Source organism: Candidatus Clostridium stratigraminis (assembly GCF_045310675.1).
Taxonomy (GTDB): Bacteria; Bacillota; Clostridia; order Clostridiales; family Clostridiaceae; genus Clostridium_AT; species Clostridium_AT stratigraminis.
Genome location: NZ_JBJHZZ010000002.1, coordinates 346,029 through 403,699, shown reverse-complemented (window position 1 = coordinate 403,699; position 57,671 = coordinate 346,029). Strand labels below are relative to the sequence as shown.

Genomic DNA, 57,671 nt, shown 5'->3' with positions numbered 1-57,671 from the left:
ATCTGGGTTTTAATAACTATTATGCTAGGTCTCTCATGATCTTCCTTTGCCAGCTTAATAGCATTATTAATAGAAGTTATATCATTTCCATCTTCTACAACAAGAACTTGCCAGCCATAAGCCTTATATCTTGCTTCAACACTTTCTCTGAAAGCAATATCCGTATTTCCTTCTATAGAAATTTTATTTGAATCATATAACACTATAAGTTTATCTAAAGCTAATGTTCCTGCTAATGATGCAGCTTCAGATGTAATACCTTCCATCATATCTCCATCACCAGAAAGTACATATGTATAATGATCAACTATCTTAAAGTTTGGTCTATTAAACTTTTCAGCCAAATGACTTTCAGCTATTGCCATACCTACGCCAGTTGCTAAACCTTGTCCTAAAGGGCCTGTTGTGGTTTCTACACCATTAGTATGACCATATTCAGGATGACCAGGAGTCTTACTTCCAAGTTGTCTAAAGTTCATTAAATCATCTATTGTTAGTCCATAACCAAATAAATGCAGAAGGGAATATAATAGCATTGAGCCGTGACCTGCAGATAAAATAAATCTATCTCTATCTAACCATTTACTATTTTTAGGATTATGCTTCATTTGTTTTGCCCAAAGTGTATATGCCATAGGTGCTGCTCCAAGAGGAAGTCCAGGATGACCGGAATTTGCCTTCTGAACACCTTCTGCGGACAATATCCTAATGGAATTGACTGTTAAGTTATCAATATTGCTCATATAATACTACTCCTTTAATATATTTTATTTACTGATTTATCCTTAAATAACTTCATTGTATATTATAACTCACGATTTTAAAATAATCCAATGCAATTTAAAAAAATAGAAGATGTAAAATGCATCTTCTTATTTTTTTACACCTTTTATAACTAAGGCAAATGAATCTTCGTTGTACATTTCTTCATTAAAGTTACCAAAAATTTCGATGCTTTTAAATCCAGCATCTTCAAACATAGACTTTAGTTCTTCCATTTTAAGAGCAATTAAATCTACAGAGTTTTCATATTTGTCTTCATTGTCTACTTTAGAAACTATAAGTTCAGTATTAAATTCTACTTTACCTTCACTTTCTAAATAATTATATTTTCTAATAAACTTAACACCCTTTTCAGCTCTGTCAATTGTAGGAAGTGACTTTATATTATTTTTAATAACTCTGTCAAAATTAATAATTTGTATTACTAATGAACCATCATCAATAAGCATGTCATATATATCTTTAATTAATTGATGAATTTTTTCTTTATTTTTTAAATGTACAATTGAATTCCCAATACAAAAAACAAAGTCATATTTTTTTCCATAAAATATATCCTTAGATTTTATCATATCGCCAACAACAAAATCTGCAAACAAGCCGCCTTTATCTTTTGCCTTAGATATCATTTCCTCTCCTAAATCAATGCCATCAACCCTGTGACCTTTTTGTGCTAAGGCAATTGAATAATTTCCGGTTCCACAAGCTAAATCTAAAATCTTACTATTACCTTTTAAATTTTTGCAAAGATATTTTAAAGTTGTATCATCACGCGGAAATACTATATCATATACTTTGCATAATTCTCTATAAAACTTCATAAATGCTTGGTCTGGACTTTATTAAAGCCCAAAACCTCTCCTTCCCATTTTAAAATTCAGGTTTGCTTCTATAAATTATATCCACCTATACTAATTTTATTAATACCTGAAGTAAATCTTTTTTATTTTTATTATAAATTTCTAAATTTTAAATTCTTCAACGTCTTCTGCTAATCTTTCAGCTGTAAAACTAATAGCTTCAGCTGAATTTAAAAGCTGTTTAACATTTTTTAGCTGTTGCTCACTAATCGAAGAAATTGATTTAGCTGAAGTATTTACTTGATCATTAATAGCTGTTACAGATTGAACATCATAAAATATTCTTTCTTTTTCTAGAACAGAATTTTTAATAGAAGTACAAACATTTTCTATTTGAGGCAAGGTATTATTAACTTCTTTCATAATAACGTTAAATGAAGCTACTGTCTCATCAATAATTGTTAATTGCTTATCCATTTTTTCAGAGATAAAGTCTGAGCTTCCAGAAACATCTTCTACATTTCTTGAAACTTCATTTACAATATCATTTATATCTTTCGAAGCTTCCAAAACCTGCTCTGCAAGCTTTTTTATTTCTTCAGCAACTACAGTAAAACCCCTTCCTGCCTCACCAGCCCTAGCTGCTTCTATTCCGGCATTTAGTGCAAGAAGGTTTGTCTGTTTTGCTACATTGTTAATAACATCAGTGATATTAACTATTTTAATAACATCAAGACTTAATGTGTTTATTTCTTTATTAGTCTCTATAAATGAGTTTCTCACGTCTTCTATTGAATGAACTAATACCTTTATTTTTTCTGATCCTACATCAGCATTTTCTTTTATTCTTTCACTGCTTGAAGTAGCATTTTCTACTTTATTGCTAACATTATCTAAAGTAGCTCCAAACACCTCAAGTTTATGAAATATGTCAGTAATATGTATATTTTGTTCTGATACAGAATTAAAAACATCTTCTACAGAATTAGATGCATCTTTTGTGGATGTAGAAGCAACCTCTCCAAATGCCATAAGTTGAGAGGAAATTTTATTTAATTCTGTAACAACCTGCTTAATACCACTAATGGTATTCTTCAATATCTTAATTGAATTGTTCAAAGCACTGCCAAGCTTTGCTACTTCATCCCTGCCTTTACTATCAAAGTTAATAGTAAAATCTCCATTTGAAAATTTATCAAGCTTTTTTACAATTTTTGAAATAGGCTTAGTAATTGAACCAGATATTATTAGTCCTAATAATATTGCTAATATTAAAACTAAAATTGAAATTAGTAATGACTGAAGAAAGGTATTTTGAATAACCTTGTTCATGCTTTGAAGTGATATACCAATATTAATAGTACCGACTAATTTATCTCCTTCATAAAATGGAGTTGCAATATTATAAACTTGTTCGCCAGAAGGGCTTTTAAATATAAAACCTGTAGTTTCGCCGTTTTTTGTCACACCGTTAATAGAATTCTTATCTGTAGTTGATATACTATTATTTTCAGTAGCTGAACTTACTGTATCAGTTTTAGTATCCTTCGTATCGCTTTTTTCATCACTTGCAAGCATTTGCATATTGGTATCAACAAGAGAGATATAGGAGATACTTCCGTCACTTTCTTTCTTTACTTCACTAAACAAGTTATGAATATCATCTAAATTATCTATTTTATATCTTGTAATTTCTCTGTTGATTGTGGAAATAAGAGTGTTACCATCATTTTTCATCTGACTAATAGCAGCCTTTTGGACATCATAATAAGACACGCCCATAAATGTTAAAGTACATATAGAAGTTAATATAATAAAAGTAACTAGAAGCTTTTGTTTTAAAGATTTAAACATAAGAATCCTCCATGTTTCAAATTATGCATATATTTTACATTTATATTATATTATTTTTCTACATAAAAAGCTATAATAGTTATAAATTAATAAAATTCAATTAGCAGTGCTTTGAGGAAGCTGAAATACGTGCTATGATAAAGTTATAGTATTGATATGTGCATTAAAAATTGAAATATTGGAGGTGGGGAAAAATGAAAGGTCAAAAAATATATATAATAACAGCAAGTATGCTAATTCCATTTTTCTTAATAAGCTGTAATCATAGTTCAAATCAAACTGCAGCAACCTTAAATCCGTATTCAGCTAATAAATCTGAAAATATTAATAGATCTATTGATAATTCTAAAATAATTGATAATACAAAAAAAGAATTATCTGAAGCTTCTTCTGATAGCCCAAGTACTACTTCTGCAAACACTTCAGACGTAAAACCTAATTCTGCTTCTGCAAAGCCAGCTTTAGAAAAACCTGCTGCTGAAAATTCTGCTTCTATACCAAAGGAAAATTCGTCTGCACCTAATAAAATAGCAGATGTAAAAGGTATAAGTTCAAAGAAAATAGAATGGTCCTGGGCTTATTCCCCTAAAAATAGTGCTGCTTTATTAACTAAGTATCATGGCTATGCTTTTGGTGACACCACTCAAAAAAATATCTATCTTACCTTCGATGAGGGCTATGAATATGGCTACACTGCAAATATACTAGATACCTTAAAAGCTAATAATGTACGAGCTACCTTTTTTGTAACTTCATCATATGTTACAGGATCTCTTAATGGTATTAAAGACTCGGATTTAATTAGCAGGATGAGCAAGGAAGGACATATTATCGGCAATCATTCTGTACATCACAAATCTATGCCTAGTTTTACAGATGAACATGCTTTTGATGCTGAATTAACTGGTGTTGAAAAGGCAGTAGCTAAAATTCCTGGTGCAACGGTATCTAAATTTTTTAGACCTCCTATGGGAGATTTTAGTGAACTGTCCTTGTATTATACTCAAAAGTTAGGCTATAAAACTATATTTTTTTCACTAGCCTATAAAGATTATGATGTAAATAATCAACCTGACAAAGTGACAGCAAAACACTTTCTATTAACCTCTACAAAACCAGGTATGATTTGCTTACTGCATGCAGAATCTAAAACTAATGCTGAAATATTAGATAGTCTCATAAAGGGATGGAAAAATGAAGGTTATACCTTTAAGACTTTAAATGAATTACCTTAATATAAAAAAACAGCTGCAATAAATAAAACCTGTTAATAAAAGTCAATACTTTTAAACAGGTTTTTTTATTATTTTTTTATATTTTATGATATAGCAAATATGTTATATGAGCTGATCACTGTGAGTGAGGTAACTAATCTCATTTTACATATTTTATAGATTTTCGCTATATTTCAATTTCATTAAAGTAATTTCAGCATTATTTATACTTAAATCTCCACTTTATATTATAAGCTAATTTCTTATTAAAATATATTAGGATCTTTAACATTAGGTCCTTCATCTGGTTTTTTAAGTGGATTAAAGGCTGGACCCTCTATATTTTCCCCGTCATAATTAAATCTAGAACCATGGCAAGGGCAATCCCAGGTTTTTTCAGCTTCATTCCAAACTAATTCACAGCCTAGATGTGTACAAGTAATGTCCACCATATGCAGCTTTTCATTTTCATCTCGAAAAGCACCTATTCTTTCACCATTAATACTTACCACCTTAGCTTCACCCTTTTTTACTTCAACGTCTTTTGGAACAGCAGCAAGTTTCCCTCCTATAAGCTTTTCAGCAACATCAAGGTTTTCTTTAACAAGTTTTGCCCCTGAAGCTATAATATCAAATCTTGATGGATCATATACTGATGACCATGGACTATTACCTTTTACTATTAAATCAGTCAATATGGAAGCTGCAGCTGTACCATTAGTCATGCCCCACTTACCAAAACCAGTAGCTACATATATATTATTAGCTTTAGAGGTTAAGTTTCCAACATAGGGTACACCATCTACTGTCATACAGTCTTGAGTTGACCATCTATATAAAATACTGTCTACCTTAAAGTTATCTTTTGCAAAGGTAGCTAATGTTTCATAATGTCTATTAGTGCTTTTCTCACTTCCTGTTTTATGATGTTCACCGCCAACAAGCACTATTTCTCCATCTTCATAATTTTGCGAACGTAGTGATCTACCTGGATCCTCAGCAGTTATAAACATACCCTCTGTAAATTTTTCCTTAAGTCTAACAGCTACCACATAGGATTTTTCAGTATACATTCTTGCAAAATACATGCCTAAGCCATCATAAAAAGGAAAATGTGAAGCTATTATTATTTTTGATGCCTTTACTTTTTTACCATTATTAGTTTTTAGTGTGCAAATATCCCCCTCTTCAATATCTACTATCTTAGTATGTTCAAAAATGTGGCTCTCATTACCAGGGATTTCATCCGCTAGAACCTCTAAATACTTTAAAGGGTGAAACCTAGCTTGATTATCAAATTTTATTGCCGCCTTTACGTCAAAGGGTAAAGGTACCTTATTTAAATATGATGCTGTTATACCTAATTTAGAGGCTGCACTTGCTTCTTTTTCAATTTTATTAATATACTCCTCTGATTGAGTATATACAAAAGCAGGACTCCAACAAAAATCGCAATCAATATTCTTTTCTTTAACTAAATTTGCTATAAAATGAATAGCTTTCTCATTTGCTTCTGCATACTGCCTTGCCTTTTCTTCTCCAAACTTTGTTATTAAATTGTTATAAATTAAATTGTGCTGTGATGTAATTTTAGCAGTAGTATGGCCAGTGGTACCATGCATAATTTTATTAGCCTCTAAGATTGCTACTTTAAGCCCTTTAGCTTTTAGTAAGAATGCTGAAGTAATACCTACTATACCACCTCCAACTATTGCCACATCCACATTTATATCCTCTTTTAAAGCTGGATAGTCTTTTTTTTGGGTGGATTCAAGCCAATAAGGTTCATGAACACATGAAAAAACATCTAAATTCTTATTTAAATTCTCCATAAGTATCCTCCTTGGATTTTTAATATCATATCAAAAAAAATAATCATTACACTTTAGGTTCTTCTACTTATAGAAAAATATGTATAATTAGCTTAGTAATCTCTAAAAATTTAAAGAAGTTTAGAATTAAGTTATTTTGTACAGTGAAAAATTATATTTAGATCTACTTAGATCTCATAAATTTGATTCTAATAATTAATAAGCTTATAATAGGTAAGGTGATAAATATGCAACGGAATTACAAAGAGGTGTTTTAATTATATGGAGCAAGGTAATAAAAATAATACCTATAATACTATATTTCATTTCCACAGCTTCAAACTTAAACTTATGCTTGAAGGAATATTAGTTGGTGTTCTTTCTGGATTATTAATTGTATTTTATAGAGTAACCTTAGAAAAGGCTGAAGAATTAAGAATAGAGCTTTCTACTTTGCAGCTTAAAAATCATTGGCTGATTCCTATTTGGTTTTTATTTCTAATAATTGGAGCTTACGTAGTTGGAAAACTAATAACTAATGAGCCCATGATTAGTGGAAGTGGAATTCCACAAGTTGAAGCCGTACTTTTAAAAAAACTAAAGATGAATTGGCTTCCTGTAATTATAAAAAAATTTATTGGCGGTGTCATATCAATTGGAGCCGGCCTATCCTTAGGAAGAGAAGGCCCCTCAATTCAGCTTGGAGCTGCTGTTGGGCAAGGCTTCAGCAGAGTTTTTAAAAGAATAAAGCTTGAAGAAAAATATCTTATTACAAGCGGTGCAAGTGCTGGACTAGCAGCTGCCTTTAATGCGCCTTTAGCAGGTGTAATGTTTTCTTTAGAAGAAGTACATAAAAACTTTTCACCATTAGTACTTTTATCAGCAATGTCTGCCTCCTTAAGTGCAGATTTTGTTTCTAAATACTTTTTTGGTTTAAAACCTGTTTTTAACTTTCAGCATATTTCACCACTTCCCTTATATAGCTACGGATACATTATTATTCTTGGAGTTATAGTCGGTATATTAGGAGTAATTTATAACAGCACATTATTAAAAGCTCAAAATTTATATGATAAAACAGCCTTTCTTACTGTTAAATTTAGACCTATGCTTCCATTTTTATTTGCTGGAATTTTAGGCTTAATACTCCCAGAAGTACTTGGTGGAGGACATCAAATTATAGATTCACTAATAAACGGAAGTTTTACAATAAAAATGTTATTTATAATTTTATTTGCTAAATTTGCTTTTTCAATGATTAGTTATGGCTCAGGAGCTCCTGGAGGTATATTTTTCCCGCTCTTAGTTTTAGGAGCACTAACTGGTGCAATTTATGGAAATATATTAGTTCATTTTTTTAACTTCAATCCTAATTATATAAATAATTTTATAATACTTGCTATGGCAGGGTACTTTACTGCAATTGTAAGAGCTCCAATTACAGGAAGTATACTTATAACTGAAATGACAGGTTCCTTCTCACATTTGCTATCCTTAACTGTAATTTCTTTAGTGGCATACGCTATTGCTGGAATGTTAAATTCAGAACCTATATATGAATCTTTACTCGACAGACTTTTAAAGAACAATGGAAAATATGAATTTGTGGGAGACAGTAAAAATAAAATTATATTAGAAGTGCCTATCATTTTAGATTCAGAGATGGATAATAAAATGATTAAGGATCTAAAAATTCCTCCTGAATGTCTTCTTGTAGGGGTTAAAAGAGGAGAAAAAGAAATTATACCAAAGGGAAAAACAGTTCTTTATTCTGGTGATTATTTGCTTGTTCTAGTAAATGAAAATAAAGCTGCAGCAACTCATGATTTACTCTTAAAAATGAGCAGCAGCCCAAAAATATTATAATAAAATGGGGGCTGTCGCAAAATAATCATCGCTAAATTTTGCGAAACCCCCATTTTAAATTTTATGATAGCAGCATTCTATCGCTAATAAAATTCTTCCCTTGTGCCTTATCAAAATTTTCAATTAAATTATCTACAGTTAACTTCTCCTTTTCCTTGCCGCATAAATCTAGAATAATATCTCCCCTGTGCATCATAATTATTCTATTTCCAATTTTAACAGCATTGTTTAGGTTATGTGTAACCATTAGTGTTGTAATATTATTTTCTTTTACCATTTTTTCTGTTAAATCTAATATGATTTCTGTTGCTTTCGGGTCTAGGGCTGCAGTGTGTTCATCTAACAATAAAAGCTCTGGCTTATGCATTACTGCTATTAGAAGGCAAAGTGCCTGCCTTTGACCTCCAGATAATAAGCCTACCTTTGTATTTAATTTATCTTCTAGTCCTAAATTTAATTGAGCTAGCTTTTCTTTATACATATTTATATTCTTTTTAGATATACAGAAGGAAAGGTCAAATGCTTTACCCTTATTAAATGCTAAAGATAGATTCTCAATTATACTTAAATTTAAAGCTATTCCCTTTGAGGTATCCTGAAACACCCTTCCTATATATTTTGACCTTCTATACTCAGGAAGCTTTTCAATATTTTTATCATTAATAGCAATATAGCCGCTATCCTCTTTTAGTGTTCCTGCTATAATATTAAGCAAAGTTGATTTTCCTGCCCCATTGCTTCCTATTAATGTAATAAAGTCCCCTTTATTAACCTTTAAACTAAGCCCTTGAAATACTTTGTTTTCATTTGTTGTGTTTTCATTAAATATTTTGTAAAGATTCTCTATTTTCAGCAACCTTAGCACCTCCAAGCACTGATTTCTTTTTAAAACCAAAACTAAAATTATTTAGTGAAAGTGCTGCAACTACTATAACTGCAGTCATGAGTTTTAAATCAGTAGGAGCTAAGCCTAGCTTTAATGCAAATGCTATAGCTGCCTTATACAAAATGGAGCCAAATATAGCCATTGTAGATGCCTTTATAAAGCTGGCTTTTTTAAGTATTGATTCGCCCATTATTACAGCAGCCAGGCCCATAACCACAGTGCCTGTACCCATATTAATATCAGAAAAGCCTTGATATTGAGCCATCATGGCTCCGGACAGTGAAACAAATCCATTAGATATAACAAGTCCAAGTATTTTTAGATTATCTTTATTAAGGCCAAGAAGAGTAACCATTTGCTCATTATCCCCTGTAGCTATGAGCGCATAGCCTATTTTAGTTTTTAAAAATAAATCAAAAATTATTTTTAAAAAAATTGAAATTGCTATTATTATTACTATTGGTGCTAATTGACCTGAAAAAATTGTATTTTTTTCAAATAAGGGCACATTGGATTTAGACATAATTCTCAAATTTATAGAGTAAAGCCCTATCATTACTAGAATTCCAGATAAAAGATTACTAATTTTAAATTTTACATGTAAAAGTCCTGTAATTGCTCCACCAGCTCCACCAGAAATAAAAGCTAATACGCAGCTTAAAAAAGGATTTAAATTTTTCATTAGGCAAAGTGCAGCAACAGCAGCCCCTAAAGGAAAGGTACCGTCTACTGAAAGATCCGGAAAATCCAATATCCTATAAGTAATATAAACACCTAAGGCAACAATGGAAAAAATAAACCCTTGTTCTAGCACGCTGATAAAAATGTCCATTCTATTTAACTCCCCCTGTAATTTTTTCCGCTTTACTGTTTATATCCTCAGGAATTGTAATATTTAGTTTCTTGGCAGCGTCAGTATTTATTACAGTCTGCATTTCAGAGGAGGTTACTATTGGTAGATCCTTAGGGGATTTCCCATTTATTATATCTACAGCCAATAAGCCAGTTTGAAACCCAAGTTTATTATAGTCTATACCTGTTGTAGCAAGTGCTCCATTGGTTACATGACCCTTTTCCGCACCAATAATTGGTATTTTCTTACTGTAGCATTGATTAGTTATTAGTGGCAAGGAAGAAGCTACCATGTTATCAGTTGGTATATATAAAACATCTATATTCATTAGAATTGAACTTAAAGCTTGAGGTATTTCATTAACATTAGTAACCCCTGCAGTGACCACTTGGAGATCAAAATTAGGTGCAGCCTTTTTTAAACCTTCTAATTGAACCTCTGAATTGCTTTCACTTGTATTATAGATTACCCCCACCCTTTTGCTTTTTGGGATAAGCTTCTTAAGAAGCTCTAGTTGTTTTTCAATAGGAACATTATCTGAGGTGCCAGTTACATTTGTGTCAGATTTTTCTAGGCTTTTTGCAAGACCAGCTTTTACAGGATCAGTTACAGCTGTTATAACAATAGGAATATCCTTAGTTGCATTAAAGGCCGCCTGAGCAGAAGGAGTTGCAATAGCTAAGATTAAATTCTCTTTATTTGAAACAAAATTCTGAGCTATTGTCTGAGTTGTAGCCATATCACCTTGAGCATTTTCATAGTCTACCTTTAAGTTTTTACCTTCTTCATAACCTTTAGATTTAAGTGCCTCAAGGAAGCCTTTTCTGGCTGAATCCAGTGCTGGATGCTCAGCTATTTGGGTGATCCCAATTTTTATCACCTTTGTATTAGAATTGCTTGAAGCTGCTTGTGAACTAGAGCAAGCTCCTAGAAATGATGCTGTTAACAGTACCATTAACAGCGCTTGAATTTTTTTACCTACCATACTACCATCCTCCAAAAATTAAAAAATAATATATTTTATTTTCCAATAGTTTTAGTGAAATAATAAAAGCTCCCCATAAGGAGAGCTTGCATCACAAAAAAGCCATTAGAAAAATAAATTTCTTAAGCAAAATATCTCCTACAAAAACTACTATTCTACAATTTTACATTTCCTGTCTAAAGCTTAATCTTCCAAACTACTTACTGAAAAATCAGTAACCTACAAAATATATGTTAGTATTTTACCATAGCACATAAGTAAATTCAATATAAATTTACATTAATTTTGAAATCTTTTATAAATCTGGTATGGAGCGATGTGCAAGACCTATTGCTAAATCGTTTAAATGAAGCTCCCCAATACTCATAAAAATAGCTACGCTTAAATGTTCTCCACTCCTGGCAATACCTATTTTCCCGCCAACATTTAGGCCATTTGCTTTTAGTGATACTTGCATTATAGCTTCTCTAGCAGCACCTACAATAGCCCCGTCGTGTACGTGACAGTCTTTAATAATTCCACTTCTCTTAGCAGCTACTAAAGCTCTTTCCATTATCTTAGGAATAGAATTAATCAAATTACCACCAACATCAACTGCAACTGTCAAAATACCCTTTTCTTTAAATTTACTTTCTAATACTTTTTCCTCTTCTCTTGAAGATATGGCCATTTCAATTGAAGCCTTTGCAACAACTATACTATCAATAACCATAAAAAACCTCCTTTTTTTACTCTATTGTACATAACAATTATCAATTGTTATGACTCTTAATTCATTTACTTTTCCCAAAACTCATCCAATACTCTAGTTATTGAACTTAATTCTTTACTAACTTTTATAGGTCTCCATTCAGTAGGAAAGAGCCTTCTATATACATTATTAGAAAACCTTTCATCAATTAATAGTACAACTCCTCTATCATTCTCGGTTCTTATTACCCTTCCAACAGCCTGCAATACCTTATTCATTCCCGGATAAACATAGGCATATTCGAAACCTAACCCTTTAATTTCATTAAAATAGTCTTTAATAATATTTCTCTCAAGACATATTTGGGGCAGCCCTACTCCAACAATTACAGCTCCAGATAACTTATCTCCAGTTAGATCTATTCCTTCTCCAAACATACCGCCCATAACTGCAAAGGCAGCCATTGTGCTATTATTGTTTTCAGAAAAACTATCTAAAAATGTTTCTTTTTCTTCTTCTGTCATTCCTGGATTTTGAATAATTATTTCAATCTCTTCATTAATAGACTTAAATCTATTATATACTTCATTCATATATTGATAAGAAGGAAAGAAAATTAAATAATTGCCCTGTTTGCCACTAATTACACTGTTAATCGCTTCACTAATTTTGTTGTAGGTAAATTCTCTGTCCTTATATTTTGTAGAGGTCCTACTATCAAGCATAAGGCATAAATTTTCTTTAGGGAATGGAGATGTAAGTCTTATTCGATAACTTTTTTCATCCCCGCCAAGTACAGACATAAAATAATCCATTGGACTTAAGGTTGCAGAAAATAAAATCGCCGCCTTACCCTTCTTCATACACTCCTTCAATAAATAAGATGGATCCAAGCAGAACATCTTAATAATAACATCATTATTCTTTTTTTCAACATAAGTTATAAATCTTTCATCATAATATTCTGCTGCTCTTAAAAAAGCATAAAACTTAAAATATAAATCTAGTATATCATCATTACCATGAAAATTCTTATGTTCTAATATGTATTTCTCAGCAGCCCCTAAAAATTCTGTAAGTATTCCATATAGCTCTTTTGGTGCTTCTTTTTGAGTAAAATACGCATTTTCTTCTTCACACTTTTTCCTATATTCTATAAATATAGAGTTTATTTTATTTAAGCCTTTACTTAAGCTTGGCGATACTGTTTTCAATTTCTTTTTTAAATCCAATATTGATTTTTTTGATAGCTCACTAGAAAACATCTCACGTGCCCTGTCAACTAAGTTATGGGCTTCATCTATTAAAAAGACATAATCCCCGCCTTTATCTAAAAAAAATCTTTTTAAATTTGCACTAGGATCAAAAACATAGTTATAATCGCAAATTATACAATCAGAGAAGTTAGATAAATCTAAAGAAAATTCGAAGGGACATATTCTATGTTTTCTTGAATATTCTTCAATTACTTCTCTTGTAAAAAAATCTTCTGAGAAGATATCCTCAAGTGCTGTTTTAACCCTATCATAATGTCCTTTAGCATATTCACAGGTTTCTGAATTGCATTCAGCCTTTTCTTTAAAGCATATTTTTTCTTTTGCAGTCAAAGTTAGGGACTTTATTCTAAGCCCATTTTCTGAAAGGCTTCTTAATGCTTTTTCAGCTATGGTCCTTGTAATAGTTTTTGCTGTTAAATAAAATATTTTAGTTATATGCCCTTCTTCTAAAGCTTTTAGACTGGGGAATATAGTAGCCATGGTTTTACCTATCCCAGTTGGAGCCTGGGCAAACAGTTTATTACCTTCCTTTACTGTTTTATAAACAGCTACCGCAAATTCTCTTTGTCCTTTTCTATAAAAAGGGAAAGGAAAATCAAGTTTTTTTATTGCCTCATTACGTCTAATATTCCAATTGCTTAAAAGTTTGGCCCAATAAAAATATTGTTCCACCAGTTCACTGAAAAAAACTTGTAAATCTGTTATATTGAAATTCCTTAAGAATTTTTTAGTGTTTTTCTCCTCTAAATTATAATAAGTAAGTTGAATATTAATATTTTGAATTGAATTTTGCATGGAATAGATATATCCATAGCACTTAGCTTGCGCCCAATGCAGAACATTATGTTCTTCTTCTATTAGCTTTAAATCTTGTGTAGTGGTTTTAATTTCATCTATTATTACTTCCTTATCATTAACATAAAGTCCATCAATTCTTCCACCAACTTCTAATAAAATATCCTCACTTTCCACAACAAAACTTAAGGGAACTTCTTTTGTAAAGCCTTCCCCATAGGATTTTTGAATAAGCTGATGAGCCTTAATTGCATCTAAATTTCTTGAACTTCCTGTAAAGCCTGATACTATATCCCCATTCATTAGAACGAATTCTACCAGGTCCCTTACTGAAACCTTAATTTTCTGTTTTTCTTCCATAGCAGGGAGTATACTCCTTCTTAAGCTTATTTATATTCAAAATAAGCAATTAAAATTAGCATTATCTTATCTAATATGCTATCATTATTTTTTGATTTGGTCACTAATTATTTAAATTTTATATCGTTAACCTTGACGTTAAGGTTATATTGATATAAAATAATTACTTGGAGGTAATGAGCATGGATGAAAAGTTTTATCACATTGAAGATGTAGCAAAAATAACTGGATTTACAAAAAGAACACTTAGATATTATGAGGATATTGGACTTATTAAACCTTCAAGAACAGAATCATCTTATAGATTATATTCAGAAGAAGATATAAAAAATATTACAAGAATTAAAGCATTAAAATCAATTCTTGGATTTTCACTTCTTGAAATAAAAGAAACCTTTAATCTTGAATTAGATTTAAAGAAAATACTATGTAAAGATATAAAAGATGATGCTTTAATAAAAAATTCAATTGAACTTATAAAACATCAAATAGAACTAATTGAAGAAAAAGAACAATCCTTAAAAAAAGTAAAAGAAACTTATAAAGAAATTTTGACAAAAGTTGAAATGCTAGGAGGAAAAGATGAAAAAAGATAATTATAAATGGATAGCCTTATCCTGCACCACAGTAGGTGCACTATTTTCAGTTTTAAGCGGAAGTACACTGATGATTGCACTTCCAGTTATAATGAAAGATTTAAATGCAAGTATGAATATTGTTACCTGGACAATAATGGGTTATATGCTTGTAATGACTATACTTGTACCTGCTATAGGCAGAATGGCTGATATGTTTGGAAGGAAAAAGCTTTATGTTACTGGTTTTGCTATCTTTACATTATCTTCATTTCTCTGTTCACTATCACAAACAGGACTACAGCTATTATTGTTTAGGCTAGTGCAAGCTGTAGGCGGCTCCTTAATGGTTGCTAACAGCACTGCTATAGTAACTGATGCCTTTCCTAAAAGAGAACTAGGTAAGGCTCTTGGAATTAACAGCATGATAATCAGTATTGCTTCAATTGCTGGTCCTATATTAGGCGGATTTTTAATAAATGTAGGCTGGAGATATATATTTTATATAAACATTCCAATTGGTATTGTAGGAACACTCTGGGCTTTCATTCAGTTAAAAGAAACAAAATTAATATCCGAAAAACAAAAATTTGATATTAAAGGTACTCTTGCCTTTTCAACAGGTATGCTTTCTCTATTAATTGCTTTATCCATGGGAGGATTTATCGGCTGGTTTAATATTTACGTTATTGCCTTATTTATTATTTCAGTAATATTCATTTCTTTATTTGTTAAAATTGAAAATAGTACTGAGCAGCCAATGCTGGATTTAAGACTTTTAAAGACAAGAGTCCTAGCCTTTGCTTATGGAAGCACCTTTTTAAATGGAGTTGCAAGAGGAGCTGTAACCTTTTTACTAATCTTCTTTTTCCAAGGTATTAAAGGAATAGATCCTATTGTTGCAGGAATGCTTCTAGCCCCAATGGCTGTTTCTATGATGGTAGTTTCACCAATAAGCGGGTATCTTTCAGATAAATATGGTTCAAGACATTTAAGTTCCATAGGTTTATTTATATCTGCTATAGGACTTGCCGGTATGATGCTTATTACTTCTAAAACATCAACCACTGAGCTTATGATATGGATGCTAATAATGGGAATTGGTTCAGGTATGTTCTTTTCTCCAAATACCAGTGCTATTATGAGTATGGTCCCTGCAGATAAAAGAGGTATTGCTGCCGGCATAAGAACAATGATGAACAATGCAGGTACTGTTTTAAGTATAGCTTTGTCAATGGCTATAATATCTTCAAGTATATCTCCTGATGCCATGCAGGCTCTGTTTATCGGAACACAAGTAGGTTCACAAGGTATAGCTATTAATCAGTTTATTTCAGGACTAAGGATGGCTTTTACTATATCCTTTGTATTCAGTATAATAGCTGCATTTATTTCTTACTTAAGAGGACCTCATGTAAATTGGGAGGAATCAGAAGAAGTTCAGGAAGAATTAGCTTAATGATTCTAAGTTGACCTTTGTCAATATATTTACTATAATATTATTATAAGTTTATATGTATTTCGGTTGGGCAAATATAGTTTGCTTTCAAGAGAATTTAGTTTCTGGGGTGGGAAGCTCTTAATTGAGTTTCCCGCTTTTTTTGTACTCTTTTTTTAAAAGTTTATATCTAAAATTAGAAATTGGAGGTAATATTTTATGACTACTGCATTAATAATTATACTAGTTTTAACCTTTATCTTACCTATAACATTTAAGACTATAGAATATAATATTGAATTTTTTCTTTTTATAATGGGTATAGCAGCAGCAACGAGCTCAGGAATAATTTCCAGGCAGCTAATATTACACATACTTGAAAATAATTTTCTTTATGCCATTACAGCTGCAGTTCTAGTAATAGGTTTCTTATTTAAAGCCTTAGCTTACAAATTAGATAATATGATCAATGAAGTAATAAGACGTATTCCATTAAGATTATTTGTATTTTTATTAGTTTTTATATTAGGTTTGTTATCTAGTTTTATAACAGCTATGATTGCAGCACTTATCCTAGTAGAAATTATTATACTACTTCCCATTGATAGAAAAAGTAAAGTTAATTTAAATATAATTGCCTGCTTTTCCATTGGACTAGGAGCTGCACTGACACCTATTGGAGAACCTGTTGCCACTATAGTTATCTCTAAATTAAATGCAGACTTTTTTTATTTATTTAAAGAATTGAGTTTATATGTAATTATAGGTATTCTATTATTGAGTATTTTTGCCGCTTTTTCTATAAAAGATGAAAATTTTTCTCAAGCTGAAATCAAAAAAATAACCAAAGATACAAACTTAGACATAATTTTCAGAGCTATAAAAATATTTATTTTTGTTATAGCCCTTGAACTTTTAGGCTCAGGATTTAAACCAATAATAGATACTTATGTAATTGGTTTAGATAGTAAAATTTTATATTGGGGAAATACAATTTCTGCAATACTAGATAATGCCACACTTGCTTCTGCAGAAATTAGTCCACAAATGAATGTAGAACAAATCAAAGCTATTATGCTAGGTCTTCTTTTAAGCGGTGGTATGCTTATACCTGGAAATATACCTAATATAATATCTGCTGGAAAACTAAAGATAAAAAGCAGTGATTGGATTAAGCTTGGTGTTCCATTAGGCCTATTTATGCTTAGCGGATTTTATGTGGTATTATTTATTATTTAATACAGTAAAAAGTAAAGATACTGAACATTAGGTGAGATGCTAATGTACTGAGGGAATTTAGGAGTTCCCTCAGTAATCACTGCTTTCCACCTTAATCAGTATCAATAAACATGGAGGTTATTTTATTTCAGCTTAATTCATATCATTAGGATCTTTATAAATTGAATGGATTATCCCTCCACCTAAGCAAGCTTCTCCATCATAAAATACAACTGCCTGCCCTGGAGTTACAGCCCTTTGCGGCTTATCAAATACTACAGTACATTTATTATTACCCTTCATAATTACTGTTACCCCTTGATCTGGCTGTCTGTATCTAAACTTTGCTGTGCATTTAAAAGTTCCAGTTGGTGATGTGTCACTAACCCAGCTTAAATCATCTGCTTCTAAACCATAAGAATATATTGCAGGATGGTCATCTCCTTGAACTACGTATAAAATATTCTTCTTCAAGTCCTTCTCTGCTACAAACCAAGGTTCGCCATTTCCTTCACCTGTTCCGCCAATACCTAGGCCTTTTCTCTGACCTAAGGTATAGTACATAAGACCATCATGCTTTCCAATTACTTTGCCATCAAAGGTCATTATATCTCCAGACTTAGATGGAAGGTAATTAGCTAAGAATTTATGAAAATTTCTCTCTCCGATAAAGCAAATTCCTGTACTGTCCTTTTTTGCTGCTGTTTTAAGACCATATTTTAGTGCTATTTCTCTAACTTCAGGCTTTGTTAAGTGTCCTATAGGAAACATTGCCTTTGATAGCTGATGCTGCTTTAGCATACATAGAAAATAAGTCTGATCTTTATTTCCATCTGCTGCCCTAAGCATCTTATATTCTCCATTATCATAACCTATTTGTGCATAATGACCAGTTGCTAAATAGTCTGCACCTATTTTCATAGCATAATCTAAAAATGCCTTAAATTTTATTTCCTTGTTGCACATAACATCTGGATTTGGAGTTCTACCTTTTTTGTACTCCTCTAAAAAATAGGTAAATACCCTATCCCAATATTCCTTTACAAAGTTCACTGTATAATATGGGATGCCTATTTCATCACAAACCCTTCTTACATCATCATAGTCCTCTGTCGCTGTGCATGCTCCATTTTCATCTTTTTCATCCCAGTTCTTCATGAATATGCCTATAACATTATAGCCCTGTTCCTTTAATAAAAGTGCTGCAACAGAGGAATCCACTCCTCCTGACATACCAACAACAACTGTTGTATCCTTTGGTTCTTTTTTCATTTATCTTAACAACCTTCCTTAACCGTTATTCTTTGACATGTAAACAGTCTTATCTGTACATGCCTTCATTGCATCAATTACTGTTCCTCTAAAATTATTTTTTTCCAAAGAGTACACCGCTTCAATTGTTGTTCCCCCAGGTGAACATACATTATCTTTTAGTGCTCCAGGATGCATGCCAGATTCTAATACCATCTTAGCAGCTCCAAGTACAGCCTGTGCCGCAAATTTATATGCCTTTTCTCTTGGAATTCCATCTCTAACAGCACCATCAGCTAAGGCTTCTATGAACATATAAACATAGGCTGGAGAAGAGCCGCTAACTGCCGGAATATAATCCATCAGTCTTTCTTCAATAAGTTCTGCCTTACCAAATGAGTTATAAACTTCTATAACCTCATTAAGTTCTTCTTTACTAACCTTATTATTTGGGCAAAGTGCACTCATACCCTCCCCTACCATTGCTGGAGTATTAGGCATTGTCCTTACTACCTTTACTTCATTGCCAAAAGCCTTTTCCATAAAAGCAATTGAGATTCCTGCTGCAATAGTAACTATCACAGCATCTTTTTTTACCACATTCTTTATTTCTCCAATAACAGAAGGATAGATATGGGGTTTTACAGCTAATATTAATATATCTGAAAACGCTGCTACTTCCTTATTGTCATGTGTAGTTAATATTCCGAATTTTTCTTTAGTGATATTTAAATTTTTATCCCCACTGTTGCTTCCTATAATATCTTCTTTTGGGACTATATTTGATTTTACTATACCGCCAATCATAGCTTGAGCCATATTTCCACAGCCTATAAATCCAATTCTTTTATTCATAATTTATTTTTCCTTTCCTAAGTTATATTCACAATAAGGAGCCAGAACACATTCTTCACAGTTGGGCTTTCTTGCATGGCATACCTTTCGGCCATGCCAAATTATATAATGATGTGCATCACTCCACATTTTTTTAGGTATATTTTTCATAAGTCCTTTTTCAACTTCTTCCGGGGTTTTTCCTTTTGCAAGACCTAATCTATTTGAAACTCTAAACACGTGAGTATCCACAGCAATTGCAGGGACTCCATAGGCATTTGATAGTACAACATTTGCAGTTTTTCTACCTACACCAGGAAGCTCAATTAGTTCCTCCATAGTCCTTGGAACCTGTCCCTGATATTTTAACAAAATTTCTTGGGTCGTTCCGAGAATATTTTTAGCCTTATTTTTATAAAAGCCGCAGCTTTTAACTTTTTCACAAAGTTCTTCTAAGCCTAAGGTAATCATTTTTTCAGGAGTGCTGTACTCTTTAAAAAGCTCACTGGTTACTATATTTACTCTATCATCAGTGCATTGTGCACTTAAGATAGTTGCTACTAATAATTCATAAGGAGAATTAAAATTTAATGCACATTTTACCTCTGGGTAATTCTCCTTCAATAACCTTAGTATATTAGTTATTCTTTCCTTTTTATTCATTTTTCTCACCTTGCTTTATATTTTAGAATAACAACAAGAAAAAACTTTTGTCGAATTAATTATATCAAATAAAGGTCTAAATTTATAGAGTTAAATATTTACCCCTAGCACAGTATATCTTAATTCATATTTTATCCAAGAATTAATTTCATATAAAATAGGGTGTTAATAAAAACTAATCCCTTATAAACAAATGTTTATAAGGGATTTTAAACTTTTTAAATTATTTTATATTTAATTTAACTCTTAATTTTTCCAGCATATCTGTTGTCATAGAAGCTAAGTCGTATTTAGCATTGAAGCCCCATTCAGCCTTTGCAGCACTGCTATCAATTGAATTTGGCCAAGAGTCTGCAATTGCCTGTCTTACTGGGTCAACTTCATAACTCATTTCAAAGCTAGGAATATGTTTCTTTATTTCAGCTGCTATTTGTGATGGTTCAAAGCTCATGGCAGATATATTAAATGCATTTCTGTGAACTAACTTTGAAGGATCAGCTTCTAGTAAAGTTACTATTGCATTTAAGGCATCTGGCATATACATCATATCCATGTAAGTTCCTTCGCCTATAAAGGAAGTATACTTACCGCTCTTTAATGCCTCATAATATATATCTACAGCGTAATCAGTAGTTCCTCCGCCGCATGGAGTTACATAGGAAATTAGTCCTGGGAATCTTACTCCTCTTGTATCAACACCAAATCTTTTGAAGTAGTAATCACAAAGAAGTTCTCCTGAAACCTTAGTTACCCCGTACATAGTTTGTGGTCTTTGTATTGTATCCTGTGGTGTATTCTCCTTTGGAGTTGATGGTCCAAAAGCACCAATTGAACTTGGAGTAAAGAACTTTGTATTTAGTTCTCTAGCTACTTCTAACGCATTAAATAATCCACCCATATTAATTTCCCAAGCAAGCACTGGCTTTGCTTCAGCAACTGCTGATAAAAGTGCTGCAAGATGAACTATAGTATCTACGTTATGCTTTTTTGCAACTTCAGCCATCTTCTTAGGATCTAAAACATCTAATATTTCAAAAGGACCGGATTCAACTGCTTCGTTTCCTTCTATTCTTCTAATATCACTTGCTATAACATTATCTGCTCCGTACACGTTTCTCATATGCATTGTAAGTTCTGAGCCTATTTGTCCTAATGCACCTGTTACAAGTATTTTTTTCATAATGACCCTCCCTATTCCTCGATGTGTTCTATATAATTCCTAGTCTCTTTCCAACTCTTTCATATGCAGCTAATGCTTCATCAAGCATTTCCTTTGTATGAGCTGCTGTAGGCATATTTCTTACTCTTGCAGTTCCAAGTGGAACAGTTGGGAAAACTATTGATTTTGCATAAACCCCTTCTTTAAAGAGCTCTCTGCTGAATTCTTGAGCTTTATCGGCTTCCCCTATAATACATGGAGTTATTGGAGTCTCACTATGTCCTATATTAAAGCCTAATTCCTTTAAGCCCTTCTTTAAATAGTTTCCATTTTCCCATACCTTTTTAACTAAATCATCATTTTCAGTTAATATATTTATGGCTTCAAGGATTGCAGCTGCTGAGCCAGGAGTCATTGAAGTTGAGAACAAGAAAGGTCTAGCTCTAACCTTTAACCAGTCAATTAAATCCTTTGATCCGGCTACATATCCACCAACTACTCCAAAAGCCTTTGATAACGTTCCAATTTGAAAATCTATTTTACCTACCAAATCATGATGTGTAGCAGACCCGCTTCCATGCCAGCCTAAAACTCCTGAAGCATGTGCATCATCAACATAAGTAATTAAATCAAACTCTTCAGCTATTTCAACTATTTCTGGAAGAGGAGCTATATCTCCATCCATTGAAAATACACCATCTGTTATAACCATTATCTTTTCGTATAATCCAGATTCTTTAGCTTCTTTTGCCCTATTTCTTAAATCCACCATATCAGCATGTTCAAATCTTATAATTTTAGCACCTGATAATCTGCAGCCATCTATAATTGAAGCATGATTAAGAGAGTCAGATAAAATTGCATCTTTCTTAGACATTACTGCTGAAATAGCACCCATATTACAATTAAAACCTGATTGGAAAACTATAACTGCTTCTGTATGCTTAAATTTTGCAAGCTTTTCTTCTAGTTCATCATGTATATCTAAGGTACCATTAATTGTTCTAACAGCACCTGCTCCAACTCCATATTTCTCAGTAGCTTTAATGGAAGCATCTATCATTCTCTTGTTTCCAGCTAAGCCTAGATAGTTATTTGAAGATAGATTAACTAGCCTTTTTCCTCTAATCTCAATAACTGGTCCATTTCCACCTACTACTGTGTCTATTACATTGTACAAACCCTTACTTCTTAGATCCTCTAAATTTTCTGTTAAATACTTTTGTAATGCTTTACTTCCCATGGTTTAACTCCTCCTTACTATTTTTAACCTCAAAGTATAGTAATTTTTTAACCAACAACTATAGTATATAAAAATGAAACAAATTTTGCAACTGGTAATTTTAATGATGGATTAGTGTCATTTGACATACACTATGTAATATTCTTTTTAATTCAAAACAATCCTTCATTATACATAATATTTTAAATAAACTTTTAAAAAAAATACAGCATACAAGCTGTATTTTTTATTTATATACTCCTCTATAGCTTTCTGGTATAAGGGTAGAAATTCCCTGCATTAAGGTAGTTAAAGCCCTTTTTTCATATGAGGCTTTGTCTTCTCCCTCTTCCTTTTCCTCAATTGTCATTTGCTCACCTATTGTTACACCTATTTTTGCATGATGAAAACTTTCAGCCGCCATATCACCACTATCATTAATAGGTAAAAATTTTTCTGTCCCATAAATTCCTATAGGGATTATAGGGACCTTTGTAACTCTTGCAATAAGCAAAAGCCCCTTCTTTGCTTCTATCATACTTCCGCTTCTGCTTCTTGTTCCCTCTGGGAAAAGAAGTATGCTGCCGCCCTTTTTTACTATATTAATAATCTTTGTAAGACCATCCTTGTCTGCACTATTTGGTTTAAGTACAGTGGTTTTAACAAGCCTTACTCCAATATTTGTTGTTGAATTTTGGGTAAGCTTAATTCCAGCAACATAAGTAACATCCTGATCTTTTAAAACCTTATCTAAAATAAGAGCATCAGAATTACTTAAATGATTGCTAATGAATATTACCGGTTTTTTAATATTATTTAAATTTTCAATTCCTTTTGTTTCTATAGTCGTATATCTTTTTATAATAATATTTACTATTGTTTTAGATACAACGTTTACTAAGCCTTCAGGTAAATAATCTAACAGCTTTGTAATCTTTGGAGATATCAAAGCACCTCTCCACCTTTCATAAATGAATCTATATATATTATAAGTGGAAAGCCTTTAAAAGTCTATGGTAATAATCTAGAACATAAGGGGAGTTTATAGACTTTTCTTCAATATATATGTCTTTTTTTAAGTTAAATAAGTTAATTAAGGCGTTTCTTTGAAGTATATTTTTACCCCTCCAACCACAAGAGGTTACAGCATACTTCTCCTTAAAACTTTTATTATCTATATTAATAAGCTCATTTATGCTTACATTTTTCATATGTTCATAAGGTATTAAAGCTTCAATTTTTGACTTATCAATTCTATTATTAAAGGGACATGCATTTTGACAGCTGTCGCAGCCAAAGATTCTTCCCTCAAGTTTATTAAAGTAGCTGTCATCAATATCTTTCTTTTGTGTAATATAGGATAGACAAGTATTAGGTATGCTTTTAACTTTATTTATTGATTTTGTAGGACAAGCATTTAAGCATAAAGTACAAGCTTCACATTTTTGCTCCTTGGGTTTATCTGGATTAAGCTTTATATCTGTGATTATTTCTCCCAAAAAAACAAAGGATCCATATTTTTCAGTAATAAGCATATTATTTTTTCCAATAAAACCAATGCCACTTAAATAAGCAATATATCTTTCTGGAAGTGGATTGCTGTCTACAAAGTAAACTGCATTTCCACCTATGGATTCAATAAACTTACATATTTCGCTTAGGTATTTTGATATTACTAAATGATAATCCTTACCCCAAGTGTATTTTGAAAAATAAATAGCATCTTCCTGCACATTATCATCAAATATATAAGGAAAGGCAACTGAGATAATAGTTTTCCCATTTTTTAACTGTAGCTTTGGATTAATTCTTTTCTCAATATCCTTTTCTTCGAATTCATTTTCTATATTTTTTATCTTTCTATTTTCTAAAAAAGGCTTTAATTCATTAAAAGTTCTGCATTCACAAAACCCAACCGTATCAATTCCTAATTTATAACAAAAATTAATTATTCTCTCTTTATAATCCATAAATTTCACCTAATAATAAATTTGCTAAATAACCATTTCATTGTATATCTTCTGCTTTTTTCCCAGATAATCTTTAATCTCTATAATGGAGTTTGGTTTTACTAATTTTAATCTAGCTGGTACTCCAACTGCAGTAGCATTAGCTGGCACATCTTTAAGAACTACAGCACCGGCCCCTATTTTAGCATTATTACCAACATAAACAGGCCCTAGTATCTTAGCTCCAGCTCCAATAATTACATTATTCCCGACTGTAGGGTGTCTTTTCCCACTTTCTTTACCTGTACCTCCAAGGGTAACCCCGTGATATAAGGTTACATTATCTCCAATTTCTGAGGTTTCTCCGATAACAACTCCCATTCCATGATCAATAAAGAGTCCTTTACCTATTTTAGCACCTGGATGAATTTCTATTCCTGTAACGAACCTGCTAAACTGAGATATAAATCGTGCAATAAAATATCTTCTTTTATAATATAACTTATGTGCTATTCTATGAAAAATCATAGCCTGCATACTAGGATATAGTAAAAGTACTTCAAGCTTGCTCTTAGCAGCCGGATCATTTTTCATAATGTTATCTATATCATATCTTAAATTTTTAAACATATAAATACCCCCTTTCACCTAATTTCACTGAAAAACTATATTTTATGAAGTTTATTTTTGCTTTAGCAAAAATAAACTTCATATATATTGTTAATCATAAAGTCCCATTGATATATACTTCTCTCCACCGTCTGGAGCAACGGTTACTATTTTCTTTCCTTTTCCTAGCTCTTTTGCCATCTTAATTGCAACTGCAACATTTGCTCCTGAAGAAATTCCTATTAATATTCCTTCCTCTCTTGCTACAAGCCTTGCTGCTTCAAAAGCTTCTTCTTCTGTTACTGTTAATACTTTATCTACAACATCAATATTATAAATGTCTGGTATAAATCCAGCTCCTATACCTTGAATCTTGTGTGAACCTGGCTGTCCTCCTGATAAAACTGGTGACTTTTCAGGCTCAACAGCTAATACCTTAACTTCTGGCTTTAATTCCTTAAGTCTCTTGCCGACTCCTGATATAGTTCCACCAGTTCCTACTCCTGCTATAAACATATTCAAGTCATTTACATCCTTAAGAATTTCTTCAGCTGTAGTAGCATAATGTTTATTAGGATTTGCTACATTTGTAAATTGTTGTGGTATAAAGTAGCCCTTTTGTCCTTCAGCTATTTCCACAGCTTTAGCAATTGCACCCTTCATGCCTTTTGCTCCCTCAGTAAGTACAAGTTCTGCTCCATAAGCCCTTATTAAACTTCTTCTTTCAACACTCATAGTTTCTGGCATAACTATTATTACTCTGTAGCCTTTTAATTTGCCTATCATGGCTAAAGCTATGCCAGTATTGCCGCTTGTAGGTTCAACAATAGTATCTCCCTTATTTATAAGCCCTAGCTCCTCTGCTTTCTCAATCATTCCTAATGCTGCTCTATCCTTTACACTTCCAGCCGGATTTTGTTTTTCTAATTTCAAGTATATTTCAGCCATATCTTCCTTTGCTATGTTGTTTAATTTTAGTAATGGAGTATTTCCTACCATTTCTAATGCATTGTTAAATATCATTTTAATTCCTCCTTTTAGTTGGAACACTGAGCAATTAAGCTCTCTCGTTCCACTCGATAATTGCTCGTAAATGTCCATTTAGGACATTTACCTCCTTATAGTCGGAAGCACTGAGTAATTAAGATTACTCGTTAAAGCCCATTTAGGGCTTTAACCTCCTTTTAAATTTACATTGTAAAATAATTTAAGTAAAAATATATTTGTAATATTATATAATGTGCACTTTTATATAAAATAACAAATAAAAAAACTCCGCCTCTTATAATTATAAGAGACGAAGTATATACTCCGCGGTTCCACTCTAATTGGATAAAATCCCACCTTAAATCAAGCACTATCATGCTCTATCACTATAACGGGTGAATCCGATGACTTCTACTTTATAAATACAATATATTTATTGTTCGATTCATAACTCCGAAGGGCACTTCACTTAAATATATTCATAAAAGTCCTCTCAGCTTTGGACCTTCTCTCTGTATGTTCCATTTAGGTTACTTTCCTTCTTCACTGTATTTCCGACTATTTTACTATGATATCTATACATTTATTATATACTTTTATGAATAATTGTCAACCCTTTAATATATTAAAGTCAATTTTTTTTATGTATGCTGAATTATAAAACTTAAATCCACCCTTTTATACCTTAAGTGTAAATTGAAGTTTTGCAAATTTTAAATTTTAGATGAAGATATTCCTAATGAAAATATAAATCTACTTTTTTAACTGCAGAATCTATGATTTCCTATAATTTTAATTAAAGGTCTTGACCATATCCAAGCACTAGTAGCTGTTGATGGGTTAAAATAATAAATTGCACCTCCTGAAGGGTCCCATCCATTAAGGGCGTCCCTGGCTGCATTTATTGATGAAGTTTCTAATCTTGCTTCTATTTGACCATCCACAGTAGCAGTAAATGCACCTGGTTGATATATAACGCCAGCTATGGTGCTTGGAAATCTTGAATCTCTTGTTCTATTCATTATAACAGCTCCAACAGCTACCTGTCCTTCATAGGGCTCTCCTCTGGCTTCACCATTTATAAGCCTAGCAAGCAGCATTAAATCATTATTATTGGTATTATCGCTATTACTGTTTGAAGTATTTGTACCAGTACTATACTGTCCTGCATTTATTCCTAAAGCATTTAAGGTATTGTTTCCAGCTATTCCATCTACATTTAGTCCATTTACAGACTGAAAGCTTCTTACAGCTAAATAAGTACCATAGCCATATATTCCATCTAAGCTTCCATTGTAATATCCCCAAGCCTTTAATCTTCTTTGAATTTCAACAACTATATTTCCCCTTGAACCCCACTTATAACTAACTGCTCCAACCGGATTCTTTAATGGGTAAAAATAATTAGAAGAAATAAAGTATGTACACATGATTACAACTAAGTATAAGGCTATTTTTTTAAAACTAAAAACTCTCTTAATCAAAAAAATACCTCCTCATAAAAATATTTCAATAATAAAATCCTTGCTAATAAAATTCACATTTATATAATGTACATTAATTCTAAAATAATACATTTAGCCCCAAAAGAAAAAGAATAGAAGTGATATTATAATCAGTTCTATTCTTCAAACTATTTTTCTTGTAATTTGGTATATTAATTTAAATTAAGTAATCATAAGTAAATTAGTACAATTATAATTTATTTAGCCTAATAATTTTTTAATTATAGGTTCAAAAGTTAATATTGCTGTTAATATAATTAAAATAATAATAGTTGTCCAGCCAATTATATTCTTAATTGGTCCGTTTACATGTTCACCCATTATCTCCTTATTATTAACCATTAACATCATGCATAGAAGAACAACAGGTAATAAAATTCCATTTATTACTTGAGTCCAAAAGGTAATTGTTATAAGAGGAGCTCCAGGAATTAATATAATCCCAACGCCAATTATCATAATGCTAGTAAATAATATATAAAATTGCGGTGCTTCATCAAGCCTCTTATCTATTCCTGCCTCAAAACCAAAAGCCTCACATATATAAAAGGCAGTAGCAAGTGGAAGTATTGTAGCTGAAAAAATTGAAGCTACTAATAGTCCAAAAGCAAATATTTCAGATGCAAATGGTCCTGCTAAAGGCTTTAAAGCAACTGCAGCATCCTTTGCTTCATTTATAGGTATTCCCTTTACATGTAGCGTTGCGGCACATGCTACAATTATAAAGAATGCAACAACTACAGTAATAACACAGCCTATAATAACATCCCATAACTCATACTTATATTGTTCTATTTTTATTCCTTTTTCAATAACAGAAGACTGCATGTAAAACTGCATCCAAGGAGCAATAGTTGTACCTACTATTCCTATAACTGTACTAATATAATTCTCATCAGTTTGTATCTTTGGTCTTATCATAGCATTTCCAATAGCATGCCAATCAGGATTTGCCATTAGTGCTGAAACTATATAAGAAAGTAAAAATACACTAAATATGAGAAATATTTTTTCGGAAGATTTATAGGTACCTTTTACTACCATAAACCATACTAATATAGCACCTAATGGAACAGAAATATACTTTGATACTCCAAACACAGACATACTGCCAGCAACACCAGCAAATTCAGTAGCTGTATTTCCAATATCTGCAACTATTAATCCTAAAAATATAAAAAAGGTAATTAATACACCAAAGTTTTCTCTTATTAAATCCGCTAAACCTTTTTTTGTTACAATACCCATTCTGGCATTCATTTCCTGTACCACAACCAGTACTATGAAGGCTGGAACTAAAGTCCACAGCATATTATATCCATATTGTGCTCCTGCTAATGAATATGCTGTTATTCCACCAGCATCATTATCTACACTTCCAGTAATAATTCCAGGACCTAATATAGCTAAGAACATTAGTAAGGAAGCTACCCAATTTTTCTTCTTTGTATTCATCTAGTTTAACCTCCTTAGCTAACTCTTCTTTTGTTTTTAAGCAATTCATAGATAATATCGCTAATAATAACATTTCCTGCTAAATCCATATTTTCATCAACAACTGGTATTGCTACTAAGTTATATTTTGAAATATTTTTAATTAAATCATCAATGTCATCATCGTCATGCATAAATATATAATCTTCATTCATTATGCTTTCTAAACTAGCACTTGGCTCAGAAACTATTAAATCTCTTAAAGAAATAGTACCTATAAGATTATTTTTATCGTTTACTACATAAATATAAAACATTTGGTCTTCTTCTGGTTTTATTCTTCTTAAATCATTAATTGCATTTTCTACTGTATATTTATTATTAAAAGAAATAAAGTCCGTACTCATTAAGCTTCCAACTACATCATTTTCATATTCCATAAGCTCCCTAACTTCATCGGATGCTTCCTTTTCCATGTTACTTAAAAGTTCTTCAGCCTTATGCTCGCTTAAACCATCTAGTATGTCTGCTACCTCATCTGCAGGCATTTCTTCTAATATATCAGCTGCCTTATCTGGTGAAAGATTATTAAGCACATTAAGCTGAGCTTTTTCTTCCATTTCTTCTAAAACATCTGCAGCCTTTGCATTGTCAAAGCTAGAGAAAATTGCCATACCTGTATTTGAATCAAAGTCTTCAATAATATCTGCTAAATCAGAAGGGTGAAGAATTGATAATTTATTATAGCTTTTAGATAATTGAATATCATTGCTTGCAAAAGTTGTTTGTACATCATTCCAGAGCATAAGTTTGCTTGACACGTTTAAACCTACTCTTTTTAGAGGCTTTGCAAGCCCGAGTCTTCTTAATAATCCTTCAGTTCCTATATCTACTGCTACTACGAATAAGCCTGCTGATAAATTAGCAAGACGTATGTCATTTACCCTAACTACTTTCCTTCCATTAACATCAATAATTTGTCTGTCCAAAACATGATGCCCAAGCAGCATTATATTATTTACATCAATATCCTTTATTGAACTGCAAACTAGCACGTATTGTCCTTTTTCCTTAGTAACACTTACATTATTCCAATCTAAATATCTTATACCATCACCAGTTTTTACTTTAATTCCAATTACCTTAGGATTTTTAATGTCATTATTTACTGCAAAATCCTTTATCCTTCCTATAACTTGATGATCTGAAGAATAAATTTTATTTCCTAAAATTCTGCTTAAATAAAAACTATTCATTACCATAGCGCATCCTCCTTTTGCTTTGGAGAATGCTTATGATTATTTAATAAACAGTACATTCCCCAAAGAATATTTAATTTTTATAAAATTGTTATAGGGACCACTGTCCATTAAAAAAATCACCTTCCTTAATTATTCCTCAAACTGCATTAAATATTATGCAATCCTAAATTGAAGTAAAAAAGAGCCCAAAAAGGCTCTAAAATTCAACAATAGTTCTTGAGTTCTCGTTGAGTTTTAGCACTATACAGCGTTTGACTAAAAGTCCAGCTACACTAAGTAAAACCTTAATTCGGTAGTACCTGTTGACCCATTGGCATCTCTCGATGTTTCCGGGTAGCAGCGTATATCCATATAGGAGCCTCACCTAACAAATCATATTTTCTTTTCACTAACTATTATAGTACAAAAAAGTTTAAATGCAACTATATTTTGCAAAAAATAATTAAATTCACCTGATTTTTTATATTAGGTTTGTCTTGGTAATGTTTTCACCATTATTTCTCTTGTTTTATTTGATTATCTTAAATCTAATTATTTTCTTATATACATATATTTTTTATAAAACTTCTTTACTAGGTTATTAATATTCGACTCTATTATAAAATAAAATAGATTTTCTTATAACAAGTATTATGCTAATATATTAAGAGAATTTATATAATGTTTATTTCACTAGCTTTAACTGAAATGAAAGGGTGATTTCTAAATGAATAAAGAGTCTAAAACTTTGAAAAATAAATTCCTTCCTATTAGCAGGCAGGATTTAATAGATAATAATATTGCGGAACTTGATTTTGTCTTTATTTCTGGTGATGCGTATGTAGACCATCCCTCCTTTGGTACTGCAGTTATAGCAAGAATTCTAGAAGACCAAGGTTTTACAGTGGGAATAATTGCCCAACCAAATTGGAATAATTCTGAGGACTTTAAGCGTCTTGGTAAGCCAAAACTGGGTTTCTTAATCAATTCCGGAAATATTGATTCCATGGTTAACCATTATACCGCTGCAAAAAAAAGAAGAAGCGATGATTTATACTCCCCAGGCGGTAAAAGCGGCCATAGACCTGATAGGGCAGTTATTGTCTATGCAAATAGAGCAAGAGAAGCTTACAAAGATGTACCTATAATTCTTGGTGGAATTGAAGCAAGTTTAAGAAGATTTGCTCATTATGATTATTGGGAAGATAAAGTAAGAAGAAGCATACTCATTGATTCTAAGGCAGATATTTTAGTTTTTGGTATGGGAGAAAAGCCAATAATAGAAATTGCAAATATGTTAAAATACGGGATGCCTATTGAAAAGCTTTCAAACGTGAAGGGAACAGTTTATATCTCTAAAACTACTGAAGGATTAGATGAGTATATAAAATTACCTTCATTTGAAGATACAGCCTCTGATAAAAAAGCTTATGCTGAAAGCTTCAAATTAGAATCCTTTGAACAAGATGGTATTAGAGGAAAAACCCTTGTTCAAAAACATGGTGACAGATATATAATTCAAAATCCTCCATCCCTGCCCCTAACCTCAGAGGAAATGGATAGAGTTTATAATCTTCCTTATACAAGAACCTATCATCCTGTTTATGAAGCTCAAGGAGGAATACCAGCCATAAATGAAGTTAAATTTTCCATTGTCAGCCACAGAGGCTGTTTTGGAAGTTGTTCCTTCTGCGCTCTTACCTTACATCAAGGGAGAACTATTCAAAATAGAAGCCAGAGCTCTATTATAAAGGAAGCTGAAGAAATAATTAAAGATAAGGACTTTAAAGGCTATATTCATGATGTAGGCGGTCCTACAGCAAACTTTAGACATAAATCCTGCAAACTTCAGGAAACTCATGGTGTTTGTAAAAATAAACAATGCCTTCATCCAGGTCCTTGTAAAAATTTAATAGTTAGCCACGATGAATACTTAAGTTTACTTAGGAAGTTAAGAAAACTTCCTGGGGTTAAAAAAGTATTTATTAGATCTGGAATCCGATATGACTATTTAATTTATGATAAAAAAGATGAATTCTTTAAAGAGCTGTGTGAGCATCATATAAGCGGTCAATTAAAAGTAGCTCCAGAACATATAAGTGAAAAAGTTCTAGCCCAAATGGGAAAACCCACTAGAGAAGTTTATGATCGTTTTGTAAACAAGTATGATGTTATTAATAAAAAATTAGGCAAAAAACAATTTTTAGTTCCATATTTAATGTCAAGTCACCCTGGAAGTGAATTAAAGGATGCTGTTGAACTTGCATTATATATTAAGGAAATGGGCTATACCCCTGAGCAGGTACAGGACTTTTACCCAACACCAGGCAGCCTTTCCACCACAATTTATTATACAGGTATAAATCCATTTACAAATGAAAAAGTTTATGTACCGAAAGAGCAGAAAGAAAAAAATATGCAAAGAGCACTGCTTCAATATAGGCTCCCGCATAACTATAAAATAGTTAAGGAGGCTTTAATAAAAGCTCGCCGAGAAGACTTAATTGGATATGATAAGAAATGCTTAATTCCACCCGTTCCACCCAAGGTTAATAAAAATAAACCGCAGCGTAATTAGCTGCGGTATTTTCTATATTTCTACTATATTTTATTCATAGGCATTGATTACTCTTGTATTCTTATATTTAGCAGTAATATCTTCACAATTAATCCGTCTTTTCATCAGTAATTTATGATTTCCTTAATCTATTTAAGGAAAAATTCACAGTAATCAGCCAAATAATGTCTCCTATTAAAATGAAAGGAAATATGCTAAACCCAGCGCTTTTAACTATAACTTCCAGCATTAATATTAGGCTTGAAGCTAACGCCAGCCTCATTCCTAATTTATTTATTACACTAGAGCTTAATAAAATTATTGAAGTAAAAAAGAACACAGTATTTAATATTAAATAAATAGCATCCAAAATATCATTACTCTGGAAATACATTCTATAGCCTAGATTCTTGTAGATTTCTATATTTGTTTTCATCGTAAAAACTGCAAATATATATACTACTAATAATACAACACTTACAATAATGATATATGTCAATTTAAGCCTATCTTTTCTTGCTAAAATATATATTGAGATCATGGCTAAGATGGGTATGCATAGTGAATTTAAAAAAACAGCAGGTTTTAATAGATATAAATATTTAATATTACTTGAAATTAAAAAAATAAAAATAGTTATGTACCTTAGAGTTAATAATAATAATGCAAATATGCTTATTAATTTTATTTTTGCTGGAGCAAAATTTATGCTTAAGTTAATTCCCGCAAATAAAAGCACAAAAATAAGTAATAACAAAATGAGATAAAAGTAATACATACTCATAAAACTCCACCTTTTTATACAGTTATTACTTATATTTATTAACTTACAATGATTTTTATTCTATTTTTAATCGCAATTGGTATTCTTAAAACCTAATACTTTTATTCCTCCTTTGATGCACTCAATAGTAAGTGGAAAATCTGGTCCTCTTTCACCATCAATATCTGTAACTATATCTTCATAGCATTCAACTTGAAGTTTCTTAGTTTTAAAATAAATTAAATTATTAGGGTCTTCAAGGTGTTCTCCTCTAAGCATTTTAATAAATAGTGCTATCATATCTTTAATCATGTTTGGTTTAATAATTATAATATCTAAGTATCCATCATCAACTTCAGCCTTATAGGCGAACTTAAGATTTCCTGCAGTTTGACCATTAAAAATAAGCATTAAATACATGTCTCCATCATATTTGACTTCTTTTGACTTGACTCTTATTTTCAGCTTTTTAAAATTAGGAAGCTGCTCTAAACTTTTTACATAATAAGCAAGTTTACCCAATGTATTTTTAAGATTTACACTGGTTTTTTGTGAAATATCTGTAAAAAGCCCTGTGCTTGCAACATTTACAAAATATTTATCATTAACTCTACCAATATCTAATTTCCTCGGAGTACTGTTTAAAATCTGTTCACAAGCTTTATCTACTTCTTGTGGAATACACAAAAACTTGGCAAAATCATTTGCTGTTCCTACAGGAAGAATTCCTATTGGCAAATTAATATTTAAACGCTTCATTTCATTAACAACACTGTCAACTGTTCCGTCTCCACCTGCTATCAATATGTATTTATAATCTTCTTCAATATCTTCAAAAGCCTTTGATAATTCACAGTGGTCGCTTATTCTATATGGAATAACTGTATAATTATATTTTTGATGAATATCAATTACCTTATCTAGGTCAGAAATAATAGTGTTTTCACCTGATAAGGGATTATAAATAAATTTAACTTTCTTCATAACATTTTCACCTTCTGTAGATAGTATCTTAACATTTTATATTATATTATCAATAAATAAAATCCACAAGAAGCAATTAAGATATCTTGTGGACTTTCAATTAGTTTACATTAAAGGAGAACTTGGTTCAGAAATATTACTTAGTGCTTCTCCAGCATTATCCTTTAAATTATTTTCTACAGCTAAATCACCTAGGGAAATAATGCCTACTATGTTTTTGTTTTCTACAACCGGTAATCTTCTTATTTGTCTTTCACTCATAATTCTAGCTGCATCATGAATATCCATATCCTGATTTGCAATTACCGGATTTGAAGTCATAATGTCTCTTACCTTCTGATTTTTGAAATTCTCACCTTCAGCTACAGACCTTACAGCAATATCTCTATCTGTTATAATACCAATTATCTCTTCTCCACTGCATACAGGAACTGAACCTATATTATATTGCTTCATTAGATGAGCAGCTCGCTCAACTGTGTCTTCAGAATTTAAAGTAGCAACATCCTTAGTCATAATATCCTTAAGTTTCATATAGTTTCCCTCCTTAAAGCTAAACTTTTTTCTATATTATTTTTAGCACTGCAAAGAGATTTTATTATATGAATATTTTTCACTTAAAGTTTATATTATACTTTATAAGAATTTTTTATTTATTTACTTTAACATTTGTTTTATATAGGTATGAACCTAAAATAGCAAATACTATGATTAATAGTATTGGAATAATAATTTTATGTATTGAAGGGCGAAGCATATTATGTCCAACAAAGGAATAGGCAAGCATTTCAGGTGCACTTCCTATAATTGTGGCAGTAATAAAATCGAAATAGCTTAATTTAGTTAAGCCAGCTGCATAGCTTAGTGGATCAAATGGAAAAAGAGTAGATAATCTCATTAAAAGCATTATTTTAAAACCATGCTGCTCAATATTATCGTCTAGTTTCAGTAATTTCCCTCTTGTTACTTTGTTAGCGAAAGATTTGCCAAGAAACTTAGAAAGAAAAAATGCAACTGTAGCAGATGTAAACAATCCAACAATTGTTATAAAAAACCCTAAAAATGGTCCAAATATATTACCTGCAATGGCAGTAAAAATCATTGTTGGGAAAAATATTAAAATAGCTTTAATTGTAAATAGAAATATAAAAACAATTGCAGCATATGGTCCAAAGCTAACAATATAACTTCTTAAGTCCTTTAATCTAATATGTGTAACCCTTTTTTGATATTTAAATAATAGATAAATAAAAATAATAGAAATACATAAAATAATTAATATCTTAATTGTATTTGTCATGGTAATCTTCATAATGCTCTTAGTCGAATCCTTCATTTATTTGCCCCCACTATGATATATATAATATAATAACATCTATATGAATTTTGTTCTACAAAAATAATCTTTATAAATTAAAATATAAAAGTTAATATACTATTAAAAAATTATTAATTATATGTTATAATGTACTGTATTGGTTTTTTGTAAAATTCTTTACTAAAGCATTTATAATCTTTATGAATTTTATATTGTGTACTTGCTATTTTTTATTTATGATACTTAAGGAGTGATTTTTATGGCTAAAAGAAATGCTGTTCCTAATATTTTTACTTTCTCAAACTTAGGTTGTGGCGTTTTATCTTTGCTAATGACCTTTAATAAAGACTATAGATGGGCATGTTTATTTATAATTATAGCAGGAATCATAGATCGTTATGACGGAAGGATTGCTAGATTCTTAAATGTCTCAAGTGATATTGGTAAGGAGTTAGATTCACTTGCAGACTTAGTTTCCTTTGGAGTAGCTCCTTCAATATTAATTTTTGATCTTTATAAATTTCATAATTTAGGGGTTTTAGGATATATCTTGGTTTTATTATTTCCTATTTCAGGTGCTTATAGACTAGCTAGGTATAATTCTTCCACCTTTAATAATGTATTTATGGGTGTACCTATAACTGTTGCTGGTACCTTCCTTGCACTATTCGCTCTTATAACTATAAATGCCAATAGTAATCCTTCGTTGTCTATAATATTAGTAATTATACTTTCATATTTAATGATTAGTAAATTCAAAATCAAAAAGGTGTGATTTAAATATCACACCTTAATTTTTTTAATCTTTTTTAGGAAAGTTTTCAAATTTTAAATCGTCATCTATTTCCGTTTCTATATTTTCCGAGGTCATTTTACATTTAATTATTTCTGATTTTAAGCTGCAGTAGTCCAAATAACCGAAAGAAAGCTTTTCTAATGATTCAATTACATTATCAATAATTTCTCCTAAATCGTCAGCACGCCTAAGTGCTTCTTTAACTTCACTTTTTTTTGCAAGGGCAATTTTATTAAACTCCTCTGCACCGCCTATTAGAAGTCTATAGGAACTAACAAGCTTACCAAGGAAATCGGCCATATTATTTAAATCGGTATAATAGGTTTCAATAAGCTTTCTTCTTCCCAATAAATCACCTTTATTAATTAGTGCTCATATATTTATATTTTGAATCAGGAGTTTTTATTACAGGTTATTCACCTAGTATTTTCTTTCTGAGTGCAATTCCCGTAGGAGTATCAGCAAGGCCACCCATTGCAGTTTCTCTTAGTTCACATGGTAGCTGCTTTCCTGTTTTATACATAGCCAGTACTACATCATCAAAGGGAATAATACTTTTTACTCCACTCATTACCATATCTGCTACAGTTAATGCACTTGCAGCTCCAGAGGCATTTCTCTTAGCACAAGGTGCTTCTACAAGCCCAGCTATCGGATCACAGACTAACCCTAGAATGTTTTTAATCACAATTGCTCCTGCATTAAGGGCCATTTCCGGAGTCCCTCCCATCATTTCAACAACAGCAGCAGATGCCATTGCAGCGGCAGAACCGCATTCAGCTTGACAGCCACCTTCAGCACCTGATATAGTTGCATTTTTAGCTATAAGGATACCAACACCTGCAGCTGTAAAAAGTGCCTTTACTAAATCATCTTCAGTTTTATTAAGTTTCTCTCCTGCAGTTATTAAAGCAGCTGGTAGTATGCCGCAGGAACCTGCTGTAGGAGTGGCAACTATTCTCCCCATTGCAGCGTTTACTTCGGAACAGGAAATTGCTCTGGCCATAGCCTTTACCATGAATTCTCCAGTTAATGTATTTCCTCTTTCAATATATTTTTGAAGTTTATAAGCATCTCCGCCAATAAGACCACTGACTGAAGTTATCTTATTTCTTAAACCATATTCAGCAGCCTCTTTCATAATGCTAAGATTTTTTTTCATCTTATTAAATAATATTACTCTATTAAGTCCACTTTCTTTTTCTTCTATAGAAAGTGTATATTCCCATATTGAAAGTTTCTCTTTAATGCATATCTCTACTAATTCTGTACCATGATTTACGAACATAATATTCTCCTTCTTTATTATACTTCTGTAATAGGATTTATGATTCTTATATTACTTATATGGGCTAATTTAGATATCTTTTCTACTGTTTCTTCAGTAACTGTATTATCAGTTTCAAAAATCATGGTAGCTTTTGAACCTTTATCACTTCTATACACCTTCATAAAGGCAATATTAATTCCTTCACTATATAACTGAGCCGTAACCTTTGATACCATGCCAGGTACATCTTCATGTCTTATGATTAAAGTAGGATATTCACCATTGAATTCAAGGGGATCGCCGTCAATTTCTGTTATTATTATATTTCCCCCTCCAACCGATGAGCCTATTACCTCAACTATAGTTCCATCCTCCCTGGTCATTTTAAATTTAACTGTATTTGGATGCCTATCGCCAAGATCTGTTTCTATAAACTCAACACTTATTCCCAGGTCCTTGGCAATTTCCATTGAGTTTTTTAATCTTTCATCCCATGGATCCATTCCAAGTATACCTGCAACTAGAGCTTTATCTGTTCCATGTCCCTTATAAGTTTTTGCAAAGGAACCGTGCAGAAAAAACTTTACTGACTTAATATTCCCACCTGAAATTATACTAGCTACCTTAGCAAGTCTAGCTGCCCCAGCAGTATGAGAGCTTGATGGCCCTATCATAGCAGGTCCTATTATATCAAATGCACTATAATTTCTCATTATTCCACCTCATCATAGGTTTTACTAGATTAATATTCGTAAAATACACTGCCGCCGATAAATTCTCTTAAAATAGAATTTTCAGGCACATGCTTCATTTCAACCTCTTCAAAAAAGTTTAGAAAACTTTTAAGTCTTAAAGCCTCATAATAGACAGGACTAGTATATGCTATCTTCTTTAATTCTTCAAGTGCATATTTTTTTAAAACGCATAACTCATATACAAGAGCAGAGTTAAACATGACATCTGCTTCCTCTTGAAAAACAAATATGTTTTTTTCTTCTCCTCTTCTTACTGAAGGCCACATTTTAAGTGTTTGTTCTGCACCATAGCCCCTAGATAAGTAATCTCTAACCATCCTTCTTATTATTCGATTATCTGTAGTGGCTATTCTATTATGATCATCAAGATTTAACTGAGTAAGTGCACTAATATAAATTTTAAATTTATTTTCTTTTGGTATTGAAGCTGTAAGCATCTCATTTAATCCATGAATACCTTCTATAATAAGTATTCCATTAGAAGGAAGTTTAAATTTTTCTTCCTTCCATTCCCTTTTACCTGTTTTAAAATTAAAAGTTGGCAGCTTAACTTCATTATCTTTTAATAGCTCCTGCAGATCTTCATTAAATAACTTCAAATCCAAGGCATAAATTGATTCAAAATCATACTCCCCCTTCTCATCCTTAGGAGTATGCTCCCTATCAACAAAATAATCGTCTAATGAGATAGGAATCGGCATTAAACCATTTACCCTTAATTGTATAGCCAGCCTTCTGGCAAAGGTAGTTTTCCCAGATGAAGAAGGTCCTGCTATAAGAATAATTTTTGTTTGATGTCTATCGTTAATCATATCTGCAATATAAGCTATTTTCTTTTCCTGTAGGGCCTCTGCAACTTGAATAATATTTCTTATATCGCCAGAATGGACTTTTTCATTAAGTGAACCAACATCTCCAACTCCTAATATATTACCCCATTGTTCAGTTTCATAGAATATCTTATCAAGCTTCTCGTATTTAATAAATTCTGGAATTTCAGTTGGATTACTTTCGGTTGGATATCTTAAAATAAACCCTGGTTCATAATACATAAGATCAAAATATTTTAATGCTCCTGTAGAATACGCCATTGCTCCATAAAAATAATCATATCTACCATTCAATTCATATAGCTTTACCTTTTCTACACTAACATTTTTTAGCAGTCTAAGCTTATCTTCCATTTTGTAGCCTGAAAAAATTTTAATTGCTTCTTCCTTAGTAACAGAAAGCTTCTTAATGGGAATGTCCTTATCTATCAATTCCTGCATCTTTAATTTAATTGCATATACGTCCTTTGAACTAAGAGGAGTACTTTTATGGATCTCTCCAAAAAGTCCTTTACTAAGGGCATGCTCAATGGTAATTTGAGCCTCCGGAAAAAGTTCTAAAACTGCTTTAATAAGAACAAATTGTAAGGTCCTCACATAAGTTTTCATACCAATATTTGTGCTTATATCTACAATATCGAAATTCCCACCTTCCTCCAAGGTTCTTGTGAATTCATAATATTTATCATTAATCTTAGCCAAAACAACTGGCAGCTTTTCTTTATCATAATTATCTTGAAATATATTATATATAATAGTCCCCTTAAGAGCTTCGATACTTTTCCCATTACTTAAATTCAATCTGTATTTATCCACTATAATTCCTCCTTATTGTCGGAACACGGGGTAATTTAACCTCATTCGCTCCGCTCACAAATTACCCGTTAAAGCCCATTTAGGGCTTTAACCTCCTTTTAGTGTCACACTGAGTAGTATAAGACTACTCGTTAAAGCCCATTTATGACTTTGGCTTCATTAATTTGCAAAGTAATATTATTATACACTTAAATAAATAAAAATGTTCTTTTATAACTCATAATTTTCTTAAATTTTACTTAAAATATATATGCTTAACCTGTTACAAAATATAAGGATGTGATTTTGTTGTTTATTGTTATGCTGAGAACTATGATTTTATATTTTATAGTTGTATTTACAATGAGAATAATGGGTAAAAGACAAATAGGTCAATTGCAGCCTTTTGAACTAGTTATTGCCATAATGGTTTCTGAACTTGCCTCTATGCCAATGCAGGACACCCGCATTCCTCTTTCTCACGGTATAATACCTATTTTTACTTTACTCCTTCTACAGGCATTAATTTCTGTTGCTGAACTGAAGAGTGAATTTGCACGCATTGCATTTAGCGGAAAACCAAGTATTATTATAAGCCAAGGTAAAATTGATATAAAACAGCTTAAGATTAATAGATATAATATTAATGATCTATTAGAAGAACTTCGTCTTCAAGGTTATTACAACATGGAGGATATAGAATTTGCAATACTTGAAACCAGCGGACAACTTTCTATAATCCCTAAGACTGAGTTAGAGCCTGTAACAAAGCAAGATTTAAATATAAAAAGTTCACAAGACACTCTTCCTATCACTTTAATTCTTGATGGGAAAATTAACTTAAATAATTTAAAAGTAATTAATAAAGATAAATCTTGGCTTTTGTCACAGCTTAAGAAAAACAATATTTTATCTCCAGATAAAGTTTTTATTGCTCTTTTAGATTCAAAGGGTAATTTTACCTTTCAGCTTAAGGAGGGAGGCGCCATAAATAAGTGAGAAATGTTGCGATTTCTGTTGTAATTTTTATAATTATGATTCTAGCAATGACTATATCTCTTAGCTACCTTAACAAAATAACCAATAATCTAGAAAATCTTAATATGCAAATAGAAACATACATTAATGATAGAAATTGGGATGAGGCAAATAAGGCTGCAACTGACTTTAGTGAAAAGTGGGATAAGTACACTAACATTATTAAGCTTTTTGTAAATCATCAAGAATTAGATAATATTGAAATAGAGCTAAGTAAATTAACTCAATTTGTAAGGGAGAAAACTCCAGATGAGTCCCTTGCTAATGTCCATACCTTAGACTTTTTATTAAATCATATAACTAACTTAGAAAAAATAAACCTCCAAAATATATTTTAATATATAATCAGAATATGCTGCTTGATTAAATATGAGTTATATTTAGTAATTTTTAAATATAGGAGTTAAAAAAATCTATAAAATATTTTATAATGAAAGTATGGAAAATCTAAGTTTATTAGTTTATAATAAACTTAGATAAATCAAGTCCCACCGGGACTTATATTGACCCTATTTATATATGAAAGGTGGTATAATTATGGCTTTAGTTACTACTAAAGAAATGTTTAAAAAGGCTTATGAAGGCGGTTACTCAATCGGTGCCTTTAATATCAATGATATGGAAATAATCCAAGGTGTTGTTAATGGTTGTAAAGCACTAAATTCACCAGTAATTCTTCAAGTTTCTTCAAGTGCCATAAAATTTGCAGGAGCTAAATATTTAAAGAATATGGTTGATGCTGCTATAGCAGAAACTGGAATAGATATTGCTCTTCACTTAGATCACGGTGCTAACATTGAAATAGTTAAAGAAGTAATAGAGGCAGGCTTTACTTCAGTTATGTTTGATGGTTCTCATTATGAATATGATGAAAATGTAAGACTAACTAAAGAAGTTGTTGACTATGCTCATGCTAGAGGTGTTGTAGTAGAAGCGGAACTTGGCCAATTAGCAGGTGTTGAGGATGAAGTTAGCGTTGCCAAGAGCACATATACTGATCCGGCTCAAGCTGAAGATTTTGTTAAAAAGACAGGTATAGATTCATTAGCAATAGCTATTGGTACTAGTCATGGTGCTTTTAAATTTACTGGAGAACCAAAACTAAGATTTGACATTTTAGAAGAAGTTCAAAAGAGGTTACCTGGTTTCCCAATAGTACTTCATGGTGCTTCAGCTGTAGATCAGAAATACGTTGAAATGTGTAATGAATTTGGCGGACAAATTGCAGGTGCAAAGGGTGTTCCAGCAGATATGCTTAGAAAAGCTTCCTCAATGGCAGTTTGCAAGATAAACATGGATACAGATTTAAGACTTGCAATGACAGCTGCAATCAGAAAGTTCCTTGCTGAAAATCCAAAGGAATTTGACCCAAGAAAATACATGGGAGCTGCAAGAGCAACTCTTCAAGAACTAGTTGAAAAGAAAATAAAAGAAGTTCTTGGTTCAGAAAACGCTCTATAATAATTAAAATTAATGGCATCCATATGGCTTATTATTCAAATAAGTCATATGGATGCATTTTTATTATTTTTCAATATAGTTCATTACATGCTTAATAAGTATATTAATAGAACCGTCCCCGTTTCTTTGAATTTCAAAACGTTTATCATCATCATAGGTTTCTTCGTTTATATAAAGATCAATATCACTATCTATCTTAAGCCTTACCCTCTTTAGTTTTTTAGATACCCATTCCTTATCAACTGAAATATTATCATCAATTCCAGCAGCAGACACATATTCCATAAAGTCCTGCTTATTTACCGCTTCATCCTTAAAAAGCATATCTGAAAAAGCTTTAACATCTATATTTTCCTGCTCTTTTAAAACCTTTTTAACACTGCTTCTAACTGTTTCTTGTGAGGCAGCATCTTCTTTAAGTTTATTTCTTGTCCAGTTTTCAGCTGCATTTATAAAAGCCTTAGTCATATCTCGCTCGTTACTTTTTAAACTACAGCCTAGATAGTTTGTAATAAAGTAATTAGAGCCATATTCCTCCTTTTCTTTATTACCTCCCTTATCCATAACCATAAGATTAAATTCCTGATCATCCCTTAAAGGCTTTATGAAGGCGCATTTTTGGATTCTTTGGCTGCTGGCGGGGAGACCTGTAAATTGTGGAATTATATTTATTCCTATTTTGTTATCTACAAAATCTACAGAATGGGTATAGTTCTTTACATAATCCATTTTAATAATACCAATTAATGGTCCATGTTCAGTGGTAACAGAAACAGTTAATATATCACAAGAAGATATATTTCCATTAGATTTCATTAAAACAAACATCTGTCTTGCAAGTTCCTTTGAAATTTCCAGAAGATTATTCTCTCCATTTAAATATTCCTGTGAAAGTTCTTTAACAATATTTCTTCCTGAATTAAAATTAGCATATTTTATTTCTTCATCTCTTAAACATCTGTCTACATGTCTTAAAAGAAACTTATAAATATCCTCATTTAATTCCAAATAGTATTCATTTAATATAGGTTCCTCAGAGTTATTGTCTAGTATATGAATAACTGCTTCATTAATAGCAATTTCGTTAATATATTCCATTATATCACCTGCAATTAAACAAAAATAGTAATAAAGTTATAAAAAAGGCACATACTCAAAAGAATATGTGCTTCATTGGCTGCCCAAGCAGGACTCGAACCTACACAGTGCCAGAGTCAGAGTCTGGTGCCTTACCAATTTGGCTATTGGGCATTAGTAACAATAATTATTATAACATGATTATACCTCTTGTCAAGTGGTGAATTTCTTTGTGAAAAATTTTTTACATATTATGTCATAGCTTTAATTTTATAAGATGCTTTGATATATAATCTATAAATAAAGTAAGTGCATAATCAAAAATAATAAACACAAATTGAAGCATAATAACTACTTCATAAACAGGAAGGTTAATTTTTAATAAGCCTGCAAAGAAAAATTTATAGAGATAAAATAAAATACCAATAGAAGTATTAAAATATACTAGTTTTAATATAATTTCTAAAGGGATATTTCTTAATCTTTCTACATAATATTTTATGAAACCATACAACCCAAAGAATATTATATAGGCAATTACGCTACCTTTAAATCCAAGCATAAGAAAGCTTATAATACTGGTAGCAGTGTAAACTATAAAACTGTTTTTCAAATTTGTAAGTAAAACAGATATAGGAATAATACAGGAAGCAGCCCCTAAAATATAAACCTTACTAGTTGGAGAAATTGTACTTAGATAAAGTAGTAATACTCCTATTGCAGTTAATATACCTCCCCTTGCAATAAACCTTGAAGTTCCCATTTTTCGCCCTCTCTTTATAATAATTTATTTAGCAGCAGCTAAATAAGTCACCGCCAAAACATTCACAAAGCGAATCAGCACACCAAAGCGTTGCGCATATATCACAGATATCAGAACTAGAAGTATTTCTTCCATAATAAGGCTGTCTATAGCTATTATTGCTTCTTTGAAGTTTATTTAAGGTTTGCCTGTATTCAAAGTTATTAGGTTCCATGTTACAAGCATTTAATATATAATTATATGCATTGTCATACCAGCCTTTTCTTAAATATGTAATTCCCATAAGATAATTCCACTGTGCATCTCTTGTAGCAATGCTATTCAACTTAGCTTCTGCAGCATTTATATTACCATTTTGCAAATCTCTGCGTATTTCATTATATATTATGCTGTTTGAGCCATTATTACTATAACTTTCCTCTGAATAAGAATTTTCTGTATAATGAGGAGTATCGTTTTTCATTAAATAATCATATGCCTCGTTTACTTCTCTTAGCTTTTCTTCTGCTAAATCCCTTAATGGATTGTTTCCATATTGATCGGGATGATATTTTTTTACCATTTCTTTATAAGCTTTTTTAATTTCTTCCTTAGTGGCTCCTTCTTTTATTTCTAAAACCTCATAGGGATTTCTCATTGCTTGATTCTTCCTTTCCGTTAAAAATTTTGTCCATCTTTTCCATTAAACCATATTGTAATATATTATATAACAAATCATAATTTCTTTTAATAGGTAATTTATTTAAATTTTCTATGCATCCAGCACCACACATGGTAAGCAAAAAGTAAATTCTTTCTTTAACCGACGCTGCAAATTCCTTATAAGGAAGATTTTCAGAATTAAAAGCACTATTTATAGCATTAAACTTACTATTCTTCATATCCTTTTCCAAATCATCGTAGGCATCAATTATATATATCCATTTCCCAAGGTTATAGCCAAGCTTGTATAGCCTATCTTCATAATCTTTATCCTCTTCATAGGAGGCAAGAATGTATCCTGTTAAATCTGCAAAATGATGACTTAATTCATCAAGGTTTTTGCCGTTAAAAGCTTTTTCTTCTATGCTAAATGTCTTTAGTATTTCTGATATTTTTTTTGATTTCTCTTTGTTATAGCTTGGAGATTTTTTTAAATATATTTTTAACATTGCTGCATATATCTTGCTTTTTAAACTTTTATCATCCTCAAAATTATCCAATAATTTATAATAAGCTAAAAGGACATTAAAAAAAGCAGCATAGTCGATAGCTGAATTTCCCATAAAAACAACCCTTTTTTTAAGTGGGTGAAGACTGCAGAATTGCTTTTCTACAATGTTTTTTTCATCACTTAAGGAATCTAAAAGCAGGGCTAAAAAAGTCATATCATAATTAAGTGCCAATCTAGGCAGATTCCCATAGCATCGTTTTATACTTCTGCATAAACCGCAATAATAAGCTTTAAATTTTTCAAAATCTTTAATTTTAAGTTCCATTTTACATGGGGTAACGTAGCCAAACATTATATGCCCTTTTCTCCTCTTTGCTTTAATATCTCATAAATTGTTTTAGAAGTTGTATCCTCAAAAGTGTAGCCTAATAGCTTTACAACCTCTTTAAGCTCTTCTTCGTGGGGAGTTTCTATTTCTAGATAAGGAAAAGGACAAAAGCTTTTATCATTTATATCTATTTCAATAAGAGTATTTTTATATTTATAGCTTTCCCTATACTTGTAAATAGTTTGAACGATACTAAGCCCTAGTGCCTTAAATATTTCTTCTCCTTCATCAGAGCTTTCAATTACAGTTTCATGTTCATTCATAACTTTATATTTGTCTTGACTTATCATCTCTTTTGTTGTCATATAATTAATAGTTTTATTGTTTAACAAATCTTCAACAATACGTATTCTTGCATAGCCTTTTTTGCTAAGCAGTTTTTTATCCTGAAAATCAAAAATTTTATTAATTTGATTTTCCATTTTTACTTTTTCAGTATGCATGGCTCTAAGTTTAGCTCTTATATCTTCAACATCTATGTCTAATATTCTAGTCTCCATTTCCTGCATTTTTATCACATCCTAATAGTTTTTAAAATTTTAATAAATTATAAAAGGTTTTTTTATCTAAGCCTTTCACAATCCTTTAGAAGGTTAGGTAGTATATTATCTAAAAAATATTTTGAACTTATTATGTCAATTTCCTTTATCTGATTTAAAATAGTATTGTATTTATCAACAAAGGGATTACAATTTTCTAAACTTATTTCATTAATGCATTCAATTAAGGCATCTATATGATCTGCACATCGAAGGATTTGACCTTCTAAGCTTAAATCCTTGCCTTCAAAAATAAGGTTTTTATAAATACTTCTATAGGGTTCTTCCATTGAAGACAAAAGGTGTTCCTCTGCTACTTCTTCTTCTATTATATCCACCATTTGCTTCATCTCTATATTTTTATGTTTTACAAAGCTCAATATATCTCCAGTTAAGGCCTCAACAACATCATGGTTAATAAGTTTTTTAAATAGTCTTTCCCAGTTTACAGTATTTCCATGCTCCTCTTCAATTAAAGCCAACATTTGGCCTATTTGTGCTACTAAAAAGGAGTGTTCACTTACAGTTGCTCTTCTATGCATAAATTCATTTGCCCATCGTCCCATATTATTCAATTTTCTTACTGTAGTTAGATATTTATCCAGGCTCATAGCTTTCCTCCTCTTTGTTTAATATTTATTTTAAGTTTCAATATCAGCTTAGTTACCTTGTAATATCAATTATATCATAGCTTCTACCTATAATTATTAAAATAAATTGAATATTATATTTTTATATTAAAATTAATGTTATAATTACTTTAAATATCATAGCAATTGAGAGGGGTAGTAACATTGGATAATTTTTATGAACAGCTTGCTGTAACCCATAAAACGGGTATGTATCGGCTTTTAAATGCTTGTGTTTATTTTTTTTGTGTACTTGCAATCCTATCAATGGCAGTAATTCCTGTTTTTATTTTAAGTTTATTAATAGCAGCTGTCTGCTTTTGGGGAAAAAAGAAGCTTTATGTAGAATATGAATATGCTTTTACTAATGGAGAAATAGACATTGATAAAATTGTAGAAATGAAAAAAAGAAAAAGAGTCATGAATTTTCAAATAAAAGAAGTCGAGCTGTTAGCTCTTGAAAACAGCTATTATGTTAAAGATTTTTTAAGTGTCCCTAATGATATTGTAAGCTGTTACCCCAAAACTACAGACAAGGAAATATACGTTGCCATGATAACAGGTGGAAATAAAAGAGTTAAATTAAGGTTTACTCCAGATGAAGAATTTTTGAACTTATGCTTTAAATATAATCCTAGATCGGTTAAAAAGAGCTGACTTTAATGTGGATTTAAGTCTTTATTAATATACCTTGCATCTTTATAACATTTATAATTACTTAATTATTGACATAAAGCAAAACTTAGAATATAATGTTATAAAATATGAGCTTTGAACAGGAATAGTAATTTAAAAGCATACTAAGAGAGCTGTTGGCTGGTGTAAAACAGTGTTTGGTTTTAAATGAACTCGCCTGGGAGCATACTTACAGAAAAGTAAGTACGGTAAATCCGTTATCTTTTTAAGTGAAACATAAACCTTCCTTTTTTATTTATGTTTATGTTTAATTAGAGTGGTACCGCGAAACAATAACTTTCGTCTCTTAGTGAGATGAAAGTTTTTTTATTTATTATCTAAGTATAGGAGGTTAAAGCCCTAAATGGGCTTTAACGAGTAGTTTTACGAGCGGGAGCGAGTAGTCTTAATCTACACAGTGTTCCGACTTAAAGGAGGAAATAGAATGGTAAATTATAGTACGGCCATAGATAAAAAATGGCAAAAAAAATGGGAAGAAACAGAGCTTTACAAGTTTGATTATAAAAATGAGAAGAAAAAATTATATGTGCTTGAAATGTTCTCTTATCCATCAGGCAGTAATCTTCATGCAGGACACTGGTTTAATTATGGTCCTGTTGATTCCTGGGCAAGAATGAAAAGGATGCAAGGCTATAATGTGTTTCAGCCAATGGGCTTTGATGCTTTTGGGCTTCCTGCTGAAAATTATGCAATTAAAACAGGAATCCATCCAAAGGACTCAACATTAAAAAATATCGAGACCATGGAAAGGCAGCTTAAAGCTATGGGAGCCATGTTTAATTGGGATAATGAAGTTGTTACATGTTTACCTGATTATTATAAGTGGACTCAATGGGTATTTTTAAAGCTTTATGAAAAAGGCTTGGCTTATAGAAAAAAGGCTCCTGTTAATTGGTGCCCTAGCTGTAACACAGTACTTGCAAATGAACAGGTAGTAGATGGCCATTGTGAACGCTGCGATACTGAGGTTACTAAGAAGGATCTTACCCAATGGTTCTTAAAAATAACTGATTATGCAGATGAGCTTTTGGAAAAATTAGACACCTTAGATTGGCCTGAAAAAACTAAAGCTATGCAAAAGCATTGGATCGGTAGATCTATCGGTGCTGAGGTTAATTTTAAGGTTTGTGATTCTGACCTTAATTTTAATGTTTTTACTACTAGAGTTGATACCCTATTCGGAGTCACCTATGTGGTTCTGGCTCCAGAAAATGAACTAGTAGATAGACTTACTATTTCTGAAAACAAAGATGCAGTAGAGGAATATAAAGAAAACGCAAGAAAACAAACTGATATTGAAAGACAATCCTTAACTCGTGAAAAGACAGGAGTATTTACTGGCAGCTTCGCAATAAATCCTATAAACGGAAGAAAAGTTCCAATTTGGGTTGCTGATTATGTGCTGGCTACTTACGGAACTGGCGCAGTTATGGCTGTTCCTGCTCATGATGAAAGAGATTTTGAATTTGCAACAAAATTCGAGCTTCCTATTGAAAGAGTTATTGAAGGTGGAGATAGTCTTCCATTTACAGAACACGGGAAATTAGTTAATAGTGCGGAATTTAATGGCTTAACTACAGAGGAAGCTAAAAAAGCAATTGTCAATAAGCTTGAACTATCTTCCTTAGGTTCTTCAAAGGTAAATTATAGACTGAGAGACTGGCTCGTTTCAAGACAGAGATATTGGGGTGCTCCAATTCCAGTAGTTCATTGTGAACATTGTGGAATAGTTCCAGTTCCTAAGGCTCAGCTTCCAATAGAATTACCTTATAATGTAGAATTCGCACCAGATGGCAAGTCACCACTTGCTAAAAGTAATGAATTTATGCATACCATTTGCCCAAAATGCGGCGGTGAGGCTCTCAGGGATGCTGATACACTTGACACCTTTGTAGATTCTTCCTGGTATTTCTTAAGATATGCAGATAATAAAAACGGTGAAGAAGCCTTTAATTCAGAGCTTATTAATGAAATACTACCTGTAGATAAATATGTCGGTGGACCTGAACACGCCTGCATGCATCTTTTATATGCTAGGTTTGTTACAAAGGCTCTTAGAGACATGGGATACTTAAACTTTGATGAACCTTTCCTTTCACTTACTCACCAAGGTTTAATACTAGGACCAGATGGCCAAAAGATGAGTAAATCAAAAGGTAATACTATAAATCCTGACGATTATATTTCAGAATATGGTTCAGATGTTTTTAGAATGTATCTTATGTTTGGTTTTGGCTATACAGAAGGCGGAGCGTGGAGTGATGATGGCTTAAAGGCTATTGCAAGATTTGTAGATAGAATTGAAAGATTGCTTGAGTCTTCAAGAGAAGTAATCAATTTAAAGGATAATAAAACTACAATAGATAAAGCTGAAAAGGAGTTAAACTTCTGGAGACATTCAGCAATTAAAGGTGTAACTGAAGATTCTGAGATACTTCAATTTAATACTGCAATTGCAAGAATAATGGAATTTACTAATGCACTGTCAAAATATTTAAATGAAGAGAAGAAAAATGGAGAATTTTTAAAAGAGACTATAATAGATTTAATTAAGCTTTTGGCACCATTTGCGCCTCACTTTAGCGAAGAACAATGGAGCCTTACTGGGATGAATTATTCAGTCTTCAATGAGAGTTGGCCAAAATTCCATGCTTCTGCCTTAATTAAAGATGAAATTGAAATAGCTATACAAATAAATGGTAAAGTTAAGGCTAGAATAAATGTTGCTTCAAATTTAGAGGAAGAAGAAATTAAAAAATCTGCCTTAGATAATCCTGAAATCAAGGAAATTCTTACAGGAAAAGACATTGCTAAAGTCATAGTTATAAAAGGAAGATTAGTTAATATAGTTGCTAAATAAATGATTACTAAAACTTTAAAAACAAAAAAATAGCTAATAAATAAAATATTTTATATGAGCTGATAACTTCGAAAGAAGTTTCAAACTAAGAATAGCCACAAAACCATGTGTTGACCTGAATTCATTACATTCAGACTAACAACACAAAGGCTTTGCGGCTATTCTTTATTTATATTTATCCAAAACTTTTTCTGTAGCTTGCAGGAGATTGTTTAAGTCATAAACCTCTCCTTCTTCTATAAGCTTATTTAAATGCATTTGAAACCTTGTAGATTCAGCCATTTTACCTATGGAGCTTAATGTTAAAATGTTATTCATTATATTTGAAATTAAATTAGACTTTACCTCAAATAACTTTTGTGCATCTTTAATTTCATCTTTAATTTCTAACATCATCTGATCCAAGTTAAAAGCTGCATCCGCAGCATTTTTTAACTTCTGCCTTATATAATCTGGAATTTCATGCTTATATTTATAATTTAATGAATGCTCAACTGTAGCCCAAAAGTTCATTGCAAGAGTTCTTATCTGAAGTTCAGCAAGGATATCCTTTTGCCCTTCTGCAAGATTAACAGGATATTTTATTATCATATGATAGCTTCTGTAACCGCTGGTCTTATAATTAGTCACATAATCCTTTTCATACATTATTTGCATATCTTTTCTGTTTCTAATAAGCTCAACAACTTTATTAACATCATCAACAAACTGACACATAATTCTTATGCCTGTTATATCTTCCATTTCATATTCAATGCGATCCAGAGGTATATTAAATTTATTAGCTTTTTCAAGAATGCTTGCTATTTCTTTAACTCTTCCCGTAACAAGTTCTATTGGGGAATATTCATTTTTTCTTCTAAGCTCGTTTCGAATACTCCTAAATTTTATTTTAAGTTCCTCCACTGCTTGCTCATAAGGTATTAAAAAAGTCTTCCATTCTTTAATTGCCATATCCATCGTCACCCTTTACAAAAAACTTCTCATATATATTATATTATATTTCTATAAATTAACAACTACAAATAGTTTTATAATTTTTTTATTATCTGCTTATTCAAACCAATAGATTATTATATTTTATTTGATATAATAGAACTAATAGAAAAATTTATTTAACAAGGATGATGCAAATGAGTGACAAAATATTTTCTGGTTTAGAAGACCTTGGCTTCGATGATATAAGTGATGTAAGCCTTTATAACACAAAAAAAGAAAAAGAAAAAGAACAAAAAGCAGAAAAAAAAGATGATGATCCTAAAAATCATTTATATGACGTTACAGTAACTTGTCCTGTTTGTGAAAATGTTTTTCAAGCAAGAACTGTAAAAAGCTCCTCTTACAGGAGGCTGAAAAGTGACAGCGACCTTCATGTACGATATTCTTTAATAAATCCATACTTTTATGAAGTTTATCTTTGCAATGTTTGTGGATATGCTGCCATGAAACAAGATTTCCACAAAATTAGAGATTCTCAGAAAGAACTTATACAAAATAAAATAGCTCCAAAATGGCAGGGAAGACGTTATCCAGAGGTTTATGACAATGATATTGCAATCGAAAGATACAAGCTTAGTCTATTAAACAATGTAGTAATGGGAGCAAAAACCAGTAAAAAGGCACTTAATTGTCTTAGAATAGCTTGGATGTATAGGCTCAAAGAAGATGACGAGAATGAGCAACTTTTTTTAAAACAGGCTTTAGAGGGTTTTAATGAAGCATATTTAAACGAAGACTTTCCTATTTGTGGAATGGATAAATTTACAATGATGTATTTAATTGGTGAGTTATGCAGGAGGACAAGTGATTTAGATGAAGCTAACCTTTGGTTCAGTAAGCTTATAACCACCCCAGCTGTACCCCAGAAAATAAAAGAAATAGCTAAGGACCAAAGAGATTTAATTAAAGAAGCATTAGAACAGCCTATAGAAGCTGCCGAAGAACCAGAAGAAGAAGATAATAAAAAGACTGGTTTCTTCTCGAAGCTATTTAAATAGCCTGAAAGTCTAAATATAAAATTACAGCATGTATTAGCTTTAAAGCCAATACATGCTGCAAATAACACTAAATATAAATTAGGCTAACTACAATATTTTAATTGGATCAAAATTAATATAATCTGCTGATGTGAGTATGTATTCTACTCCATCTAGATTTCCTTCTAATATATTACTAAAATTTGGGCCATGAATATGTCCATAGAATACTTTCTGAACTCCATATTCCATGAAAATCTTAGTAAACTCTGTCTCCTTAGAAACTTCACTAGTAGGAGGATAATGTACCATAACCATTAGTTTTTTATATCCTGCCTTTATTGCTGAATCTAATGACAGCTTTAATCTAATTATTTCTCTGTCATAAATTTTCCTATCATGACTTGTGAAATTTTCTCCTGGAGATATCCAGCCTCTAGTTCCACATATAGCATAGTCTTCAAAAGAAAAAAAGTTGTTCTGAATAAAGTTCATGTCATTATACAATTTATTAAGTTTAGAAATGCTTTGCCACCAATAATCATGATTACCCTTTACTAATATCTTCCTACCTGGAAGCCTGTGAATCCAATCTAGCTCTCGTAAACCCTCTTCCATCTTTATAGACCATGAAATATCTCCTGCTATTAAAACTGTATCTTCGTCACTTATTTTTAAAAACCAATTGCTCTCAATTTTTTCATCATGCTTATACCACTGATCTCCAAATACATGCATTGGCTTTTCACCACTAAGTGCTAAATGCAGATCAGAAATTGCATATAGGCCCATTTAGTCAACTCCTTTCGGCGGTCATCTTTTACTTCTATCCATGTCCATAACATATACTATAATTTTAGCCACCGCTTCATATAATTCAGGAGGTATGCTATCTCCTACATCCACATTTGCAAGAAGTTCAGCCATTTCTTTGTTATATACAATTGGAACCTTGCTTTCTTCTGCTTTTTTTATTATATTCTCAGCAATAAAACCCATGCCTGCTGCAGTTACAATAGGGGTGTCATAATTATTCTCATACTCAAGAGCAGCCGCCTTTTTAATGTTTTTCATTTTTAACCATCCTCTTAAACCTTAACATTTATACTACTTAGGCTGCTGTCATCGAAAAAATCCCTACAGGTTATCAAATTGACTCCTAAGTCTCTTTTTTCTATATTTAAAAATGTATTATAGCCTAATTCCTTAAGTTCATTCATAATCTTATTTTTTCCAGATGAAAGTAATTTAATCCAGGTTTCATCACATTTAAGAGTTACATTCATATTTTGCTCTTTTACTTTCATATAGGCATCAACAACGCCGATATTGCCTGTTTTTACACTTACTACCATACTGACATTTTTAGAATCAATTTTCTTTCCGGTTTTCCTATCATCTTTGATTAATAGCTTACAGTTATATTCCTCTCTATTCAAATTAATAGGAATATCAAGATAATAATACTGATTTGAAATAGAATTAAAAACTTTAAAATCATTAATATTATCCTTTAATCCCTGAATTACTTTGTCCATTATTTCAGGCTTAGTTTTATCAATCTTATCTAAGACTTCTTTAATAATATTTTTCATGGTTTCTGTTTTATTAGTAAACTCTTCTTTTACCATGTCTTCTAATTGATTTTTCACTAAGCTTATTTTATCCTTTGATGAACTTTTAAAAGCTAATACCTTCTCTTCTAAATCTTTATTTTCGCTGTTTTTTTCTAGGTTAATTGACTTGTCTTTATCTTTATCTGAATTATTTTCACTTAATGCTTTAAAACCCTTTTCAATTTTCTCAAATTCACTTTCCAACGTTTCATTATTTTTATCAGATACTATACTGTTACTATCTTTATTTCCATTATCAGCAGTTTCTATAGTTTTGGCGTTAAGGATATCAAAGCTGTCGCTATCCTTCCCCTTAGGATTTATAAATTTATTCATTTCCTTATTAGGTATATTTTCCTGAAGCAGTTTTTTTAGCCCCTCAAAGAGGTTTGATTCTTTAGAATTTAAGCTGCTGCTTTCACCCTTTAATTTCAATTCCTCGAAAAGCTTATTTATTTCTTCCTTTGCATTTGGAGCTTCTTTAATTTTTATCAAAAGTTTAGATATATCTTCTTCTTGATTAAAATTTAATTCCATCTGTTTACTTATGTCTTTTAGGTCTTTATATATTGTTGAAGACTCATTGTTTACTTTTATGAAGCTATTAATATTTTCTTCATTTAAATCTATATTATTTTCAATCATGGTTAATATTTCATCTTCTGAAATATTTTTCAGTGCATTAAAGAATTTAATTAATGTATCTTTAATTTCAATGCCCTCAGCAGAATCAGGCTTTATATTTTTACTATTTATAAATTTAAGTATAAAATTATCAGCCTCCTCAGTGTCCTCAAGAAGCTTATCTCTAAAATCAAAAATGGTTTTAACTTTAGATATATTTTCTTTTGTTAAAGGCATATTATGTTTTATCATATTCTTTAAAATATCATAATCTTCTTTATTTACATCAATTTTACTTTGCAGTAATAAATCTTCAAGAGTATTTTTATCTAATTCATCCTGATCCTTACTTGAATTTAGCAGCTTAATTTGAAGCTTACCTTCAGAAAATCCTTCTACCTGAAATTTTACTAAACCATCAGGTACAAAATCTAACTGCTTTTGGAGCTTTGCCGGAAATTGCCATCCATCTAATAATCTTAATATAAGCTCTTTATTAAGTTCACCTGTCGAAACAATCTTAGCAGAAAAAACTTGCCCAACTTCAAATGAAAGCTTACTTGATATTCTCTTAGGATTTATATTGTAGGCACCAATTATATTGCTTATTCCTGCCATTGCTTCACCACCTCAATTTTATACATATAATATTAATTATCGATTATTTTGGATAAAACTAAAATGGAATTATAATGATATTGTTTTACAAAAAAACAAATTTTAATAAGAAAATCCCCTAAGGGATTTTCTTCATAAGTTCTTATTTATAATTCTACTTCTTTAATGTAAATACTTATTCTAATTATATTGAAAACCTTCAACAAAAATACAGCATCTATATAATAACAATTTTGTTGTAATTTTTCTTTCCTCTCTTCACCAACATACCATCTTCTGAAAAATGTTCTTCTGTAACAATAAAGTTTACATCTTTAACTTTTTCATTATTTACAGTAAGACCACCTTGCTGAATTAATCTTCTACCCTCTCCCTTTGATGGTAGTATTTTAGCTTCTACAAGTATATCTAATATACTAGCGCCTAAAAACTCCTTTGAAATAGATGATGTTGGTACATTCGTCATATCACTTCCGCCTGAAAATAGTGCCTCAGCCCCAGATTTAGCCTTTAAGGCCTCATCCTCTCCATGAATTAACTTAGTAACTTCAAATGCAAGTACCTTCTTAGCTTCATTTATTTCAGAATCTTTAAGTGATCCTAATCTTCTGACTTCCTCCATAGGTAGAAATGTTAAAAGTCCAAGACACTTTTCTACGTCCGCATCGTCTATATTTCTCCAATATTGATAGAAATCATAAGGTGAAGTTTTTTCCTTATCAAGCCACAGTGCTCCTTTTTCTGTTTTGCCCATTTTCTTGCCTTCACTATTAGTTAATAAGGCACAGGTCATTGCAAAAGCAGGCTTATTTTCCTTCCTTCTAATAAGATCAGCTCCAGCTAACATATTAGACCATTGATCATCTCCACCCAGCTGCATGATGCAGCCATATCGTCTATTTAACTCTAAAAAGTCATAGCCCTGCATAAGCATGTAATTAAATTCTAGGAAGGAAAGTCCCTTTTCAAGCCTCTGCTTAAAGCATTCAGCTGTCAGCATCCTGTTAACTGAAAAATGTACTCCTACCTCTCTAAGAAAATCTACGTAATTCAGATCTAAAAGCCAATTAGCATTGTTTTCAAGAATTGCTTTCCCATTACTGAAATCAATTAGCCTTTCAAGCTGATTTTTAATTGAGTTAGCATTATGAGATATTTCTTCTTTTGTAAGCATCTTTCTCATATCAGTTTTACCAGATGGATCTCCCACCATGGCAGTTCCACCACCAACAAGTGCAATAGGTCTATGGCCTGCTCTTTGCATATGTGCCATCATCATCATTGCTATAAAGTGACCTACATGTAAACTATCTGCCGTTGGATCGAAACCTATATAAAAAGTTATCTTTTCTTTTTCTAACAATTCCTTAATTTCCTCTTCATGAGTTAATTGCTTAAGAAAACCACGTTCTACTAATACGTCATATACACTAGACATTATAATCTCTCCTTCGTTTCTTCACTTTATCTTATAATAGTATATATTTAAAACATTATTTAATCAATATTTGCTGTATACTAATTGAAGTTTATGATAAAATCATAGTTATAGATAAAAAGCTTCTTAGATTATTTTCTTCTAAATCATGTTTGCTGCATTAATAAATATAAGCAATGAAGCTTAAAGTTATATTTAAAGGAGTGTTACTATGCAGAGCTGGGTTTTTAAATCCTTAGTATTAAGTAATGAGATAAATTTAAACAAGTTAGCAGCTCATTTTGGAATAAATCATAAATATAAATGGGAAGACCCCCTAGTACTGAGTGACAGTGCATTAAAGGGTATTTTAAAAGGTGTAGAAAATAAATGGGTCTACATATATTATTTTGGTTCTATGGTTTTTGTAAACATGGAACATCATGAAATTATGGATGTAACAAATTATATAAAAAAGATTGATCCTA

The 57,671-nt window shown here is 31.4% G+C and carries 55 protein-coding genes, 1 tRNA gene, 1 riboswitch and 3 other annotated features (2 of these 60 cut by a window edge); of the genes, 15 read left to right on the top strand and 41 right to left on the bottom strand.

Annotation, left to right across the window (positions count from 1 at the left end):
- From tkt to ACJDUG_RS06225, 3 genes are all read right to left on the bottom strand, one after another.
- Window positions 1-743 carry the start of a transketolase gene (tkt, locus tag ACJDUG_RS06235; protein WP_406769020.1) on the bottom strand. It extends 1,240 nt beyond the left edge of the window, so only the first 743 of its 1,983 coding nucleotides appear in the window; its start codon is at window positions 741-743; its stop codon lies beyond the left edge, outside the window.
- Between the two features lie 129 nt (window positions 744-872).
- Window positions 873-1,604 carry a class I SAM-dependent methyltransferase gene (locus tag ACJDUG_RS06230; protein ID WP_406769019.1) on the bottom strand — a complete coding sequence of 244 codons (732 nt, stop codon included), beginning with the start codon at window positions 1,602-1,604 and terminating at the stop codon, window positions 873-875.
- Between the two features lie 141 nt (window positions 1,605-1,745).
- Window positions 1,746-3,437 (bottom strand): methyl-accepting chemotaxis protein, encoded by a 1,692-nt coding sequence (locus ACJDUG_RS06225; protein WP_406769018.1) that lies wholly within the window; start codon window positions 3,435-3,437, stop codon window positions 1,746-1,748.
- 194 nt (window positions 3,438-3,631) lie between these two features.
- Between ACJDUG_RS06225 and ACJDUG_RS06220 the strand changes: the two genes are divergently transcribed.
- Complete coding sequence (locus ACJDUG_RS06220) at window positions 3,632-4,672, top strand: polysaccharide deacetylase family protein (RefSeq protein ID WP_406769017.1); 1,041 nt, start codon at window positions 3,632-3,634, stop codon at window positions 4,670-4,672.
- Between the two features lie 245 nt (window positions 4,673-4,917).
- Here the strand turns inward: ACJDUG_RS06220 and ACJDUG_RS06215 are convergent, their stop codons facing one another.
- Entirely contained in the window at window positions 4,918-6,483 is a 1,566-nt protein-coding gene (locus tag ACJDUG_RS06215; protein WP_406769016.1) for an FAD-dependent oxidoreductase, read from the bottom strand.
- A gap of 261 nt (window positions 6,484-6,744) precedes the next feature.
- Here ACJDUG_RS06215 and ACJDUG_RS06210 point away from each other — a divergent pair, with 261 nt between their 5' ends.
- The gene (locus ACJDUG_RS06210; RefSeq protein WP_406769015.1) at window positions 6,745-8,328 is read left to right on the top strand and encodes a ClC family H(+)/Cl(-) exchange transporter; all 1,584 of its coding nucleotides are present in this window, start codon (window positions 6,745-6,747) and stop codon (window positions 8,326-8,328) included.
- A 61-nt stretch (window positions 8,329-8,389) separates the two neighbouring features.
- On the opposite strand, the gene ACJDUG_RS06205 is transcribed toward ACJDUG_RS06210, so the two are convergent.
- The 5 genes from ACJDUG_RS06205 to ACJDUG_RS06185 all read right to left on the bottom strand — a co-directional run bounded on the left by ACJDUG_RS06205 (window position 8,390) and on the right by ACJDUG_RS06185 (window position 14,175).
- Window positions 8,390-9,184 (bottom strand): ABC transporter ATP-binding protein, encoded by a 795-nt coding sequence (locus tag ACJDUG_RS06205; protein ID WP_406769014.1) that lies wholly within the window; start codon window positions 9,182-9,184, stop codon window positions 8,390-8,392.
- A complete protein-coding gene (locus ACJDUG_RS06200; RefSeq protein WP_406769013.1) occupies window positions 9,150-10,046 on the bottom strand; it encodes an ABC transporter permease in 897 nt (298 codons plus the stop codon). The genes ACJDUG_RS06205 and ACJDUG_RS06200 overlap by 35 nt, the downstream gene beginning before the upstream one ends.
- Window position 10,047: 1 nt before the next feature.
- A complete protein-coding gene (locus ACJDUG_RS06195; RefSeq protein ID WP_406769012.1) occupies window positions 10,048-11,052 on the bottom strand; it encodes an ABC transporter substrate-binding protein in 1,005 nt (334 codons plus the stop codon).
- Between the two features lie 295 nt (window positions 11,053-11,347).
- Window positions 11,348-11,764 carry a HutP family protein gene (locus ACJDUG_RS06190; protein WP_406765105.1) on the bottom strand — a complete coding sequence of 139 codons (417 nt, stop codon included), beginning with the start codon at window positions 11,762-11,764 and terminating at the stop codon, window positions 11,348-11,350.
- 65 nt (window positions 11,765-11,829) lie between these two features.
- The gene (locus ACJDUG_RS06185; protein WP_406769011.1) at window positions 11,830-14,175 is read right to left on the bottom strand and encodes an ATP-dependent DNA helicase; all 2,346 of its coding nucleotides are present in this window, start codon (window positions 14,173-14,175) and stop codon (window positions 11,830-11,832) included.
- Between the two features lie 182 nt (window positions 14,176-14,357).
- Between ACJDUG_RS06185 and ACJDUG_RS06180 the strand changes: the two genes are divergently transcribed.
- The 3 genes from ACJDUG_RS06180 (at window position 14,358) to ACJDUG_RS06170 (ending at window position 17,427) form a co-directional block, all read left to right on the top strand.
- Window positions 14,358-14,771, top strand: coding sequence for a helix-turn-helix domain-containing protein (locus ACJDUG_RS06180; RefSeq protein ID WP_406769010.1), 414 nt, complete (start codon window positions 14,358-14,360; stop codon window positions 14,769-14,771).
- On the top strand, window positions 14,758-16,209 hold the full coding sequence (locus tag ACJDUG_RS06175; protein ID WP_406769009.1) for an MFS transporter: 1,452 nt from the start codon (window positions 14,758-14,760) through the stop codon (window positions 16,207-16,209). The genes ACJDUG_RS06180 and ACJDUG_RS06175 overlap by 14 nt, the downstream gene beginning before the upstream one ends.
- A 64-nt stretch (window positions 16,210-16,273) precedes the next feature.
- Window positions 16,274-16,328: a sequence feature (sodium ion sensor (DUF1646 type); this cis-regulatory element may regulate processes involved in with the transportation of sodium ions), on the top strand.
- A 79-nt stretch (window positions 16,329-16,407) separates the two neighbouring features.
- The gene (locus ACJDUG_RS06170) at window positions 16,408-17,427 is read left to right on the top strand and encodes a DUF1646 family protein (RefSeq protein WP_406769008.1); all 1,020 of its coding nucleotides are present in this window, start codon (window positions 16,408-16,410) and stop codon (window positions 17,425-17,427) included.
- 132 nt (window positions 17,428-17,559) lie between these two features.
- Here the strand turns inward: ACJDUG_RS06170 and mnmA are convergent, their stop codons facing one another.
- The 12 genes from mnmA to ACJDUG_RS06110 all read right to left on the bottom strand — a co-directional run bounded on the left by mnmA (window position 17,560) and on the right by ACJDUG_RS06110 (window position 30,281).
- Window positions 17,560-18,678 carry a tRNA 2-thiouridine(34) synthase MnmA gene (gene mnmA, locus ACJDUG_RS06165; protein ID WP_406769007.1) on the bottom strand — a complete coding sequence of 373 codons (1,119 nt, stop codon included), beginning with the start codon at window positions 18,676-18,678 and terminating at the stop codon, window positions 17,560-17,562.
- Between the two features lie 18 nt (window positions 18,679-18,696).
- Complete coding sequence (proC, locus tag ACJDUG_RS06160; RefSeq protein WP_406769006.1) at window positions 18,697-19,512, bottom strand: pyrroline-5-carboxylate reductase; 816 nt, start codon at window positions 19,510-19,512, stop codon at window positions 18,697-18,699.
- Between the two features lie 3 nt (window positions 19,513-19,515).
- On the bottom strand, window positions 19,516-20,154 hold the full coding sequence (gene nth / locus ACJDUG_RS06155; RefSeq protein WP_406769005.1) for an endonuclease III: 639 nt from the start codon (window positions 20,152-20,154) through the stop codon (window positions 19,516-19,518).
- A 223-nt stretch (window positions 20,155-20,377) separates the two neighbouring features.
- Window positions 20,378-21,334, bottom strand: a complete 957-nt coding sequence (locus tag ACJDUG_RS06150) for an L-threonine 3-dehydrogenase (RefSeq protein WP_406769004.1) — start codon at window positions 21,332-21,334, stop codon at window positions 20,378-20,380.
- A gap of 28 nt (window positions 21,335-21,362) precedes the next feature.
- The gene (locus ACJDUG_RS06145) at window positions 21,363-22,556 is read right to left on the bottom strand and encodes a glycine C-acetyltransferase (RefSeq protein WP_406769003.1); all 1,194 of its coding nucleotides are present in this window, start codon (window positions 22,554-22,556) and stop codon (window positions 21,363-21,365) included.
- Between the two features lie 226 nt (window positions 22,557-22,782).
- Entirely contained in the window at window positions 22,783-23,484 is a 702-nt protein-coding gene (locus ACJDUG_RS06140; protein WP_406769002.1) for a lysophospholipid acyltransferase family protein, read from the bottom strand.
- Between the two features lie 37 nt (window positions 23,485-23,521).
- Window positions 23,522-24,505, bottom strand: coding sequence for a tRNA epoxyqueuosine(34) reductase QueG (queG, locus tag ACJDUG_RS06135; RefSeq protein WP_406769001.1), 984 nt, complete (start codon window positions 24,503-24,505; stop codon window positions 23,522-23,524).
- 24 nt (window positions 24,506-24,529) lie between these two features.
- The gene (epsC, locus tag ACJDUG_RS06130; protein WP_406769000.1) at window positions 24,530-25,114 is read right to left on the bottom strand and encodes a serine O-acetyltransferase EpsC; all 585 of its coding nucleotides are present in this window, start codon (window positions 25,112-25,114) and stop codon (window positions 24,530-24,532) included.
- Between the two features lie 90 nt (window positions 25,115-25,204).
- Window positions 25,205-26,116, bottom strand: coding sequence for a cysteine synthase A (cysK, locus tag ACJDUG_RS06125; protein ID WP_406768999.1), 912 nt, complete (start codon window positions 26,114-26,116; stop codon window positions 25,205-25,207).
- A gap of 267 nt (window positions 26,117-26,383) precedes the next feature.
- Window positions 26,384-26,636: a binding site (T-box leader), on the bottom strand.
- Between the two features lie 205 nt (window positions 26,637-26,841).
- Window positions 26,842-27,561: a spore cortex-lytic enzyme gene (sleB, locus tag ACJDUG_RS06120; RefSeq protein WP_406769101.1), complete on the bottom strand. Its 720-nt coding sequence runs from the start codon at window positions 27,559-27,561 to the stop codon at window positions 26,842-26,844.
- A 225-nt stretch (window positions 27,562-27,786) separates the two neighbouring features.
- Window positions 27,787-29,040, bottom strand: coding sequence for an Nramp family divalent metal transporter (locus ACJDUG_RS06115; RefSeq protein ID WP_406768998.1), 1,254 nt, complete (start codon window positions 29,038-29,040; stop codon window positions 27,787-27,789).
- Between the two features lie 14 nt (window positions 29,041-29,054).
- Window positions 29,055-30,281, bottom strand: coding sequence for a magnesium transporter MgtE N-terminal domain-containing protein (locus ACJDUG_RS06110; protein ID WP_406768997.1), 1,227 nt, complete (start codon window positions 30,279-30,281; stop codon window positions 29,055-29,057).
- Between the two features lie 213 nt (window positions 30,282-30,494).
- Window positions 30,495-30,660: riboswitch (M-box (ykoK) riboswitch) on the bottom strand.
- Between the two features lie 327 nt (window positions 30,661-30,987).
- On the opposite strand from ACJDUG_RS06110, the gene ACJDUG_RS06105 reads away from it, so the two are divergent.
- A complete protein-coding gene (locus tag ACJDUG_RS06105; RefSeq protein WP_406768996.1) occupies window positions 30,988-32,838 on the top strand; it encodes a YgiQ family radical SAM protein in 1,851 nt (616 codons plus the stop codon).
- A 112-nt stretch (window positions 32,839-32,950) separates the two neighbouring features.
- Here the strand turns inward: ACJDUG_RS06105 and ACJDUG_RS06100 are convergent, their stop codons facing one another.
- Window positions 32,951-33,253, bottom strand: coding sequence for a hypothetical protein (locus tag ACJDUG_RS06100; RefSeq protein WP_406768995.1), 303 nt, complete (start codon window positions 33,251-33,253; stop codon window positions 32,951-32,953).
- Window positions 33,254-33,302: 49 nt separating this feature from the next.
- Between ACJDUG_RS06100 and ACJDUG_RS06095 the strand changes: the two genes are divergently transcribed.
- Window positions 33,303-33,584 carry a hypothetical protein gene (locus tag ACJDUG_RS06095; protein WP_406768994.1) on the top strand — a complete coding sequence of 94 codons (282 nt, stop codon included), beginning with the start codon at window positions 33,303-33,305 and terminating at the stop codon, window positions 33,582-33,584.
- Window positions 33,585-33,667: 83 nt separating this feature from the next.
- Here the strand turns inward: ACJDUG_RS06095 and ACJDUG_RS06090 are convergent, their stop codons facing one another.
- The 3 genes from ACJDUG_RS06090 to ACJDUG_RS06080 form a co-directional block, all read right to left on the bottom strand.
- Window positions 33,668-34,564, bottom strand: coding sequence for a YegS/Rv2252/BmrU family lipid kinase (locus ACJDUG_RS06090; protein ID WP_406768993.1), 897 nt, complete (start codon window positions 34,562-34,564; stop codon window positions 33,668-33,670).
- Between the two features lie 105 nt (window positions 34,565-34,669).
- On the bottom strand, window positions 34,670-35,098 hold the full coding sequence (locus tag ACJDUG_RS06085) for a CBS domain-containing protein (RefSeq protein WP_406768992.1): 429 nt from the start codon (window positions 35,096-35,098) through the stop codon (window positions 34,670-34,672).
- 115 nt (window positions 35,099-35,213) lie between these two features.
- Window positions 35,214-35,900 (bottom strand): TVP38/TMEM64 family protein, encoded by a 687-nt coding sequence (locus tag ACJDUG_RS06080; protein WP_406768991.1) that lies wholly within the window; start codon window positions 35,898-35,900, stop codon window positions 35,214-35,216.
- A gap of 241 nt (window positions 35,901-36,141) precedes the next feature.
- On the opposite strand from ACJDUG_RS06080, the gene pssA reads away from it, so the two are divergent.
- A complete protein-coding gene (gene pssA, locus ACJDUG_RS06075; RefSeq protein WP_406768990.1) occupies window positions 36,142-36,657 on the top strand; it encodes a CDP-diacylglycerol--serine O-phosphatidyltransferase in 516 nt (171 codons plus the stop codon).
- Between the two features lie 24 nt (window positions 36,658-36,681).
- On the opposite strand, the gene ACJDUG_RS06070 is transcribed toward pssA, so the two are convergent.
- The 4 genes from ACJDUG_RS06070 to ACJDUG_RS06055 form a co-directional block, all read right to left on the bottom strand.
- A complete protein-coding gene (locus ACJDUG_RS06070) occupies window positions 36,682-37,026 on the bottom strand; it encodes a hypothetical protein (RefSeq protein ID WP_406768989.1) in 345 nt (114 codons plus the stop codon).
- A gap of 64 nt (window positions 37,027-37,090) precedes the next feature.
- Entirely contained in the window at window positions 37,091-37,966 is an 876-nt protein-coding gene (gene sdaAA, locus ACJDUG_RS06065; RefSeq protein ID WP_406768988.1) for an L-serine ammonia-lyase, iron-sulfur-dependent, subunit alpha, read from the bottom strand.
- A gap of 17 nt (window positions 37,967-37,983) precedes the next feature.
- Window positions 37,984-38,661 (bottom strand): L-serine ammonia-lyase, iron-sulfur-dependent subunit beta, encoded by a 678-nt coding sequence (sdaAB, locus tag ACJDUG_RS06060; protein WP_406768987.1) that lies wholly within the window; start codon window positions 38,659-38,661, stop codon window positions 37,984-37,986.
- Between the two features lie 29 nt (window positions 38,662-38,690).
- Window positions 38,691-40,349 (bottom strand): nucleoside kinase, encoded by a 1,659-nt coding sequence (locus ACJDUG_RS06055; protein ID WP_406768986.1) that lies wholly within the window; start codon window positions 40,347-40,349, stop codon window positions 38,691-38,693.
- Between the two features lie 288 nt (window positions 40,350-40,637).
- Between ACJDUG_RS06055 and ACJDUG_RS06050 the strand changes: the two genes are divergently transcribed.
- The 3 genes from ACJDUG_RS06050 to fba all read left to right on the top strand — a co-directional run bounded on the left by ACJDUG_RS06050 (window position 40,638) and on the right by fba (window position 42,827).
- Window positions 40,638-41,327 carry a YetF domain-containing protein gene (locus tag ACJDUG_RS06050; protein ID WP_406769100.1) on the top strand — a complete coding sequence of 230 codons (690 nt, stop codon included), beginning with the start codon at window positions 40,638-40,640 and terminating at the stop codon, window positions 41,325-41,327.
- The gene (locus ACJDUG_RS06045) at window positions 41,324-41,704 is read left to right on the top strand and encodes a DUF4363 family protein (protein WP_406768985.1); all 381 of its coding nucleotides are present in this window, start codon (window positions 41,324-41,326) and stop codon (window positions 41,702-41,704) included. The genes ACJDUG_RS06050 and ACJDUG_RS06045 overlap by 4 nt, the downstream gene beginning before the upstream one ends.
- A 199-nt stretch (window positions 41,705-41,903) precedes the next feature.
- Window positions 41,904-42,827 (top strand): class II fructose-1,6-bisphosphate aldolase, encoded by a 924-nt coding sequence (gene fba / locus ACJDUG_RS06040; RefSeq protein WP_406768984.1) that lies wholly within the window; start codon window positions 41,904-41,906, stop codon window positions 42,825-42,827.
- A 63-nt stretch (window positions 42,828-42,890) separates the two neighbouring features.
- On the opposite strand, the gene ACJDUG_RS06035 is transcribed toward fba, so the two are convergent.
- The 7 genes from ACJDUG_RS06035 to ACJDUG_RS06005 all read right to left on the bottom strand — a co-directional run bounded on the left by ACJDUG_RS06035 (window position 42,891) and on the right by ACJDUG_RS06005 (window position 47,358).
- Complete coding sequence (locus ACJDUG_RS06035; protein WP_406768983.1) at window positions 42,891-43,925, bottom strand: nucleoid-associated protein; 1,035 nt, start codon at window positions 43,923-43,925, stop codon at window positions 42,891-42,893.
- 76 nt (window positions 43,926-44,001) lie between these two features.
- Window positions 44,002-44,078: transfer RNA gene (locus ACJDUG_RS06030), tRNA-Gln, on the bottom strand.
- Between the two features lie 82 nt (window positions 44,079-44,160).
- On the bottom strand, window positions 44,161-44,667 hold the full coding sequence (locus ACJDUG_RS06025) for a hypothetical protein (protein ID WP_406768982.1): 507 nt from the start codon (window positions 44,665-44,667) through the stop codon (window positions 44,161-44,163).
- Window positions 44,668-44,695: 28 nt separating this feature from the next.
- On the bottom strand, window positions 44,696-45,304 hold the full coding sequence (locus tag ACJDUG_RS06020) for a J domain-containing protein (RefSeq protein ID WP_406768981.1): 609 nt from the start codon (window positions 45,302-45,304) through the stop codon (window positions 44,696-44,698).
- On the bottom strand, window positions 45,288-46,172 hold the full coding sequence (locus ACJDUG_RS06015) for a DUF5685 family protein (protein WP_406768980.1): 885 nt from the start codon (window positions 46,170-46,172) through the stop codon (window positions 45,288-45,290). The genes ACJDUG_RS06020 and ACJDUG_RS06015 overlap by 17 nt, the downstream gene beginning before the upstream one ends.
- The gene (locus tag ACJDUG_RS06010) at window positions 46,172-46,717 is read right to left on the bottom strand and encodes a class IV adenylate cyclase (RefSeq protein ID WP_406768979.1); all 546 of its coding nucleotides are present in this window, start codon (window positions 46,715-46,717) and stop codon (window positions 46,172-46,174) included. The genes ACJDUG_RS06015 and ACJDUG_RS06010 overlap by 1 nt, the downstream gene beginning before the upstream one ends.
- Before the next feature lie 53 nt (window positions 46,718-46,770).
- Window positions 46,771-47,358, bottom strand: coding sequence for an HD domain-containing protein (locus ACJDUG_RS06005; protein ID WP_406768978.1), 588 nt, complete (start codon window positions 47,356-47,358; stop codon window positions 46,771-46,773).
- A 183-nt stretch (window positions 47,359-47,541) separates the two neighbouring features.
- Here ACJDUG_RS06005 and ACJDUG_RS06000 point away from each other — a divergent pair, with 183 nt between their 5' ends.
- Window positions 47,542-48,033 (top strand): DUF6106 family protein, encoded by a 492-nt coding sequence (locus ACJDUG_RS06000; protein WP_406768977.1) that lies wholly within the window; start codon window positions 47,542-47,544, stop codon window positions 48,031-48,033.
- A gap of 105 nt (window positions 48,034-48,138) precedes the next feature.
- Window positions 48,139-48,362: a binding site (T-box leader), on the top strand.
- 134 nt (window positions 48,363-48,496) lie between these two features.
- Window positions 48,497-50,932: a leucine--tRNA ligase gene (gene leuS / locus ACJDUG_RS05995; protein ID WP_406768976.1), complete on the top strand. Its 2,436-nt coding sequence runs from the start codon at window positions 48,497-48,499 to the stop codon at window positions 50,930-50,932.
- A gap of 165 nt (window positions 50,933-51,097) precedes the next feature.
- Here the strand turns inward: leuS and yjbM are convergent, their stop codons facing one another.
- Window positions 51,098-51,886 carry a GTP diphosphokinase gene (yjbM, locus tag ACJDUG_RS05990; RefSeq protein ID WP_406768975.1) on the bottom strand — a complete coding sequence of 263 codons (789 nt, stop codon included), beginning with the start codon at window positions 51,884-51,886 and terminating at the stop codon, window positions 51,098-51,100.
- A 179-nt stretch (window positions 51,887-52,065) separates the two neighbouring features.
- Here yjbM and ACJDUG_RS05985 point away from each other — a divergent pair, with 179 nt between their 5' ends.
- Window positions 52,066-52,929 (top strand): DUF2225 domain-containing protein, encoded by an 864-nt coding sequence (locus ACJDUG_RS05985; protein ID WP_406768974.1) that lies wholly within the window; start codon window positions 52,066-52,068, stop codon window positions 52,927-52,929.
- Window positions 52,930-53,016: 87 nt separating this feature from the next.
- On the opposite strand, the gene ACJDUG_RS05980 is transcribed toward ACJDUG_RS05985, so the two are convergent.
- The 4 genes from ACJDUG_RS05980 to tyrS form a co-directional block, all read right to left on the bottom strand.
- Window positions 53,017-53,700, bottom strand: a complete 684-nt coding sequence (locus ACJDUG_RS05980; protein ID WP_406768973.1) for a metallophosphoesterase — start codon at window positions 53,698-53,700, stop codon at window positions 53,017-53,019.
- A gap of 21 nt (window positions 53,701-53,721) precedes the next feature.
- Entirely contained in the window at window positions 53,722-53,982 is a 261-nt protein-coding gene (locus ACJDUG_RS05975; RefSeq protein ID WP_406768972.1) for an EscU/YscU/HrcU family type III secretion system export apparatus switch protein, read from the bottom strand.
- Between the two features lie 14 nt (window positions 53,983-53,996).
- Window positions 53,997-55,766 carry a hypothetical protein gene (locus ACJDUG_RS05970; RefSeq protein WP_406768971.1) on the bottom strand — a complete coding sequence of 590 codons (1,770 nt, stop codon included), beginning with the start codon at window positions 55,764-55,766 and terminating at the stop codon, window positions 53,997-53,999.
- 217 nt (window positions 55,767-55,983) lie between these two features.
- Window positions 55,984-57,204, bottom strand: coding sequence for a tyrosine--tRNA ligase (gene tyrS, locus ACJDUG_RS05965; protein ID WP_406768970.1), 1,221 nt, complete (start codon window positions 57,202-57,204; stop codon window positions 55,984-55,986).
- Window positions 57,205-57,415: 211 nt separating this feature from the next.
- On the opposite strand from tyrS, the gene ACJDUG_RS05960 reads away from it, so the two are divergent.
- Window positions 57,416-57,671, top strand: the 5' portion of a protein-coding gene (locus ACJDUG_RS05960; protein WP_406768969.1) for an RMD1 family protein. Its footprint extends 572 nt past the window's final position; only the first 256 of its 828 coding nucleotides appear in the window; it begins with the start codon at window positions 57,416-57,418; the stop codon falls past the right edge of the window.

Coding starts and splice junctions, on each gene's coding strand:
- pssA (WP_406768990.1), top strand. CDS start 36,142: ATGGCTAAAAGAAATGCTGTTCCTAATATTTTTACTTTCTCAAACTTA.
- queG (WP_406769001.1), bottom strand. CDS start 24,505: ATGGATTATAAAGAGAGAATAATTAATTTTTGTTATAAATTAGGAATT.
- ACJDUG_RS05970 (WP_406768971.1), bottom strand. CDS start 55,766: ATGGCAGGAATAAGCAATATAATTGGTGCCTACAATATAAATCCTAAG.
- ACJDUG_RS06015 (WP_406768980.1), bottom strand. CDS start 46,172: ATGTTTGGCTACGTTACCCCATGTAAAATGGAACTTAAAATTAAAGAT.
- leuS (WP_406768976.1), top strand. CDS start 48,497: ATGGTAAATTATAGTACGGCCATAGATAAAAAATGGCAAAAAAAATGG.
- ACJDUG_RS06200 (WP_406769013.1), bottom strand. CDS start 10,046: ATGGACATTTTTATCAGCGTGCTAGAACAAGGGTTTATTTTTTCCATT.
- ACJDUG_RS06175 (WP_406769009.1), top strand. CDS start 14,758: ATGAAAAAAGATAATTATAAATGGATAGCCTTATCCTGCACCACAGTA.
- epsC (WP_406769000.1), bottom strand. CDS start 25,114: ATGTTTAAAAATTTAAGATATGATATAGATAACATTATGAAAAATGAT.
- yjbM (WP_406768975.1), bottom strand. CDS start 51,886: ATGGCAATTAAAGAATGGAAGACTTTTTTAATACCTTATGAGCAAGCA.
- tyrS (WP_406768970.1), bottom strand. CDS start 57,204: ATGTCTAGTGTATATGACGTATTAGTAGAACGTGGTTTTCTTAAGCAA.
- ACJDUG_RS06020 (WP_406768981.1), bottom strand. CDS start 45,304: ATGAGAAATCCCTATGAGGTTTTAGAAATAAAAGAAGGAGCCACTAAG.
- ACJDUG_RS06025 (WP_406768982.1), bottom strand. CDS start 44,667: ATGGGAACTTCAAGGTTTATTGCAAGGGGAGGTATATTAACTGCAATA.
- ACJDUG_RS06115 (WP_406768998.1), bottom strand. CDS start 29,040: ATGAATACAAAGAAGAAAAATTGGGTAGCTTCCTTACTAATGTTCTTA.
- ACJDUG_RS06210 (WP_406769015.1), top strand. CDS start 6,745: ATGGAGCAAGGTAATAAAAATAATACCTATAATACTATATTTCATTTC.
- ACJDUG_RS06090 (WP_406768993.1), bottom strand. CDS start 34,564: ATGAAGAAAGTTAAATTTATTTATAATCCCTTATCAGGTGAAAACACT.
- ACJDUG_RS06215 (WP_406769016.1), bottom strand. CDS start 6,483: ATGGAGAATTTAAATAAGAATTTAGATGTTTTTTCATGTGTTCATGAA.
- ACJDUG_RS05980 (WP_406768973.1), bottom strand. CDS start 53,700: ATGGGCCTATATGCAATTTCTGATCTGCATTTAGCACTTAGTGGTGAA.
- mnmA (WP_406769007.1), bottom strand. CDS start 18,678: ATGAAAAAAGAACCAAAGGATACAACAGTTGTTGTTGGTATGTCAGGA.
- nth (WP_406769005.1), bottom strand. CDS start 20,154: ATGAATAAAAAGGAAAGAATAACTAATATACTAAGGTTATTGAAGGAG.
- ACJDUG_RS05985 (WP_406768974.1), top strand. CDS start 52,066: ATGAGTGACAAAATATTTTCTGGTTTAGAAGACCTTGGCTTCGATGAT.
- ACJDUG_RS06195 (WP_406769012.1), bottom strand. CDS start 11,052: ATGGTAGGTAAAAAAATTCAAGCGCTGTTAATGGTACTGTTAACAGCA.
- ACJDUG_RS06190 (WP_406765105.1), bottom strand. CDS start 11,764: ATGGTTATTGATAGTATAGTTGTTGCAAAGGCTTCAATTGAAATGGCC.
- ACJDUG_RS06185 (WP_406769011.1), bottom strand. CDS start 14,175: ATGGAAGAAAAACAGAAAATTAAGGTTTCAGTAAGGGACCTGGTAGAA.
- ACJDUG_RS06145 (WP_406769003.1), bottom strand. CDS start 22,556: ATGGGAAGTAAAGCATTACAAAAGTATTTAACAGAAAATTTAGAGGAT.
- ACJDUG_RS06100 (WP_406768995.1), bottom strand. CDS start 33,253: ATGAAAACAAATATAGAAATCTACAAGAATCTAGGCTATAGAATGTAT.
- ACJDUG_RS06035 (WP_406768983.1), bottom strand. CDS start 43,925: ATGGAATATATTAACGAAATTGCTATTAATGAAGCAGTTATTCATATA.
- sdaAA (WP_406768988.1), bottom strand. CDS start 37,966: ATGTTCGTAAATCATGGTACAGAATTAGTAGAGATATGCATTAAAGAG.
- proC (WP_406769006.1), bottom strand. CDS start 19,512: ATGAATAAAAGAATTGGATTTATAGGCTGTGGAAATATGGCTCAAGCT.
- ACJDUG_RS06010 (WP_406768979.1), bottom strand. CDS start 46,717: ATGCAGGAAATGGAGACTAGAATATTAGACATAGATGTTGAAGATATA.
- ACJDUG_RS06170 (WP_406769008.1), top strand. CDS start 16,408: ATGACTACTGCATTAATAATTATACTAGTTTTAACCTTTATCTTACCT.
- ACJDUG_RS06085 (WP_406768992.1), bottom strand. CDS start 35,098: ATGAAACTTAAGGATATTATGACTAAGGATGTTGCTACTTTAAATTCT.
- fba (WP_406768984.1), top strand. CDS start 41,904: ATGGCTTTAGTTACTACTAAAGAAATGTTTAAAAAGGCTTATGAAGGC.
- ACJDUG_RS06110 (WP_406768997.1), bottom strand. CDS start 30,281: ATGGTAATGAATAGTTTTTATTTAAGCAGAATTTTAGGAAATAAAATT.
- ACJDUG_RS06230 (WP_406769019.1), bottom strand. CDS start 1,604: ATGAAGTTTTATAGAGAATTATGCAAAGTATATGATATAGTATTTCCG.
- cysK (WP_406768999.1), bottom strand. CDS start 26,116: ATGATATTTAACAATGCATTAGAAATGGTAGGAAATACTCCATTACTA.
- ACJDUG_RS06105 (WP_406768996.1), top strand. CDS start 30,988: ATGAATAAAGAGTCTAAAACTTTGAAAAATAAATTCCTTCCTATTAGC.
- ACJDUG_RS06220 (WP_406769017.1), top strand. CDS start 3,632: ATGAAAGGTCAAAAAATATATATAATAACAGCAAGTATGCTAATTCCA.
- ACJDUG_RS05975 (WP_406768972.1), bottom strand. CDS start 53,982: ATGAAAAACATTAAAAAGGCGGCTGCTCTTGAGTATGAGAATAATTAT.
- ACJDUG_RS06180 (WP_406769010.1), top strand. CDS start 14,358: ATGGATGAAAAGTTTTATCACATTGAAGATGTAGCAAAAATAACTGGA.
- ACJDUG_RS06005 (WP_406768978.1), bottom strand. CDS start 47,358: ATGAGCCTGGATAAATATCTAACTACAGTAAGAAAATTGAATAATATG.
- sdaAB (WP_406768987.1), bottom strand. CDS start 38,661: ATGAGAAATTATAGTGCATTTGATATAATAGGACCTGCTATGATAGGG.
- ACJDUG_RS06095 (WP_406768994.1), top strand. CDS start 33,303: ATGATATATGTCAATTTAAGCCTATCTTTTCTTGCTAAAATATATATT.
- ACJDUG_RS06150 (WP_406769004.1), bottom strand. CDS start 21,334: ATGAAAAAAATACTTGTAACAGGTGCATTAGGACAAATAGGCTCAGAA.
- ACJDUG_RS06225 (WP_406769018.1), bottom strand. CDS start 3,437: ATGTTTAAATCTTTAAAACAAAAGCTTCTAGTTACTTTTATTATATTA.
- ACJDUG_RS06080 (WP_406768991.1), bottom strand. CDS start 35,900: ATGAAGGATTCGACTAAGAGCATTATGAAGATTACCATGACAAATACA.